Source organism: Nocardia sp. NPDC051756, assembly GCF_040681495.1.
GTDB lineage: Bacteria > Actinomycetota > Actinomycetes > Mycobacteriales > Mycobacteriaceae > Nocardia.
Genome location: NZ_JBFAYV010000020.1, coordinates 1 through 57,671 on the forward strand (window position 1 = coordinate 1; position 57,671 = coordinate 57,671).

The following is a 57,671-nucleotide window of genomic DNA, read 5'->3' on the forward strand; positions in this document are numbered from 1 at the left end:
TCACCGACCCCAACACCCTCGCCGCAGCCACCAGCAACCTGCCCGGCACCTACAACTACAAACAACCCACCGGCAACAACCACGACAACAACAACGACAACGACAACAGTGGCGGCGGTAAAGGCGGCGGCGGAACAGGCGGCGGCAAAGATAGCGGCGGCAGTGAGGGCGGCGGCAAGAGCGGCGGCGGTAGCGGCAGCGAGGGCGGCGGCAAAGGTGGCGGCGAGGGCGGCGGCAAGAGCGGCGGCGGAAGCGGCAGCGAAGGCGGCGGCAAAGGCGGCGGAAGCGGCAGCGGCGGCGGAAACGGCGGCGGCGCAAACCCTTCCGGCCACCCCGGCCCGCCGATCGGCCCCAGCGGCCCGATCAGTCCCGGCATCGGTGGCGGCGGCGCCAGCGGATCGCAGGATCTGCTCCGTCTCTTCTCCGAAGCGCTGCAACTCATCTCGTCCGGCATCCCGACCCTGGTGCAACTCGGCAACCAGCTCGCCGCGCAACTCGGCCCGGCACTGCAAGCCCTGGCGAAGTCGGTCGAGGACGGCACGACAACCGTGAAGCAGGCCCTGGCGCAGGCAACCGAGCGTTTCGGCGAGGAGGTGCACCACGTCGAGGAGCTGCTCTTCCCGCCGGGCGCGACCGGCCCGATCGAGCTGCCCCGCGCGCTGTTTCCCGGCCTGGCGGTACCGGATCTCGGGGCGTCCAACCGGGCGGGCGGCCGGCAACCGGAGGTCTTCGAGGACTTCACATCCACGCGGTCGACCACCGAGGTCGGCGGCGACACAGCATCGACCGGGTCGCCCGGCCACACGGTGGAGGGAAATCAATAGTGGAACGCACCTGGCGCCTGAGCGGCCTGGAATACCTGGTGATGCGCGAGCGACTCGTCGACCGCAGGCACAACTGGCCGTTCACCTACCTCTCCGATATTCGCGGCTTCTACGACTTCCAGTTCAAGAAGGCCCGGGTCTGGGGCGAGTTACAGGCGGCCTGGGATCCGGACCTGGCCGACGTGCTGGTGAAGTCGTTGCGCGCCGATGTCCGAATGACGGTGCGCGCCAGCGACAGCAGTGCGCCGCACGACCTCGCCGGGCATAAAGTGATGGCGGCCAAGCGGTTCGGTGAACGTGCGGTGCTGATCCAAGGTTTCAGCACGACAACCTCGGAGAGCCACGACGAAATCGAGATCACCGAATGTGACCCCGCCGCACTCGCGCGCTTGATCGTGGACAGACTGCCGCCGATGGCGGCGGGCGCACACCCGCGGGTCGCGCTGCTGAACACCGCCGAGGAGCAGTTCGACCATTGGCACGGTCGCAGCGCCCTTTTCGACGACGAGCAGGATCACGACGTCGACGCCAGGTGCCGCACGTGGCAGGCGGCGCCGAAGGCAACCGTCGGCTACATCATGATCACCCACGGCCACTCCACCTTCGGCCCGAGCGGCCAGGTCACCAAGTGGATCTGCTGGGAAGACCACCCGGGCGACGGTCGCTATGTCATCGATCTCGAACCCCCGATCGCCGCCGTCGCGACCACGGCGGAAGGACTCGGCAAGCTCATCGACCGCCACTGCGACGAGTTGCTGCTCGTCCGGGCGGACGAGTCCAGGCGCGGCGTCGCCCGGGCCAGCGTTTACGACGACGGTCGATAGCAGGAGACATAGCCATGGCACCAGAACCGAACGCATCGGACGACACGAGCTGGACCGGACTGCCCGGCTCGGCGAAAGACGGACAGCTGAAGCTCGCGCCCACGTCGGCGCAGCGTTGTGCCCAGCATGTCGAGGACATGCTGAATGTTGTTGTCGGCGTGCAGGAGTGGATGACGAAGAACGTCCAACTGGCGAGCCCGATCATCGCCGAGTCCGTGTCAGGGCGCCTGCTGTGGACGGTGTTCAACCTGAAGTTCGGCACCGAGCTGAAGCAACGTATCGACCGTCATCACACCATCCTCGTCGACATGGGCAACACTTTCGTCGCCGCGGGCAAACGCTACGAGCGGACCGAGCACGACTCGAAGGTGAGCTTCGACGACCTCTCCTTCGACGACCCGTCCGGTACCCCGCCGAGCGGGGCACCCACACCCGTGCCGATACCCGACCGGCCGAACAAACCGGTCTCGGGAACCCAGTACGACGCTTACGGTTTCGGTCCGGAGCTGGGCAAGCAGCTCGGCTGGGAAGCGCTGTGGATGATCGGCAACTCGATCGACGCGAAGGCGGTCGCCGCAGCGGCCGGGGTCTGGTACTGGCTCTCGCAAACCCTGGAGACCGGTTTCACCACGTTGCGTTCGACGATCTCGGCGGTGTCGAACGAGTGGGAGGGTGCAGGCGCACAGGCCGCGATCACCGCGACAACCCAGTATGTCGGCGCATCGCAGCGGCTCACCGGCGACATGAAACTGCTGGGCGATTCACTGCAATACACCTCGGGCTGGTTACAGCAGACCAAGCAGAACTCGATGCCGCCGACCCCGCAGCCGCCACCGCCCACCTCCATCTCGCAGCAGATGTCGAACGAAGTGAATCTCATTCGCTGGCAAGAGAACTTCCAGCTCTACTACTCCGACAACTACGTCCAGACCACCACCAGCATCGTGAAGCTGCCGGAACCGGATCCCGTCACGACCACACCGGGGCCCGAGGACGACGAGTCGCCGAACGACGAACACGACCGGCCGCCGACCACCGATGACGAGCAGGCCCCGCCGCCGGAGGACGAGAACTCCGGCGATAACGGCGGCGACAGCGGGAACCAACCGCCGCCCGAGAGTGGTGGTGATCCGCCGCCGTCCGGGGAACAACCGCCCGCCGGGGACCATCCGCCGTCCGACGGAAACCCGCCGCCCGTCGAGCACCCGCCGACCGGCCCCGAAACACCGCCCGGCACGCCGAATCCGCTCGAGGGCATCGAGAACAACCCGCTCTCGACGCTGGCCCAGCTGCCCAAAGGCCCGCTCGCCAACGAGTTTTCGGGGAACCTCCCGCTGGCCGTCAACAACCCGCTGCTGCCCAAGGGCGGTCCACTCGCCGCACTGGGCAAGGGCGGCATCGGCGGGCCCGGCCGCGGCTTGTTCGCCCGAGACCCGTTGGCGTTGCAGGAATCCAAACTGTTCCCGCGTGCCACCGTGCCCGGCGAAGCGAAGATCGTCGGGCGGGCCGGACCTGCCCTCGGCCGCGAACCCGGCATGCCGTTCGGCGGCGCTCCCGGCCGGCCCACCGGCGAGGAGCGGGAGAAGAAGCGCAATGAGTACCTGAACTCCACCGAGCACCTCGACGAGGCGATCGGTGCGCCGGAGCGCGGCATCCGGCCGGTGCTCGATCGGTGAGCCGCACCTGGAAGCTCACCGATGTCGAACTTATCGTCTTGTGGGACAAGCTATTCAAGGATCGACTGCCCGCGCCGCTGTTCGCCCTGTATCGCGGCGAGGACGCCGAAGAATGGGCGCGTTCGGCGGCGACAGCGCGGACCGGCCTGCCCGACGACGGTGGGTTACACGACGCACTGGTTCGGATCGCGACCGCCGACGTCCGGGTGTCCGTTCGAGCGTTCGACCCACGGCACCCGGACGACCCCGCCGGTACGGTCCGCGTCCTGGGCGGCCGGCAAGGTGCGGTGGCCACACTGATCCGTCAGCTACCCGGCGAAACCATCTGGCACAGCGGCGGTTACGTCGTCAACACCGGCGACGGGGCCCGACTCGCCGGTGCCATGGTCGGATCGCTGCCCGACCGGCCCGCCGGGCAGCTCCCGGACACGCCGTTGGTGACCGCGCAGGGCAGCGCCGCTACCGACCATCACTACGGCCGATCCCGGGTGCAGGACAGCTATGCCGACGCCGACCGGCTCAGCACCGAATGGCTCGACCACCCGGCCGAGCAGGTGGGCCTCATCGAAACTAGTTTGGGCAGTTCGATATTCGGCCCGCGCGGGATCACTCCCTATCGCATCGAATGGCGCGATCTGGTCGGCGACGGCCGCTACGCGGTCCGCGACGACGTCGGTCCGGTCGCGAAGCCGGTGGATCGGCGGCGACTCGCGGACCTGATCACCGCCGACATCGCCACCGTGTGGCAGACCCTGGAGGACGAACACCGTGCCTGAACAGTCCGACCTCGCCGAAGCGTCGGAGTTCGCCGCCTACTCGGTCGGTGAAGCCTCCGTGCGTGGCGGCGATATCGTGGTCACCGCAACCGATTCCGGCCTCCCGCTCACCGTTCGGGTCGCGCCCGATCAGCTACGGCGCAACCCGGATGAACTGGCCGCCGACCTCCTACGCCTGTGCCGGCTGGCCGCCGACCGGGCCGGTCTGCACCGGCGGGCCTACCTGGCCGAACTCGGCCTTCCGGAGCACGCGTTGAACCTGCTCGGTCTTCCGTCGCAGCAGAGGGTCGAACAGTCCGAACTCCTCGACGAGGCCGAGCGCGAGTACGAGCCACGCAGCTGGCTCGATCAGGACGGCGGTTCGTGGTGACCGACTTCGCCGACCTGGAGGCGACCGTACGCGCGCAATTGAACCGGATGCAACAACTTTCGGATGACCTCGCGGCCATTCGAGTCGCCCACGCCACCGACGACGACACCATCACGGTGGTGGTCGACGGCACCGCACGGATCCTGGATATCCAGCTGTCCGAAGGCATTTCGCGGATGTCGCCGGTCGATTTCGGGCAGGCGGTGGTCGTCGCCGCTGCCGCCGCGGCCCAGCAGGCTCTCGCATTACGCGGTCGCCTGATCGAGGAATTCAACAACTAGGTGAACAACAGGTTCGGCAGTTCGCGCAGCGGTTGCGGAACCCGTTGCCCTCATTAGGTTTCTCGATGAACCGCCCAGGTATCGAGTTCACAGATCAGCCCCAGGAGGGTGCCGCGATGAACGTAGTCAATGTGCAGCCACAGACATTCCGTCAGTACGGCGACCTCTCCGAGGGGACGGCGGCGGCCGTCGCCGTCGCGGGCGCCGTCGACCAGGCCGCGGTAATCGCGTCCGTCGCACCGGTATTCGGCTTGATCGGGCAGGAGTTCCTGGCGAGTTTCGCCTTCGCGCAGGCCAATCACTTCGTCGCGGTCGGTGATCTGGTGCAGATCTTCGCCGGTACCGCCGAGACCTCGCGTGCGGCGGCGCTGTCCTACGAGCAGACCGAACGAAACAGTGCGGAGTCGTTCGCCGCGCCCGCGGGAACCCCCGAGTGACCGCAGAATCCCTTGCGGCGCCGCTCCATCCGACCGTTCTCGACGCGCTGCAGAACACCCCGGTCGCGCCCTTCCTCGGCCAGTCGGCCCACCAGGTTCTCGCCGGCATCGGCTTGCCCGCGCTGCCGCAACTACCGTCCTTTCCGCCACTGCCCGGCCTCCCGCCACTGCCGCCGCTCGACCCGGCCGCTCTGGTCAAGCCGGTCACCGATCTGTTCAGCGGCTTCGGTGACGGGAACCTGAACACCAACCCCGCATTCAACCCGCAGAAAGTGCTCCAGCAGGTCGTGCAGTCGGTTAGCGCCGCAATGCAATTGGTGTCCAGCGGCATCCAGCTGTTGCAGACCATGGAGAGCTCCGGCACCCGGGCGGCCACCGCCGCGGCGGGCGACGCGTACGCCACCTCGGCGGCGGTCTCCGATCAGGCCGTGCGGATGAACGTCACCACCGGCGGAGCGGCCGGCTCGGTGGCCACCGGCTACCTCCAGATGGCCGCGGTGGCAACCCGATTCGCGGTGACCACGGCGGCGCTGACGCCCACGCTGGCGACCGCGCCCGGCCAGGCCGCATTGCTGGCCACCGCGATCGAGGCGGCCACCGAGGCGCTGGCAATCACCGCGCACACCAAGGCGCAATTGCTCACCCACTCGGCGCACATGACCGAGGCGGGCAAACCGGTGCCGACCCGGCTGCCCACACGGCCCAAGCTCGGCGCGCCGAGCGCGGCCCAGCGCCCGCTCACCCAGAGCTTGACGAAGGCCCGCCCCGAAGCCGGGCGGCTCGTGTCGACCGAGGCGACGACGAATGCCACGAATCAGGTTCTGACACAGCTGATGTCACAGCTACCGCAGGTTGTGCAGCCGCTGCTGTCGGTCGCACAGGAGGTCGGCAAGGCCACGACGCCCGCACCGGCCAAGACCGACACGAACACCCCGGTACCGGTGCCCCTGCGGCCGGTCTCGACGATCGCCGCGAGCCTGTCGCACGGTTCGACCGGAATCGTCGGCGGGACAGTAGGTCCCGCGACCGCACCGCTCGGTAGCTGGCAAGCCGAACATGTCGTCGCGGCGACACCGGGCACGGTCGCGTCCGCGCCGGTTCCCACGGGCCGGGCCGCGTTCGCCGGTGAGGTACTGCCGCCACTCGTTCCGGGCGTCGGACCGCTCGGCGGTATCGACCGCGCCCGATCGGCCGGCGGCGCCCCCGAGGCGCTGGTGGACGCCTGCCACGGCGATGAACTCGTCGGCGGTCGCGAGGACACCGCGGCCCCCGTAATCGGGGCAACCCCGACCGAGGATCCGGACACTCCGTTCAGCCTGTAGAAGGAGAAACCCTATGAGCAACATCGCATTCGATCACGTCCTTGCCCGGACAGCAGCCGGTCGCCTGGATCAGCTCGCCGACGGACTGGAAAGCGGACTGCACCGGCACAGCACCGCGCTGCATCCGGCGGCCGCGGCCATCGACCCGGTGTCCCGGCAGACCGCGCGGACGCTCGGCGAGGTCGGCGGGTCGTTCCGGCAGTCCTATCTCGGCGGCGTCGGCGAGCTGCGCAAGATCGCCGCGAACCTGCGTTCGCACGCCGATCTCGTCGAGGGATCCGACGGCGACGCCGTCGACATGTTCAAACCCCTGATGTAGCAACGCATTCAGACGAGGACTGACGTTATGGTCGAAGCACCGCAGGCCGGTTTCACCGGCACGATTTGGGACGCCGTTCCGGCCGAGCAGTTGGCGCACGAGCTGACCACCGGACCCGGCACGACGCCGATGGCCGACGTCGGCCTGGCCTATGCCGAACTCGCCGTCGGGCTGGGCGCGGCGGGCACGGAGTTCCGCGCGATCCTGGCGGTCGTCGGCGACGTCTGGGGATCGACGTCCAACGAGGACGGCCTGGCCCAGTTGGCCCAGTTGGCCGACTGGTTCGACGAGGTGACCGCGGCGGCCAAGGAGAACGCCGCGACCGCCGCCCAGCAGGCGGTGTCCTACGAGGTCGCGCAGCTCACCATGCCGCACGTGGGTGAGGTGGCCGCGGCCGTGCGGACGGCGGCGGACCTGCTGAGCGGCAGCCTGCTCGGCGCTCCGCTGGCCGGTCTGCTCGACACCGCCGACCATCAGGTCGAGGCCTTGCACGCGCAGGCGGCTCAGGTGATGCGCACCTACGAGGCGGCCAGTGAAAAGCTCGCTGTCCCTTGGGAGCAGGACGCGGCTCCGGCGGTCAGCGCCGGCGCCGCGCTGGCCGCCGAGCAGGCTCCGGCGCGACCCGAGGCCGGGCAGCCGGGTCCACCCGCGAACGCGCCGGTCGTCGCCGAGCCCACACTGGCGGCACCGACCGTGGATCTGTCGGCGCTGCACGTCGCGCCGCCGCCGACCGTGCCTGTCGGCAGCGAATCGCTGGTGCTCACGCCGACTCTGCCGCCGAGTCCGACCATCGCGCCGGGACCCGCGGCCCCGCTGCCGGTTTCGGCGGCCCAGCCCGCACCGCCGCCGATCGTGGCGCCACCCGCGAGCACTACCACGCCGGCGCCACCGCAACCTGCCGCACGCGCCGAGGCCGCCGAGGTCGGTGACATCGGGGATCGGTTCGTCGTCGACGCCGGATTCGCCACCGCTCCACCGGTATTGGGCGGCGCGGCGGTGCACGCCGGTCAGGAGGGCCGATGACAACGTTGACCACCGACGGCGTTCTCGCCGTCGCCGAAACACTCGGGGTGCAGACCCTCCCGACCGTGCTCGCACTGCGTCCTCGCCATACGGATCAGCACGCCTTCGCCGCGGCCCGCGCCGCCGTACTGCCGGAGCTCGGCGAGCGCGGCGTGCTCGACCGGGACGGCAACGTACTCGACGACCTGGCGACCGCCTTGTTCGTCCTCGCGCGCCCCGATCGCCAACTGGCCCTGCGCATTCGGCGCGGTGGCACGCTACTTCGGGTCTGCCTGGCCCGGAGGGGACTCGACCACGCCCTCGCGGTCCGCACCGACGACGACCTCGAGGTGGTTCCGGTGTGGGGCGAGGAGGACGCTGCGACCCTGGCCCGGCCGCTGCTCGGCGTACTCGGCCCGTGCCCGCCCGCCGAGATCCCGGTATTCAGTGCCCTGACCACCGAATTGCAGCAGCGCTTGGACGACGCGGGTACCACCCACGCGAGCGCCGCCTACCAGCTCGGCATGCCGGAGCCAGGTGCGATCGCGCTGGGACTGGCTCTGCGACACTGCGATTCCCTCGCCGAGCTGGTCTGCTACACCCACCGTGACGGCCAGTCCGTCCGGTCTCCCGCCACCGCCGCCGTCTATGACACCGCGGACGGCCGCATCATCGGCGGCGGCAGTGTCGCCGCCGACGGCCAGCTGTGGACCACCCTCGCCCCGGGCAGTGACCATCGATTGGCCCAGGTGCTGGCCGCGCAGATCGAGGCATTGCCGGAAGGCAGGTGGATGTCGTAATTCCCGCATGACCGAGAATCCGGGCCGTCGGCCCACCCAATGATTTCCATCCACATCATTCGAGAGGACATCTCATGGCCGGAGCAAGTAACCTGCACCTCGATTTCGCGATTTTCCAGAAGTACGCGAATGCCTACGCCCAAGTCATTCCGCCGATCGACAAGAGCGTCGACAAACTGGGCGACACGGTCGAGGCCGCGAAGAAGGGCTGGGAGGGTGACGCCAACATCGCGTTCACCAAATTCGCCAACGAACTGCAAACCAAGATCCGCGCGGTGAACAAGGATCTGGATCTGGTGTCTCAGGCATTGCAGACCGGTGAGAAGAAAGTCGCGTCGGCGGAAGACGAGAGCATGTCCGGATTCACCACGCTGAACATGAACTACAGCTAGTCCCAGCACGAGACGCTATTCAGAGAACGGAAAATCACCATGCTGTACAACCCGGCTGCCGTCAACGCGCTGATCACCGAGCTCGCCGGCTACCACAAGGACATCTCGACCGAGCGGCACAACGCCGAGACCGCGGCGAACAACCTGCTCAAGGAGGGTTGGCAGAGCGGCGACGGTGGCGCGTCGGCGGCTTTCCAGCAGAAGCACAAGACCCTGATCGACGACCTGGACGATCTGCTCGTGCTCCTCGCGAAGGGCAAGGACAACGTACAGGCCGCGCTGGACAAGGCGATGGCGACCGACCAGAAGGTCGCCGACGACTTCACCTGGTAGTCGTCCGGACCGAGGGATGGGCCCGTCGCCGTGGGGCGGCGGGCCCATCTGTCATGCCGGCTGCAACACCGGTTCGGTCGAGGTCTCGGCGGTGCCGAGGTATTCGGTCTCCTCCGGGATCGACACCACCTGGACGACCAGTTCACGGCCCTTGGTGCGGACGGTCACCGTGCCGGGTTCGCCGGCCGATCCGATCAGCGCGACATCGGCGCCGAGCACCACGGACGAGGACGCGGTCTGCGAACGGACCTGCACGGCAGTCGCTTCCGACACCTGTCCGGTGGCCGCGACGCCGTCGTAGACGATCATGGTGGCCGCGGCGGTATGGTGCGCGGCGCCACCGGGCGACGAAACCGACAGTGCCGCAGGCGCATCGACCGCGGCCACCAGGTGCGCCCACGCTTGCGGCCGGGTGGTGTGCACGATCACCTGGGCGCCCACCGCGATCGAACGCAAGATCATCAGCTGGGTGAGGCGCAACGACCCGACGATCTCCACCCGCCGAATCTCCGGCCCGAACAACGACACCGCGACGCCGAAACCGTCGCTCGTCGCGCCGATCACCTGGCCACACCCGCCGGCCGGCACCGTGAAACCGGACATCGTCGCGGGCGTCCCGTAACGAGCGACCGACGTATCGAGGTCCCCGCCGTCCAGCAGCACGCGCCGCTGCCGCCCCCGCAGCGGCAGCAAACCCAGCTCGAGCGCGGACGTATCGGCCTCGTGGTGACCGGCGCCCGCCTTGTCCTGGCGCACCAGCGCGGTCAGTGCCACCGCGTTGTCCCGTTGTGTCGCAGTAGCACCGTGCGCCGGCGTCAGGCGCAGGCGAGTCAGCACGGACTTGCCGGGCAACGCCCACACCGCCGCCAGCGCCTCGGCGTCGAGCCGCTCGGGCCGGACCGCGTAACCCGCCAACTCGATGCCATCGCTGCGCAGCGCCCGCCAATCCTCGGTCCACTGCTGCGGATCGGTGTCGTGCAACGCGGCCGCTTCCGCGCCGGCCAGTTCGGTCGCGGTCAGCACCGAGACCCGGACCCCGCGGGTGGCCAGGCGCGCGGCGACCCGGCGGGTGGCGACCAGCGCCGTCCGGACCATGCCCGCCTGCCCGCTGCCCCGGTTGTCGATGGCGTCGACATTGTCGAGCGGATCGAAACGCAGGACCAGCCAGACGGTCTGGGCGGCCGCGGCAGGCAGCGGCCCGAGCAGCTTCTCGTACAACCGCACCACGTTGTCCGGCCCCTGGGTGCGAACGCCGAGCGTGACCACGTCGACGGCGGACAGCCGGATGTCGAACTGGGCCAGGCAGCGCGCGACATCGGCGAGCGAGACGGCCGCGTCCGCGCGGATCTCCGCCGAGCTGAGCAGGGTCGGGCGCACCCCGGTGCGCTCCAGCGCCAGCATGGTGATCAGGTGGCTGCCGTCCCAGCGCATTCCGCAGCGGGTGCCGCCGGATTCCGGCAGCGTGACATCGAACGGCTCGGTGCGCGCCTCGATAGCATTGCCGCGCCGATTGCGCCACCGCAGCGCGATTCGCATTCCCAGAATTCGCCAGACATTCGTTTTCCGAATCCGGACCGCGCCGAGTGCGGCGACGGCGAACCCGATTCCGGTGGCCACCGGAAGCTCGGCGTGCAAGGCGATTGCCGTGGTCCCGGCGGCGGCGCCCGCGGCGGCCGACGGCAGCACGAGGAACAATGGCAGCCGGGTGAACAGCTCCGGCGTGCTTCTTCGCGGCATTGTCTCGTTATTCATTCAACTCATCTCCATTCCGCAAGCACCCCCGTGGTGCGGTAGCCTCTCACACCGCAGTCGAATGTGCGTGTTCATGCGCACGGTGTTCATATGCATCGAGGAGTGGGAATGCCGGCACAGTTGACGACGCGCGCGCAGGTCAATGGATATCGTTTTCTGCTGCAGCGTTACGGGCACGCGATGGTGCGTCGCGATGTGCGAATGCTGCACGATCCCATGCGTATCCAATTCCGGTCGTTGATCACCGGCATCGTGCTCGCCGTATTGGTGACCGCGGGCTGCGCGATTCTGGCGTTCCTGCGCCCGCAGGGCCAGCTCGGCGATGCCAAGATCATCATGAGTTCCGGCAGCGGCGCGCTCTACGTGATGGTGGACGGGACCTTGCATCCGGCGCTCAATCTGGCGTCCGCCCGGCTGATCACCGGCAGCAGTGAATCGCCTACCTCGCTGAAGGATTCGAAGCTGTCGGCGCTGCCGCGCGGGCCGTTGCTCGGCATACCCGGCGCACCGGGCTCGCTCGCCGACCCGGTCGAGCGCGACCGCTCGGAATGGACGTTGTGCGAGGACGCGACCGCCGGTCAGGGCGGCACGGTGCTGGCCGGGCCGCCGCAGCTGGGCGCGCAGATTCGTCCGGCGGCGGCCGGTGAAGCCGTGCTCGCGACGCGCGACGGCGCGACCTACCTGATCTACGACGGCAAGCACGCCCGCGTCGACATGGGCAGCGACGCCATCGTTTCCGCGCTGCACGTGCGCGGCCTGCGCCCGCGGCCGATCGGGACCGGACTGCTGAACGCCACCGTGGCCGCACCCGAGTTGGTCGTGCCCGCGATCCCGAACGCGGGTGAGCCGAGTGCGGTGCGTGGCGCGAATCTGGTTGTGGGGTCGGTGATCCGAGTGCAAGGAGTGAACGGACCGACGCCGTACGTGGTGCTCGCCGACGGCGTGCAGAAGATCTCCGAGTTCACCGCGCAGGTGCTGCGGGCCTCGAACTCCATGGGGCTCACCGTGATTCCGCTGCTCTCCCCAGACGCGATCAGCGGCATGCCGGTGCTGGAGACGTTGCCGGTCGGCCAGTTCCCCGCGGGTGATCTGACCGTCGTCGCCGCGGACGCCGACCCGGTGGCGTGCGCGGCGTGGGCGCGCGGTAGCGAGGACCAGGCGGCGCGGCTGCAACTGCTGGTCGGCAGGCAGCTGCCGCTGGCCGACGGGGTAACCCCGGTGGCGCTGGTGGCCGGCGACGGCGCCCGCACCGCCTACATCCCCGGCGGCAGTGGGGAATTCGTTCAGGTGACCGGGATCGAGCCGGACAGCACCCGGCGCGACGTTCTCTTCTACGTCACCGACACCGGCGTCCGGTTCGGCATTCCCGACCTCGCCACGGCCACGGTGCTCGGGCTGACCACGCCGAAGCTGGTGCCCTGGCAGATCATCAGTCAGTTGCCCGGCGGCCCGATACTGGACCGGCAGTCGGCGCTGATCGCGCGCGACGTCGTCCGCGCCGGGCAGTAGCGCACCGAGTGACGAGAAAGTGAACGCGGGGGGCCGCCGAATCCGGCCCGCTCGCCGCCCGACCGGCCGTTCGGTACGGTCCGGTGATTCCGAACCGAAAGGGAGAGCTGATGCCGCGGTTGGTGTGCAGACATGCGGATGGTGCGGTGGTGGTGGCCGTCGGCGGCGCGTGTGTGGTCGTCCGGCCGGACGCGCTCGACGACGAGGGGCGTTGTGCGACAGCACCTTCGGCGCTGAGCATGACCCTGGTGAGCGCGGCGGCGGTGGAATCAGGTTTCGTCGCCATCGATGAGCCGATGCCGGACGCGTTGCTGTCGGCGGCGCAGATCGCGACGATCCTGGAATGGGAGGTCGGTTTCGTCGAGGGCGTGCCCGGCGACGGCGACCGGCCGGGGCTCAGCAGCGGCGAGGCCGAACTGTATCTGCGCTACCGTCCGGAAACGGGCGACGCCTACCCGAACAGCTTTGCGCTGCAGGCGGTCGATCGCCCGTTCTCGCTCGACCGGATCGCCCCACCGTTGTCGGACACTCGCGACGAGTTCCCCGTCGAGGTCGAGACCGAAGCCGCCGCAGTCGAATTCGACATCGAACCCGAGCTGCTCGTCCAACTGTGCGCGTCCATGGGCTACGTGGACTACCTCTCCGGCGACGAGATCGTCGCCGCCGCAGCGCAAGACCTGATCGACCGCACGAGCTACCTCGCCACGGTGTCGGAGTTCTACGCCGAGCTGACGCAGGTCGTCGCGACCGGCATGGTGCCCGACCTGGCGGTGGACCTCGCCGGCAAGTTCGACGCACCGCAGATCATCGATTTCGTCGAGCGGCTCGTGGCCGAGCTGGATCGGCGCCGACCATGGCCGGACCCCGCCCTCGTCCCGGTGGACCCGGCGACCTGGCCGTCGATCGGTTCGAGCAGGCCGATCGGGTGGCTGGAGATCACCATCGCGGACTTGGAGTGGGCAGTGAAAGCGCCCTTCGGCGATGTACCGGATGACGAACAGGCGTTCCTTGTACTGCGTTTGCGCAGCGGGCAATTGGTGGCGCTGGTCGGGGAGGACGAGCCGAATCCGGCCCGCTTCCTGGTGCTGCTGCCCGATCTGGATGATCAGCAGCACGCTGTGGAAGTGAACGCCTACCTGTCTCGGTACGCGGGCTTGCAGGTGCGGTCCGAAGAACTCGGCCTGGCCATGGAGGTGTCGGCGCGATGATCCGACCGGAGAACCGGCACGCGGCGAGCGACGCGGCCGACCTGATCGACGCCGTGGTGGGTGCGCTGGGGCAACTGGGCGATATCCGCACCGCGAGGGATGCACTGACCGCGTCGGCCACCGTGGAACATGGCCGAATCACGGTGACGGTCAACGCATCCGGGTCCATCCTGCGCACGGAGTACGCCGAGGGCATCGACGAGCTCAGCTACGGCCAGATCGCCCGCGCCACAGTGCAGGCCGCCCAACAGGCGGCGGCGAAGGTGCAGCGAAAGAAGGCGGAGCTGATGGCCCCGCTCACGGCGCTGCGGATGGGTCCGCGTCCCGAAGACCTGTCCGAAGAACTGGCCGACCTGCGCAAGCAACTGCCCGAACCGGCCCGCGCCCCGCTGAGCCCACCGTCGGAGCGCGACGCCGGGACCCGGCACCGCGACGGCCATCGAATCCTGGACCGCTGAACCACCCGAAACTTCGCGCGAGACGAGGACTTTCCGCATGGACGACGAATTCGCCGGTGCCGTCGACGATTTCCGCACCAAGATAGCCGAAATGACCCGCCTGCAAGCGGAATGGGCGCAACTCGTGGCCACCGGCACCGCCGAACGCCGCCGGGTCCGGGTCACCGTCAATGCCGACGGCATCGCCATCGATATCAAATTCGGCGCCGACATCAGCGACCTGGACTACGACGAGATCGCCGCCGCGGTGACCGAGGCCTCCGGTAAAGCGGTGCTCGATCTCGCGGAACAGACCAAAGAACTGATGGCCCCGGTCGCCGTCGATCGCGGCGCGGCGCCCAAGCCGGCCGACCTGCTGGCCGCGGTCGCCTCGCTGCGCGATCAACTCCGCTGAGCGGATCGCACTGGGCGAGCGGATCGTTCGACGCGGGCGGTAGAAAGCCGTGCCCGGACTTAAGGTCACAGCATGACACTGGAGATCGACCGTTCGGGCCGCGGGGGCGAAGAGGGCCGGACGAGCACGCAGGCAGGGCCGCTCCGATTGTCCGGCCGGCGTCGTGGACTGGTGCTGCTGGTCTTGTGCGGCACCGGCTTTCTGATCAGCGAGGACACCTCCACGCACAGCATCGCGGTGCCGACGCTGTTGCAGCAGCTGGGCGATCGGCCGGTGTTGCAGACCTCGCTGTGGATTCCCAAGGTGTATGTCCTGGCCTTCATCGCGCTCCTGCTGGTCGGCGGCGCGCTGGTGGATCGGCTCGGAGCCAAGCGGGTGCTGGTCGGCGGCTTCCTGGTTTATCTCATCGGATCCGGTGTGCATCTGGTGCTGGCACAGACCTCGATTCCGCTGCTCCTGGCCCGGATATTCATGGGCGCGGGGGTGGCGGTCATCGTGCCCGCGACGTTGTCCATCCTGGTGCTGGTCAGCGAACCCGGGGGTGAACGGGCCAGGGCCGTCACGTTGTGGGCGGGCTGTTGCGCGGCGGGTGTCACCGTCGTTCCGCTGATCGCCGGGTTGATTCTCAACGATGTGGTGTGGCCGCGCGTGGTGGCGGGGCTGGGGTTCACCGCGGTGGTGTTGCTGATCGGGACCGTGCTGTTCGTCCCGGCTGTCCGGCCGGACCCGGCCTGCCCGGTGGACTGGCCGGCCACGATCACGGTGACGCTCGGCGTCGGCCTGGTCTCGCTCGCCCTGATCCAAGCCCCCTATTGGGGTTGGACGTCACCGTCGTTCGGCGCCGCGCTGATCTCCGGCGTGCTGCTGGCCGCGGTGTCGGCGCAGGTCCGGCGCGGCGGCGTGCTCCCGCACGATTGCCTGCGGGCCGACCCGCGCGTGCGGCTCGCGATGGCGGCGCTGGCGACGGCGATCCTGGCCCTGTTCGGCGCCGTCTTCCTGACCATTCAATATCTCCAGGCGATGGGGGATCGAAGCTCCATCGTGGCAGGCACATTCATCTTCCTGCCCGCGTGCGTCGCGACCGCGATCGGTGCGAAGGCCGGTTCGGCGTTGCAGCGCCAGGGCTGCGTGGTCGCCGCGATCGTCATCGGGTTGACCGCGATGGTGGACGGTCTGGCGATCGGCTTGACCGCAGGCACCCAGGGTGAACTCAGCCCGCTCGTGGCCATGGTGGCGGTGACGAGCGTCGGTTTCGCCATGGTGCTCAGCATCGCGCTGGACGTGATGAGCGCGGCGCTGCCGCGGACCCGCACCGCGATTCCGTGGGCGGCGCAGATGATCGTCGTGCAGGTCAGCGGTCTGCTCGGACTGGCGATCGTGGGCAGTCTCGTCGACCGGGGCTACCGCGCGCACTTCGTCATCCCGGCCAAGCTGCTGGCGCACGGCGGTGCGGCGGTCAGTCAGGATCCGCTCGGTAAGGGTGTGGCCGCGGCGGCCTCGGCCGGCGAGCCGCTGGCCGTCGCCGTGCAGAACGCCTTCCTGGCCGGCTACCGGCACGGGTTGCTCGCCATCATCGGCGTGGTCGCCGCCATGGTGGTCGCGATACTCGTTTCGGTCGCGCGGGCGCGGAGACCGAAACGGGCATAGGCGCGAATCATCAAGAATGTGACGGCTTCTCAAGGAATTCTAAAGATGATGCGAAAGTTATCTTCGAATTCCAAAGTCGAGTCCCATTATTACGGCGATGATTTGACGGTTACCGAAGGGCGCGCATAATTTCGGTTCAGCGTTATGCCGAGTTGCTCTCGATTCGATCGAGTTATTCGGCACGTTGTCACCTGAACTATCGAAAGGCTGGGTTTGCCATGCAGGATTCCGACACCGGCACTCCCGTTCGCCGACGACGCACCGGCGGCAGCCGGACCGCCGCGGCGCGTTCGTCCACGTCACGGCCGTCGGCCGAGGAGACCCTGGCGAAGTCGCGGGCCGAACGGGCGCAGCTCGAGCAGGGCAGGCTGTTCCAGGCGGGGCTCATCGAAGAGGCCGAGCAATTGCACGAGGAACTCCGCGTGCTGCACGAGGAATTGCGCGAACTCTACCGGCAATTGGGCAATCTGCGTAAACGGTTCCCCAGCCTGCCGCCGGCCACGCGGCTGGCCGGATTCCCGCCCATCGTGGTCGGGCCGATGCAGGCCGCCGACTCCCGCCTCAACGCCGGCCGGGCCACCGCCTGAAGCACAATCGCGCGCCGAAAGCCAGCTCCGACAACGACGTTCACCTGCCCGTTGCCCGACGGCGTCCACCGTCGCCTGCTGTAGTCTCACGACCTGGCCAGGTTGAGTCTGGACTGCGGAAGGAATCGGGTCGTGCGTGTGGTGGTGGTGGAAGATGACGCGGGTGTGGCAGCTGCGGTCATCGATGGCCTGCGGACCCACGGTTTCGGCACCGTCGACCACCTGACCCACGGGCTCGACCTGCTGACCTCGCACACCGGATACGACGCCGTCGTCCTCGATCTCGGCCTGCCCGATGTCAACGGCTATCTCGTGCTGCGCCAGTTGCGCAAGGTCAGCACCGTTCCCGTGGTGGTGCTCACCGCCGAGGGCGACGAGCTCGCGGCGGTCTCGTGCCTGCGGGCCGGCGCGGACGATTACATGGTCAAGCCGCCGCGCGTCGGCGAGCTGGCCGCCCGGCTCGAGGTGGCCGTGCGGCGTTGGCAGGCCACCGGGTCCTGTACCGCCGTCGTGGTCACCGGGGACGTGCGGGTGGATCTGTCGGCGCGCCAGGTCGAGGTGGCCGGCGAGGCGGTCGCGCTGACGCAGAAGGAATTCGCGGTCGCGCGGGTACTGGTCGAGCAGGCCGGCGCCGCGGTGGGGCGCGAGCAGATCATGGACGAGATCTGGGGCGAGAAAACGCCGTCCACCTCGCGTTCACTCGACGTCCACATGGGCGCGCTGCGGGCCAAGCTGAACCGGCCCGGCCTGATCACCACGATCCACGGCTTCGGCTACCGCTGGGCTCGGTGAGGAGACCGCCGGATGCGCGTCCGTCTGGTGACCGCGTTCACCGTGCTCGCGGCGATCTGCATGACCTGCTTCGCCATCGGGATCGGCTACGAGCTGGCATTCAGCCGGACCCGCGGCCTGGTGATCGACCGGATCCAGGACGCCAATAGATTCGGCGTGCTGGCCGCGACGGATCCGGCGAGCCTCAACGACGAAGCGCAGAGCTACTCCGACCGCAGCGGCAACGGCGTCCTGGTGATCGCGGCCGACGGCACGGTGATGTGCGACATCCGGGTCGATCGCGGCGACGCGCAGGTGCGCGCGGCGGTCGGCGACGGTCACTGGATCGTGCCCACGCAACCGCTGTATCCGTGGAGCACGCAGCCGATGTTCGTCGCGCAGCCGATCGGCACCCCGCCGCAGGCCGGCGGCGTGGTCGTCATCGACATCGCGACCGCGGCGACCCGCACCGAAATCACCGACCGCTGGATCCAACTCGTCTGCGTCACCGCGACGGCCCTGCTGGTGTTCGGCGGTCTGGCACTGGTCGTCTCCGGCTGGATTCTGCGGCCGGTGTCGGAACTGCTGCGCGATGTCGACGCGCTGACCTCGACCCTGCCCGCGCAACGCGCCGCGGCGCGCCGGTCCTGGCTGCGCAGCGAAGGACCGCCGGAGATCATGGAATTGGCGGTCGGCGTCGAAACGGTGACCCGGGCGGTCGCCGAATTGGCCGCCGCCGAACGGCAACTCGTGGTCGACACCGCGCACTCGTTGCGCAATCCGCTTGCCGCGCTTGCGGTCCGGCTGCAAGCGCTGCAACCGATGATCGCCGCGGACCGGGCGGCGGCCACCTTCGTCAGCGTCGTCGGCGAGGTAGACCGGCTGACGGCGCTGCTGGACGGTCTGCTGGCTTCGGCGGTGGCCGAGGCGAAGTCGGATCGGCACGCGCCGCCGGTGGCCGGTTGCGACGCCGTCGGTGTCGCCGCGGACCGGGTCCAGGCCTGGCACGACGCGTTCCTCCGCGCCGACATGACGCTGACCCTGCGGCCGCTCGTCGACGCGGCGCAAACAACGGTTCCGTCCGGTGTGCTCGCCCAGATTCTCGATGTCGCACTGAGTAATTCGGCTCGCTACGCCGGACGCGGTACGCAGGCCACGGTCACCGTGAACCATGAGTGCGAGTCGGTGGTCGTCGCGGTCGAGGACACCGGGGTCGGGGTGTCGCCGGACGAGATCGACCGGCTCACCACGCGTTTTTTCCGCGGCGCACAGGCAGGCAGCGGGGGCTCCGGGCTGGGCCTGCCGATCGCCGCGACCCTGGCCGCGCAGCACGGCGGACTGTTCTTCGTCGACGCCGCGCAGCCGCACGGCCTGATCGTGACGGCGAGTCTGCCTGCCGCAGCGGCCGATTCGCCAACCTTACCGGCGGGTGAACTGCTGAAGAAGCGGTGAACTCTGGTGTCACCACACGACATCGCTGACCGGTAACACCAACGATGGCGCTGTGACACCACCGCCTGACCACAACGGGCCCGCTGTGCGCGTCGATCCGGCGGATCTGATCGACAAGGGCAAGAAGCTCGCCGAATTGCCGAGCGCGGCCAACGGCTTGTTCGACATTCTGAACAAGCTGCACAGCAACCTGCAGTCGCTCGGCCAGCCGTGGGGCGACGACAAGCTGGGCAAGCAGTTCGCGGAGGGCGCGTCCGGCTATGTGGCCGCGGTGGATTCGGTGGTCGGCAACGCGAGCACCGGATCCGATGCGTCCGGTGCGATCCCGGTCTTCGGGCAGTTACTGATCAACTACGGTGCCACCATTCAGGAAGCGGGCAAGGCGTTCTCGGCCGGCGAGGATCTCTACGCCGAGTGGATGCTGAAGAACTACGTCGACGAAGACGCGCACGGCAATCCGGGACCGTACAAGGGTCCGCTCAGTTCCGATCCGAATCACGGCAAGACCGGTGACGACAACAAGGACAAGAACGGCGGGAACAACAACGGTAAGGACGGCGGGGACAAGAATTCGTCGGGTCCGCCGCCGCCGACCAAGGAGAATCAAGGCTCGGGTGGCGGGCCGAAGCCGGGCGGACCGGATATCCCGCAACCGGGCGGGTCGAATGCCGGTGGATCTAATCCGGGCGGGTCGAACCCCGGCGGCGTCGGCTTGCCGGGCGGGGCGACGGGTCCGGGCGATGGTCAACCCGAAAAGCCCGCTTTCTCTTCGGCACCCGGCACCGAACGGGGGAGTTCCATTGATCCGCTTGGGCTTTCCCCGCGGTCGGACGGGGCGGATCTCGATGCGGCGCTCAACCCGGGGGTCGGCGGGTTGTTCGGCCCGCTCGGCCCGAACGGGTACCGGCCGTCGCTCGACTCGATAACCGGTGCGCCGGTAGACAAGTCGGGTGTGCCGGGCCTCGGCGGCAAGAGCGGTGCCGGCGGGGTGCCGGGCATTCCGCAGACGCGCCTGCCGTCCTCGGCATTCGACGGCGAGAAGCTGGCCGGCAAGAACGGCGTGGGTGGCGTGCCGTCGCGAGCTGCCATGCCTGGCGCCGGGATGATGCCGCCGGGCATGCCGGGAGTACCGCCCGGAGCGCAGAGCGGCGGCCCGGCCGATGGAAAAGGCAAGCGGCGCAAGCCCGCTTCGCCCGCGCCGGAGGTCGAAGAGCCGGCCGGTACGGAAGAGTCGTGGCCGCTCACCGACCGGCGGGCCGGTGAGCGCTGATGTCCGTGCCCGACGCGGTCTCGCAGTCCGACATCAACCTGCCGGAGGAACTGCACTGGCTGAGTTACGTCGCCGGTAGCGAGTGGCCCAAGGGCAGCGAGAACGGCATGTTCGCGCTCGCCGACGCGTGGTCGGACGCCTCCGGTGAGTTGTCCGGGGTGGTGACCAGTATCGAGGACGCGGTCAAGGACATCTTGGCCGCGTATCCGTCTGCGGGCGAGATGAATTCGTCGATGGTGCAGACGCTGAAGCACCTGACCGAAGAGTCGGACACCGCGTCGTTGCAGGCCATCGCGAAGTCGATGAAGCAGTTGGCCGGATCGTGCGACAAGGTCGGTTGCGCGATCCAGGAAAACAAGATCATGATCGTCGTCGGCCTGGTGCAGCTGATCTACGAGATCGCGCTGGCCTGGCTGTCGCCCGTGACCGCACCGGCCCAGGAGGTCGTGCTGATCACCTGGTACCAGGTGGTGTTCCAGTGGTTGAAGAAATTGATGATGCAAATGGTCATCGCCGCGCTGAACGCCATGGGCCAGCAGATGATCCTGAACATCCTCATCCAACTCGGTCAGATGGCCGCCCATCACCGCGACGGTTTCGATGGTAAAGCGTTGTGGCAGGCCGCGGTCGGCGGTGCGCTCGGTGGCGCGTTCGGTGCGGCGTTCGGCAAATTGGGCGGGGACCTGTTCAAGTTCATGGGCGGGAAGATCACCCGCACCGAGTTCGACAAACGCTGGCAGCAGCTGTTGACCGGCATGGTGCAGGGTGGCGCCGGTGGTGTCGGCGGCATGGTCGGCGGCGGTGTCGCTAACCTGGCGCTCAACGGCGGTCCGTTCGAACTGGACCCCAGAATGCTGGGCGCGGGCGCGGCCGGTGCGTTCAGCGGGGGCGCGCGCGGGTGGCGCGCGTCCGGCGCGAAGGTTCATGTCGACCTGCCCGAGACCGGGAATCTGGGCACCAAGCTTCCGGCGGGCGGTCCGCCGGTAAAGCCGGGGGAGGGGCCGCAGGCTTCCGGATCGGGTGCCGCGCCGGTGCACGAGCCGGCGGGCGCCGGTGGTTCGAAGGCCAACGGCGACAACGCGAACGGCAGAACCGGTTCGAACGGCGGCGCCGATCAGGGCGCGGGCGTGACGCAGAAGTCGAGTGCGCCATCGGTTCACGGCAACGAGACGGCCGAGAACTCGTCCAATGGGCGGTCCACGCAGAATGAGGGTGGGCGCTCCGGTGCGCGCGACAGTTCCGCGCCGTCGCACACCGACAACACCTCGTCCTCGCATACCGACAGCACGTCGCCTCGCGCGCACGACGGTACGTCCGGTGCGGACAACCAACAGCGACCGGTCAACGACCAAACGTCGTCTGGCGTTGCGGGGCAACCACATTCGAACGCGGCGGCGGCCGCGCATCAGGCTCCCGCCACGGAGGCCAAGCCGGGTGCCGCGGCGGCGGCCGGCGCACAACCGCAGAATGCGCGAACAACGACGAACGACGTCAAGGGTGCGGCACCGGCGACATCGCCGAGGCCGACGGACTCGTCTACGTCGTCCAGCCGCCCGCAGGTCGGCGCCGACCAGCGCGCACAACCTCGGATGTCCGATACATCCAGCAGCAGTAGCGTTCCCGACGTTCAGACGCAGCGGTCTGCCAGCACGGTCGCCAAACCCGATACCCAGCAGACGCAGATCCATTCGACGCCGGAGCAGACGGCGTCCGGAAGTCGGCCGAAGCCAGAGGGTTCCGCGCCCCTCGGCGGCGACAAGTCGCCCAGTGGCGGTGACAACGTGTCCCCAGTCGGTGACAAATCGCCCAACGCCGGGGACAAGTCGGTCAACACCGGCGACAAGACCACCAACGGCGGCGACAAGCCCAACGCCGGCGACAAGCCCAACGCCGGCGACAAGCCCAACCCTGGAGACAAGCCATCCAGCAGCGGCGACAAGTCCACGAACTCCACCAAAGAGCCGGCCAAATCACCGAATTCGCCCCCGCACTCAACCGATCCGAAGTCGGCCACTCCGCCGCAACGCAGCGGCGCGGCCAAGGACGGCGACCACGCCCGCGCCACCGATCCCGTCAACGCCCGAGCGCACACGGCCGACGGCTACACCGGTCGTGCCCGCTGGCGCCGCGTCGAGGCGGACCTCCTGGGCCCGGTGTGGCCGGGCGGCCGTGCGTTCCTGCGCGAGGTCGTCGGTTTCCAGCAGACCCTGGATCTGCTGCGGGGCAGCAAGTCACCGCATGACGACCGGGAGCCGTTCCGGCAGGTGCAGGGCACCGATCTGCCGATGCGCGACGGCTTCGGTCAGAAGAAACCCGGCGACACACCGCCGGCCCACGATGGTGCTCCGTCACCCGGCTACGACAAGCCGTTGTCCCGCGGTGTGTACCGGCTGAACGAAAACGAAAGGTCCGCACACCTCTTCAAAATCGAGGACGGACACTGGTCGAGGGTCGAAGAAGCCCCACCGAAGAAGTCCGACGACGGCGCTTCGGCGTCGGGCAAGACCGACGAAGCGCCACCGAAAAACGGTAAGGCTCAGTCGGCTCCGGGCAAGAACATGGTCGGCGAGGACGGCGGCACGCCGCACACCCCGGTGCCGCGCACCGGCCCGGTACTGAAGCGATGGGCCGCGGGCACCGCCCCGGTCATGCGGACCGTCGTCGGCGATCACGAAGGTCGTTGGTACGTCAGCGATCTACAGCACGAGGCGTTCCACAACGCCGGGGTGTACGTGGCCTTCAAGGCCGAGTTCGTGAACGGGAAGCTGGCGTCGGTCTTCGACTGGGCCGGCGCGTACCACCCGTCGCCCGCCCGGATCAAAGCCGCGCTGGGCGAAAACTATGATGGCATAGCGCATTTCGACCAGCACGGGCGCAAGTACACCCCGTCGGAGCAGGAGGGCTGGCCGCCCGCGGCCGAGCGGACTCCGGCTGGACACGACGACGTAGTACCCAAGCCCGACCACGACGACGCACCACCCAAGCCTGAGCACGCCGACCTGCCGGACCCGCCACCGCATCGCGCGCCGACGGATCCGCCGAACTTCGAGCGCGATGCCAAAGACCTACTCGACGCGTACAAGCCGGACGAATGGGCGGGAGTCACCCGCGACGACCTGAAGGAGGCCCTGTCCGGCAGCATCCATCACAATGCGCAAGACCCGGCCCAGGTAGCCGAGTATCACCGGGCGGTGACGGCCGCGGTCGAGGTGGTCCGCCGCGAGACCGGCAAGACTCTGCGCTGGACCCAGGTCATGGCGGTCATGGCGATGCGCCACGGCCCGATCAACATGGACGCCGGCGAGGGCAAGACGCTGGCGTTCCTGGCCGACGCGATGCTCAAAGCGTCAGCGGGCGAGCCGGTTCAGGTGTTCACCACGCGAGACACCCTGGCCAACGACGCTTTCCGCCTCTACAACGACGTCCTGCGCCCGTACGGCTTCGATGTCGGCCGGATGAACCCGGAGGGCGGCCCGACCGGTGCGGATGCCGAAGCGCCGCAACGCCCGACGATCAATATCGGCACCTTGAACGACGCCGGCTTCGGCCGATTGCGCGACAAGGTCGTGCCCGGCCGCATCGCCGTGCTCGACGAGATCGACGAAGCACTGGTGCATGCCGACACCACCTGGATCCTCTCCGAGGGCGCGGCCGCGCCGGCCGCACACGACGTCGCCGAACGCGTCGCGCACGCCCGCGATTTCCTCGATCAGCGCCTGACCTCCGGCGACCTGACCCCGGCGCACTTCGGCCGGACCGCCGACCAGGTGGGTGGACCGGCGAAGCTGACCGAGGACGGCCGGTCCGCGGTCAAGGAACTGCTGGCTCGCGAGCAGCCGGGTGACCGGACGCTGACCGAGGCGCAGCGCCAGAAACAGCTCGACGACGCGGTGCGCCGGATCGAATCGGCCGCGTCGGCCCGCTGGGAGTTCATCGAAAACGACCACTACATCGTGGACAAGGCGAACAACAAGGTCTTCATCATCGACCAGACCACGCACAAGGTGATGTTCGATCCGAAGACGTCCACGGAGAGCCGCTGGAACGGTGGCCTGGCCCAGGCCGTCGAGGCCAAACACGGACTGACTATCCGCAACGATTCGGGCGGCGCGCGCAGCCTGACCGCCAAGGAGATGTTCTCCGACACCAATTACGACTCGTTGACCGGCGCGTCCGGCACCGCCGAGGGCGTGTCGCACGAACTCGTCGCCAAGTACGGCATGACCGACGTGGTGAGGATCCCGCGTTTCGAGGAGTCGAGACTCGACATCCTCGACGCGTCGATGGCCCGCGACCAAGCGGCGAAACACCAGATGATCGCCGACGATATCGCCGCGGAACACAGCCCGACCGCCCGCCCGCAGTTGGTGATCGCCAACCGCAACAGCGAGGTCGCGCAGCTGTCGGCCTTGCTGACCAAGGCGAACGTCGACCATATCGCGGTCGATGCGAAATGGTTCCTCGACCACGGCGAGCACGCGGAGGCGCGACTACAGCAGATCTTCGACAGCGCAGGCGAACTGGGCAAGGTCTTGATCATCAACCGGCAGGGTGGCCGTGGCGTCGACATTCCGGTCAGTCACGCGGTCAGCGAGGCCGGTGGTCTGCATGTGACGGTGACGAGCAAGTCGAACCTGCGCGACATCGACATCCAGGCCGAGAACCGGGCCGCGCGGGCCGGGCAGGAAGGCAGCGTCCGGTACTACCTGGCCGCCGACGACGCACTGTTCGCGCACGCGCCCGAGCATGCCCTGACCATCATCCGCTACACCGACGCGGTCACGGAGCACGCCACTCTCGACACGAAGTACCAGGCGACGCAGGAGACGCAAAAGCTCGCCGAGGCCGCGCACCAGGCCGCGCCGACTCCGGCCAACCGCGCCGTCCTCGACGCCGCACGCGACGACCACGACGCGGCGCTGGCCGCCCGCGATGCCGGGCTACGGGCGCGTCAGGCGGCGGAGACCGAGCTGGCCGACCTGGCTCCGGTGCTGCAAGCCAGGAACTCCCGCCCCGAGCAGGCCAACAGCGTTGCCGCGCTTGCCGATTCGCTCGTCGAGCGGAGCCAGGCCGCGCCGGTAGCCGTGCACCGGCCGGACGTGGACGGCAAGCCGAAGCTCCCGGACCTGGAAACGTCTGTGGCAGACACCGACACGAGCGTGCGCAACCATCTCGGTGAGATCGCCGCCACACCGGACACCGCGGCGCTGTCCGAGGTGAAATTGGCCGATCCGCAGAGCCGGGAATTGGGCAAGCAGCTCGCGACCATCGCGGAGACGATCAAACAGACGGATCGAGCCGACCACGAGTCGCTCGCCACCCTTCGGCGGGAACAGCAGGAACTGAAGGGGCAGTTGGTCGCTCACTTCGCGGAGCTGCCTCCCGACGAGCAGCAGATCGCCGTCGCGCGTGCCGAACAGCTCGGCAGCATCGACCGGCACGAGCAGGATTTGGCGGACCAGCAAGGCCTTTCGCTGGACGAGCTGCGCACCCGGATGGTGTCCGAGCTCGAAACCGCTTTCGCGGGTAAGGATGTCGCGATCCGCGTCACCGAAGACTCCCTCGTCGACGTGCTGCGGGACGGGCGATTCAAAACGGCCTTCGACCACGGCGACACCGGCGAGGGCATGAACAGCCGCAGCTTGCTCGAGCACCGCTGGTTCGGCCACGACCAGCACAGTCATCCGGTCGGCAAACGCGCCGTCTACGGATATGTGCGGATGGGCGAGGAGCGGCCCGCACGCCGCCAATCCGACGACTACCTGTCCAACTACGGCGAGGTCCAGGTGGTGCTGAAGGCCGCGGTTCGCGCACGGACCACGGCCTGTGTCGGTGATTCGATCGCCGACCAGATGCGTACCTATCCCTCGCCGCTCGAGCATCCGCTGCCCGAATCCTTCGGTGTCTACGCACAACCCAAGCGGGCCGCGCTGCCATCGGCGCATGTCGGCCTCGGACGTGACCTGGCGCATCCCGATTTCGAGAAGTGGCGGTATGTCGAGGCGCAGGTGCACGGCGGGGTCGAGGTCGCCGACATCGATCACGTTGTCTTCCCGATGCATCCGGATCAGGAAGTTCAGGACCTGCTGCACCGCAACGGGATTCCGTGGAAGGTGTTTCGTTCCGCAGACGACGAGCTGGTCGTTCCGCACGAGTTCGCGGACTTCTTCGCGCGCCGGGCCGGTGCGGTGGCTCCCGCCGACGTCATCGGTGACGTGGTGACCCACACCGCCACGGAATCGGACCCGGCGGTCAGCAACCCGCTGATCGGCTGGAAGTCGCATCTGAATTCGTTGCGGTTGCTCGGCGACGACGATGCGCAGCGCGGCAAGAACTTCCTGAACGTGCCGATCCGGTTCAAGCCGGAAGATGTCGTGTCGCAGAGCCTGATCGGACCGGATGGCCGCACGATCGGCGTCTCCTTCAAGCACGTCCAGTTCGAGATCGAGCACGCCGCCAGCTGGGCGGGCGCGCAGCTGTGGCACGACCAAGTGGTGCGCACCCGGCCCGGCGAGGGTGGCGCGGCGGTCTTCAACGGCTCCACCAGGAAAGGACACGAACTGGCCGTCGCGCCGTGGGCGTCCGAGTACGCCAACCGGGGCAAGGGCCCGTTCTTCGTCAATGCCCACGCGGGCTCGAACACCTTCGAGATCCGGCTGAAGACCGGGACCACCCTCGAGGTGAACGGCCGGACCTTCGCCGCACTCCTGGAGGCGTCCGCGGGATTCCGCGACACGTTCGGGACCGGTGCCGCCGCCGACGTGCCCAGTTCGGTGGTGCTGCTGTCCTGCAAGGCGGCCAAGGGTTCGGCGGCTCCCGATTTCGCCGCGGCGCTGCACGAGACCTTTCCCGGTACCGACGTGCACGCGTCCAGTGGCGTGGTCACCACGTCCACCAAGTGGTCGCGCGACGCGCCGGATACCCGGGCCCGGTTGGTATCGGGCGACAACAACGCGGGCTGGGAGACCTTGCGCAGCGACGGTTCTCGAACCTCGCATGCCAACACGCGGTACGAGGGTTCCACCGCCCCGGCGAATTCGACGGTCCGTTCGTCGGCGGCGGTGAGCAACAACGCGGCTGGCGCGTTCCCGAGCAGGGCGGATGTGGTGAGTCCGCCCGGCGTCGTCGTGGACGCGGCGGTGACGAACACCGGCACGCATGGTGACGTCGACCCCATCGTGGACAGCTCGGTCAGCAATCCGCTCGGCTTCAAGACCCACCTGCGGTCGCTGCTGCTGAGCGGCGACGATGTGCTGAGCGGCGAGAACTTCCTACACAAGTCGGTCAAGTTCAAGGCGACCGACGTCGTGTCGCGGGCGCTGATCGGAGCGGACGGGCAGCCGATCGGCGTGTCCTTCAAGCACGTTCCGCACGAGATCGACGCCAGCACGCGGTGGGCGGAGGCACAGAACTGGCAAGACAAGGTGGTGCGCACCCAACCGGGTCAGAAGGGCCAAGCAGCCTTCGACGGCACAACCAGGATCGGGCATGAGGTGGTCCCCGCCCCATGGGCCGCCGAATACGGCGCGGGCGGCAAGGGACCCGTCTACATCGACGCGCACGCGGGTAAGAACAAGTTCGAGATCCGGCTGAAGACCGGGACCACACTCGACGTCGACGGTGCGACATTCGGGCGGCTGATCAAGGAGTCCCCGGCCTTCCACGACGCGCTCGGCACCGACCCGGCCGTCGTCCGCTCGGTCGTGCTGATGTGTTGCAACGCGGCCAAGGGCGCGGCCGCACCCGATTTCGCCACCGCCATCCACGAGATGCTGCCCACCGCAACGGTGCACGCGTCCAGCGGCACGGTGTCGATGTCCTCGATGAACTTCCAGAACGCGCCGAACAATCGGTATCGGCTGCTCGCGGCTGAGGACAACGCCGGCTGGGTAGCCTTCGACGGCAATGGCGTTCGGACAGTGGACGAGTCGACCAGATACGACTCCGCCACCGCGACCACGACCGCCGCGGCCCGGACGCCGTCGGGGGTCGACCGCACGCTCACCGTGACGAATACCGCTCGCTCCGCTGCCGCACCCGCGACAGATCCGATGTCCGCCAGCGCTGTTGGGCCGCAGGTGCACACGACACAGCCCGCGTCGGCCACCTCGATAGCGGGGGAGTCGGGAAAGAGCAAGCGCCCCCTGACCTTCGAGGCCTCGGACGTGCTTAGCCGGCAACTGCCGGACAAGCACGACAGGGTGATCGGAGTGTCGTTCGTGACCAAGGACGCCGGTCAGCGCGAGGCGGTGAAATGGGCGCGCGCGGCATCGGGTCAGGACAAGGTCGTGCTGACCGACGCGGGGCAGACCGTGGAGGATGTGGCCAAGCGCCGCTTGGACTTCGGCACGGACGTCGTGGACGCGCCGTGGAAGGCCGACTACGACAACGGTGGACCCGGCCCGATCTTCATCGATGCGCATGCTTCGCCGGAACGATTCAGCGTCGATATCCGGCAAGCGAACGGGACCAGCAAGACGGTCCAGGTCGACGGCGCGAACTACGCCAAGATCGTCAAAGCATCGGTCCCGTTCCAGCAGGCGATGCAGGAGGGCGCGCAGTCGCCGCGGTCGCTGGTGCTCATCTCGTGCAAAGCGGGAAAGAAACATGCCGCGGCGGATTTCGCGGGAGCGATGCGTGATCTGCTGCCGAACGCCGACGTACACGCCGGCATCGGGACCGTGGAGGTCAGCGCGAAGAAGGCAGGCAAGACCTTCGCGACGCTCGGTGTGAACCGCAACAAGGGCTGGGTGACGATTCGGTCGGACGACTCTGCGGAAATCCAGCAGAGCACGGTCAAGGCGGACACCGGTCTGACGGGTTCCGGCACCACAAGGAGGGCCAGAACAGACCAACCCACCGGGGCCGCGAGAGCGCACAACAGCGAACCCGACGACGAGTACCTCAGCAGTGCCGACGCTCAGGCGGGCGACGCGCAGTTGCGGCAGTGGTTCGCGCGCAACGTGTTCGACGACGCGTTCGATCGAGCGGTACGCGGACGTCCAGTGCGGGACGGGACCAGCACCGAGGAGCTGTCCGACCTCGAGGGCGTGTCCGACGATGCCCGGCACCCCGCACCCGCGGCCGGTCTGTTCGCCGACGAGCCGGGCGAATCCGGCGTCCGATTGAGCGAAGACGCGCTCGTCGATCTCTTCCGCCCACCGAGCCCGACCGCCATTTCCGCCGAAAACACCGCTCCGGCAGCGCATCCCGCCGGCGTGCCGGACATTGCGACCCTGCTCGCACTGCCGCGGCACGCGGCACCGGCCGTCGCGGGCGCCGTTCCCCAGGATCGGACGGTATTGATCGACCCGTTCGGCACTGCGCACCCGCTCGGCGTCGACGAAGGATGGCGGGTGCTCGGCACTCGATTCACCCAGCCCGACACCGGCCATGAGTACGTCGGATTGGTTCCGTCCGACCAGAAGACGGATGTCGACCCGATCTGGGTGCGCGAGGGTCTGCTCGATCAGGCCTTCCATGTGCAGAAACGACTGTTCCCCTGGGGGACAGACTGTTATCTGACGTTGCCCGGCCTCGGATTCGACGGCGGCGCCGGTCGCGCGCAGTGGCTGCCCGGCGGTTCCTCGATCACGGTGAAACCCGCCCAGAACGCCGACGGGACGGCCGATCTCACCCGGACGATGTTCCGGGATCCGCAAGCCACCGACCCGGCGACCGCATGGCGCACGCTGCCGCGCCGGCTCCTCGGCGTCGCGCTACCCGGACTCCGCGCCTTCGACGGCCCGCTGTGGCACGCGGAACACGGCCCGCTCGAGGCGGATGTGCGGCAGGGCCGCCTGGGTGACTGCTTCTTCGTCGCCAATATGATTGCGCTGGCGCGCAGTTCGCGGCAGCCGATCCCCGAGATGATGGTGGACCTCGGTGATTCCGTCGCGGTGCGGTTCTTCGATCACGACGGTGCGCCGGTGTGGAAACGGGTCACCAAGGATCTCTACGTCGACGCGGACGGAAGTGCGCGCAACGCGGCGCATCTCGGTGTGCTGTGGCCGGCCATGCTGGAGAAGGCGTACGCGGTCTTCGCCGGGGACAAAGGTTACGCCGGACTGGACGGTGGCGATCCGGTCGACGCCGCCCGAACCCTCCAGCCCGCCAACCTGTTCGGCGGCCTGCGATCGCAGCCGTCCCGCGCCGTGATGGACCACTACTTCCTGCATCCCATGCGGATGGACACCGACGCCTACACGCGATTCGCCTCGGGCGACGAAGAATTCGCGCGCACGATCGCCGCCCTGCACAGCACGTGGGAAACCGAGTTGCTGGCGCATATCGCTCGCGAGCGAAATCCCGTCGGCAACAGTGCCGATGCCGACCTGGTGATGCGGCTGATCGAGACACAGGGTGACGCCGGCCGGGCCGTGCAGGAGTTCCATCGGCAGATCCGGCCGGATAATCCCGCGTCGGCCACGGGTTTTCGCCGTTTCCTCGACCGTCACTTGAGCGCGGATCAGCGAACCCGCTGGGCAGCCCACATCGACACCCTCGTCGATCACACCGGTCGCGAGGTCGCGTGGCGTAACCGATTGCTCGACCCCGCCACCATGCGCCCGGTCGCCGATCGAGTCCAATTCGCGCTCGACCGTGGCGATTTGGTCATGCTGAGCACGCGACCCTGGGGAGTAGACGATACGGCTCTGGTGCCCGGACTGGTCGGCGGCCACGCGTACACGGTGCTCGGCGTCGAACGCGACGCGCCCGGCAATCCGGTGGCGCTGACCTTGCGCAATCCGTGGGGCAGCCATACCGAGACCCCGGCGCCGCTGTCCGGCATCCGCCACGACGCCGGCGGCGTGGTGCACGTGAACCTGGAGCATCTCAACAAGTTCGGCAAGCTGACGGTGAGTGGGTCCGGGGCCCGTGCCCTGTTCGGATTGGACGAGTTGCCGCAGCCGTTCGACAGCCTCGTGCGGACGACCGCGGACGACGAGGATTCCGGCTCCGGCGCGCAAGTACGCACCGATTCCGCGGCAGCCGACGACCTCGCGGTAGCGCACGTGACCCATCCGCTGGAGTTGAAACGGCGCTTCGCCACGATCAGGCTGCGACTCGACAAGAACCTGCTGCTCGGCGCCACGGAACAAACGGACGTATATACCTTCCGAGCCAAGAAGCTGACCCAACATCCGATCCTCGATCACCAAGGACGCACGATCGGGATCACGTTCCTGCACGAGGAGTCTCAGCTGCGCCTGCTGCGCGGGTGGGGCAGCGCCGCGAACGGGCACGACCGGGTTGTCCGGATGCGGTCCGACGAGACGGACCTCACCGAGGTGATGAGCGACCCGGCCAAGCTGACGCCCGACCGTTTGACCGCGGCCCCATGGGCCGGCGAATACCAGAATGGGGGAACCGGGCCACTCTACATTTCCGTGCACGCGGCCGAGAACGGTTTCGAGGTCCAGCTCCGGTCGGGCAACGCGGTCGCGGTCGATGGCCAGACCTTCGCCTCGATCATCAAGGCGTCTCCGATGTTTCGGGACGCGATGGCGGCGGATCCGGCGAAGTCGGTCGTCATGGTCGCCTGCGAGATCGCGGCGGGGCCGGCCGGGCGGGATTTCGCGCAGGCGATGCACGAGTCGTTCCCACAGAGCCGCATCTACGCGTCCCAAGGGTCGGTGCAGACGTATGTCGCCGGCCAGGCCGGCGTAGGCCTGCTCGGCGCGGTCCGCGATCACGGATGGGTGTCTTACTTCGATGGCGGCGGCACCAATTATCCCAGAACCCGCTTCCCGATCACCCGGACCGATCCTGCTGTCCCCGAAGTAGTTTCGGCATCGGTGATTCATTCGGGCTCGGACGACGAGGTCTACGACAGCGATTCCACCGGCGAGGAGACCCCCGACGGTGACCTCGCGACCACCGATATGACCCACCCCATCGAGTGGCGGGCCCGCCTGCACACGCTGCGACGGATGCTCGTCGAGGATCCCCTGCTCGGCGTCACGCCCGGCTCGTACGTGGTGAAGTTCGAGGCGAAGGATGTGCAGACGCATCCGCTGCTCAACCACCGGGGTGAGACGGTCGGTGTCTCGTTCCATCACAAGAACGACCTGCGCGGGGCACAGCTGTGGGCGGAAACGGAGATCGGCCACGACAACGTGATCCGCATGGGCGCGGACGAAACCGACATGCTCGCGATCGGCGATCGCATCCGGCAGAACGCGCTGAGCGGGGCCGATGCGCACCCTGAGGTCGTCCCCGCGCCCTGGCAGCGCGAATATCGGGAAGGCCGCAACGGTCCCGTCTATATCTCCGCGCACGCGGGACCCGATCATTTCCAGATCCGCCTGAAATCGAAGGTGTCCATCATTGTCGACGGCCCGACCTTCGCCGCGATCGTGGAGTCCGCCCAGCCATTCCGCGATGCGCTGACCTCGGGGACGCTGAATCCGGGGACCGCGAAATCGTTTGTCCTGGTGGCCTGCGAAGCGGCGAAGGGGGAGGCGGGTGCCGGTTTCGCCGATGCGATGCGGGTGCACTTCCCGGACCATCGAATCTATGCGTCGCAGGGTGTGGTCCACACGTCCGTAGTCGATATGTCGACCCCGACGGTGCGGCTGCCGGATCTGAGCATGATCGGCGCGCACAACAACGCCGGCTGGATATCGTATTTCCAGGGCAGGGGATACCAGTACGGCAACACCAGGTATCCGGTGGCCGGGCCGGTGCAGAACCAGCCAGGGGACATCGCGATACCGCAGGCGAACCCGCCCGCGACGGGCACGATCCATTCATCCCCTTCGTATTCCGCGAGCACGCTGTTCGGCGTGCGGATGCGGCGTCCTAGAGAGAGGTCCACCGATGAGTGACCAGCAGTCCGACGAAAACACCGGCGCCGAATGGCTGTTCCTGATCGATCCGGCGTGGCAACCGGCCGCACCGGACGAGCGCCCGCCGGCCCACGCGGTGCTCGGCGGCTGGTTCGTCGACGCGGACGGCACGGTCGGCGAATTCAACGCCAACCCGGACTACCGGCCGGTCGAGGACGGTGTTGCCCTTGACCCGGTCGATGCGACCCTCCAATTGGTGACGGAAGGCAAAGCCGATGCCGCGCAACTGATGTCGACGCTGCGCGACGCGGTGGTCGGTGTCGCGGTCGACGCGAACGGTGATCCGGTGGTCGCCGCCGCACCCGACGGCGTGCCGTGCGTCCTGGTCACCTCCGCCGCGACCCATCGGCAGCATGTCGAGGGCGCGCGCTGGACCGAGGTGCCGATGACGGAATTGGCCGACGCGCTGCCCGAGGAGGGCATCGACGTGCTGATCAATCCGGGCGCTCCCGCGTCGATGCGGTTGCTGGCCGGCGCGGTCAAACAGGCACTGCCCGTTCAGGGTTGAGCAGACCGCGGCGGTGTTCAGCCGCGGCCGTGCTCGTATTCGGTGGCCTGACGCCACATTTCGGCGAGCTGCCGCGGGTTCAACAGGCCTTCCGGCGCGGCTTCGTTGCGCGGCCGGAAGCCTGGGCGCGCGAGCAGCGAATCCAGCAGCAGCACCGGCAGATCCGCCGGCGCCACGGTGTATCGCCCGGCGGCGTCGACATCGCGGTGGTCGACCACCAGGCATACCGGACCGACCGCTACCACCGGGGCGCCGTCGCCACGCTCGGCCACGATCCACGCCGAAACATCCTGCGGTGGTGAAACGTTCGATTCGTCCATATCAGGTATCCGCTTCTCTCGGTCGTTCACGGCGGCGGTAGGTGGCAGATCTGGACCAGCTCGCGTCCGCGCGTCCGCGACACCAGCACGCCGCGACCGGGCGGATACTGCGCCGGTCGCACGTCACCGAGCAGTACGCCCTCGTCCTTGGGGGTGCTCATCAGCAGGCCGTCGACCGACATGTCCTTCAGCGGCCCGAGCACCTGGTCGTAGAGTGCGCGGGACGCACCACCGGCGCGGCGGGCGATGATCACGTGCAGGCCGATGTCGCGGGCCTGCGGCAGCAGATCCATCAGCGGCAGCAGCGGATTGTTCGACGCGACCATGTCGTAGTCGTCGACGATCACATAGACCTCGGGCCCGGTCCACCAGCTGCGCTCGCGCAGCTGGGTCGGCGTGATATCGGTGCCCGGCATCCGCTTGGAGACGAATCCGGCCACCTCCTTCAGCGTCGGCACGGAGGTCTGCGCCGAGGTCGAATAGCCGGCCAGGTGCGGACCTTCGATCGCGCCGAGCATGGTGCGGCGGTAGTCGACCAGGATGATGCGGGCCTGGTCCGGCGTGGAATTCTCGACGATGCCCTGCGCGATATTGCGCAGCAGCGTGGTCTTGCCGCAGCCGACGTCGGCGAAGACCAGCAGGTGCGGCTGCTCCTCGAAGTCCAGCACCAGCGGCGCGAGCTCGGATTCGCTCAGCCCGATCAGCACCCGCCGGTGGTCCAGTCGCATGTCCTGCGCCCGTGCGGTCTCCAGCACCTGTTCGCGGTCGAGTTCCAGCGGCAGCATGCGGACCGCGGGCGCGCGGCGGCCGGGGTACAGCTCGGCCAGTTCGGCCTTCGCCGCGGTGACGCCGTCGGCCAGGGTGTTCGGGTCGACGGCGGTGTCCAATCGGGGCAGCGCGATCAGCATGTGCAGCTTTTCCGCGGTCATGCCGCGGCCGGGGCGGTTGATCGGAACCCCCACTGCCGCACGGCGATCCATCTCGGAGTCGGACGGGTCGCCGAGGCGCAGCTCGATCCGGGTGCCGATCTGGTCCTTGACCACCGGGCGGATCTCGCCCCAGCGGTTCGCGCCGAGCATGAGGTGGATGCCGTAGGACAGCCCGCGCGCGGCCAGCACCAGCACCTGGCCTTCGACCAACTCGAACTCCTCGCGGAAGGCGGCCCAGCCGTCGATGACGAGGAAGACGTCGCCGAACAGGTCGGCGGAGAGCGGATGCGCGGCCCGCTCGTCGGCAGGCAGCTCGGCGAGTTCGGCCTTCATCGCGCGGAAGGCGCGCATGTTCTCGATGCCGAGTTCGAGGAAGCGGGCCTCGCGGCGGCGCAACAGCATGCTGAGTTCGGCGACCGTGCGGCGGACCCGGTCGCTTTCCAGCCGCCCCGCGGCCGAACCGACGTGCGGCAGGCCGTTGAGCGCCGACAACGCGCCGCCGCCGAAATCTAGGCAGTAGAACTGCACCTGCTCCGGAGTATGCGTCGCGGCCGCGGCCATGATGATGGTGCGCAGGGTGGTGGACTTGCCCGACTGCGGTCCGCCGACCACCGCCACATTGCCCTGGCCGCCGGCCAGATCGATGGTGAGCACGTCGCGCTTCTGCTCGTACGGCTTGTCGACGATGCCGATCGGCAGCCACAGCGTGCTCTGCTGGGTGCTCGCCGAACGCCAATCCTGTTCGGGCAGCAGCATGTCCACGCTGGGGGAGACGTCGAGGGGCGGCAGCCACACCTCGTGCGCCCGGTTGCCGTGCCCGGTCAGCCGCCCGACCACCACCTGGAGCAGCGACTGCTCCGGCCCGGCCGGCGGGGTCTCGGCGAGTAGCGCCGCCAGATCCGGCAGCTCCACCTCGACCGGCGCCGCCTCGGTGGCACTCGGCTGCGCGCGGACCGCGACGGCGGCGGTGAACAGGTCGACGACCCCGGTCGAGGTCGGTGTCGGCGCGCCGATCGCTCGACCGGCGACCGGCGGCACATAGGGGCCGGACACGTAGGTCGCGTTGAAGCGCAACGGATCCGAGGCATCGCTCTTCAGGTAACCGGCACCGGGGTTGCCCGGTAGGTGGTAGGCGTCGGTGATGCCGAGCACCTGCCGCGATTCACCGGCCGAGAAGGTCCGCAGGCCGATCCGGTAGGACAGGTGTGAATCCAGGCCGCGCAACCGGTTCTCCTCCAGCCGCTGCGAGGCCAGCAGCAGATGCACCCGCAGCGAACGGCCCAGCCGGCCGATCATCACGAACAGTTCGGCGAAATCCGGCTTCTGCGACAGCAATTCGGAGAACTCGTCGACGATGATGAACAGCGCGGGCAGCGGATCGAGTTGCGCGCCGTTGGCCCTGGCCTTCTCGTATTCGGTGACGTTGGCGAAGTTTCCGGCCGCGCGCAGCAGTTCCTGGCGGCGGTTCAGCTCGCCGGCCAGGGCGTCGCGCATCCGGTCCACCATCGAGAGTTCTTCCTCGAGGTTGGTGATGACCGCCGACACGTGCGGCAGCGGATCGAGGCCGAGAAAGGTTGCGCCACCTTTGAAGTCGACCAGCACCAGGTTCAGCAGGTCCGGCGAATGCGTGGTCACCATCGACAGGACCAGTGTGCGCAAGAACTCCGACTTACCCGAACCCGTTGCGCCGATGCACAATCCGTGCGGGCCCATGCCGCTCTCCGCGGATTCCTTGATGTCGATCTCCACCCGGGTCCCGTCGGGCGTGACGCCGATCGGCACCCGCAACCGCTCTCGCGCGGACCGGGGCCGCCACACGGCGTCCGGCTCGATGGTCGCCGCGTCGGCGATGCCGAGCATCGACATCAGTCCCGGGTCGCCGCCGAGATCCGCGCCCAGGTCGACGATCTGGGCGCTGGTGGCGATCCGATAGCGGGACACCCCGCGCGCGAACGTCGCGGCCACGTCCAGGCTCAACCGGTCCGGATCGGCGAAGTTCTGCACCGAACCACCGGTGCGAGCGCCGATCACGGCCTCCTCCACCACTAGCTGTAGACCCCGGCGCACCGCGAGGCCGGTCTGTGGCGCGGTCAGGTCCAGCACGGTCACCGAGTCCAGACCGGCGTCGCTGATGGTGCGTTCGGAGCCGCTGACGTAGCCGTCATCGATCACCACCACGACGTGCAACCGGCCCGGCGTCGGCGGCGCATTGCGCAGGAACCGGCCGCGTTCGAGCAGTTCCTCGGCCAGCGCGGTCTCCAGCTCCGACAACGACTCGTACAGCATGCGGGCCGTGCCGATCCGGTCGGTATCGCGTGGATGCTGGAGGTGCGGAAGCCATTTCGTCCATCGCCAGGCCTCGGCGTCCGGGTCGGCGGTGACGATGGCGAACACCATGGCGTCCGGACCGTGAAAAGTGGCCAGCTCCATCAGCATCGACCGCAGCAGAGCCCGGCCGTGTTCGCGCGGACCCTCGATGTTGACCGCGGGGAACGCGCGCAACGAGATGGCGGTCGGCAGGCCGTGCACCACCGAGTGGGTGCGCACGAACCGGCGCAGCGCCACCGTCGCCACGGGTTCCAGGTCCTCGAGCGGAACCGTCTCGGGCCGAGCCAGTTTGGTGGCGAGCCGGTGGCTGCCGACGCCGACCCGCACGTGGCCGAAGTCCGGGTCGCTGGGCCGGCGTTCCCACATTCGCCGGGTGCCGATCAGCGCGTGCAGGTCGATCGGGTGCGGGTGGCTCCAGATCAGCGCCGCGCGCTGGGCGGTGCCGGTGCCGCGGACATCGCGGCGCAGCTGGTCCAGGTAGCGGAAGTAGTCCTTGCGTTCCTCGTTGAGTTCGGCGGCCTTCTTACCGCCGCCTCCGCCGCGGCCGGCGAACATGCCGACCATCGACATCAGCATCATCATCGGGAACATCATGGCGAGCGGATTGGTCAGCATGGCCCGGCCGCTCATGGTGAACATCAACGCCATCATCCCGACCATGGCGACCACCATGACCAGCGGCAACAGCCGCTGCCACAGCGGGGCGGGCACCGGCGCGGTGATCTCCGGCGGCGCATTGAGCACCACCTCGCCGCCCGGCGGCCGCGGCGGCGCGATCCGGGCCAGCCGGATGAAACCTTGCGTACTCATGGCTGATCCTCGTCAGTTGTCGCCCGGCAGGGCGAGCCGTTCGCGCTGTTTGCGCCGGAAGGGAATCGACAGGGTCAGCAGGATCGCGAGCACCGCCAGACAGGCTGTGGCACCGGCGATTCCGATGCGCCGCGGCCAGGGGTCCGGCACCGGCGCCGGGGTGGGGGCGGCGATCGGCTTGCCTGCCGCGGGATCGTGGCCCGTCGGGGCAGGCAGCACCGCGGTGAGCGCGGCGACCGGGTCGATCATGCCCGCGCCGATGCGTGCGTCGTGACCGCTGCCGGGTGCGTGCGCGGTGCCGACGATGCGGTCCATCACCTGCCCGGCCGACAGTTCGGGAAAGCGGGACCGGACCAGTGCGACCAGTCCCGCGACATAGGCGCTGGCGAAGCTGGTCCCGTTGACCGGGGCCACCCGGCCGTCGGCCTGCGGCGTGCCGTTGACCAGGCCGATGCCGCCGGGCGCGCTGTCCAGCGACATCAGATTGCTGCCCGGTGCGGCGACGGAAACCCAGGGGCCGTACAGGCTGAACGACGACGGCGACCCGTCGGCCTCGACCGAGGCGACCGACAGCACATAGGGGGAGAACCACGCCGGGGTGGCGATCGTCTGCACGGAATCCCAACCGGCAGTGCCGTTCTGGTCCTTGCAGGCGCCTTGGGATTGCACGTTGCCAGCCGCCGCGACCACCACGACGTTGTGGTCGTAGGCGTATTTGAGGGCCGCGCCCAGTGCGCCGTCCACCGGGCCGGTACCGGCCGGGCGGCACGACACGGCCGAGATGTTGATGACGGAGGCACGCAGGTCGACCGCGTGCACGACCGCGCCGGCCAGCGAATCGACGGTGCCGTAACCGCCGGCCGACATTCCGCCGGGTTCTTCTTTGCCGTAATTGTTCTTGGCCTGGTACGCCAGGCTGGTCTGCCGGATGGCGAGCACGGCTGCCTGGGGTGCGACGCCGGAGAAGCTGTCGGTTCCGTCCGGAGCCGGATGACCCGCGATGATCCCGGCTACCAGGGTGCCGTGCCCGTCACAGTCGGCGGTGCCGTCGGAATCGGAGACGTAGTCGCCGCCCGGCTCGACGGTCAAGCGCGGATGCCGGTTCACTCCGGTATCGATCACCGCGACGGTTTGCCCTGCGCCCCGGCTGAATTCCCACGCGCGCTCGAGACCGAGCGCCTTCTGCACCGCGGGCACACCGACCGGTGCGGAGCCGGTCCAGATCGGCTGCGAGCACAGCAGCCGCTGCTCCGACGGTGTCGGCGGCGCGACGGGGGCACCGGTGACCAGCAGCCCCGGGTCCACCGCGGGCGGTGTAACCCCTTGTGCGGCACCGGATGCCAACAGGGTCAGCAGGACTGTCAGTGCGGCGGTGGCGAACCCGGATGGTCGAGACAGGCCGAGATCACCCATTGCGGGCCATGGCGTAGACATCGATGATCCAGAAGGTCAGCGGCCCGATCGCACAGATCAGCGCGTACTCCAGGATTTCGCCCGCCCGCTGCACCACCGGCGAGATCTCCAGATTCGGCCCGGCCACGCCGATCAGCATGGCCAGCGCCGCGACCAGCAGCAGCACACCGGCCGCCGGGAGCGCCGCGTCCTGCAACCGGACGCCCCACAGCACCGCCGGGGGGATCAGGGCCGCGCAACCACCCAGCACCAGCACCGAGGCTTGGGTCAGGTCGGAGAAGGCCCGTCCGCGCCGGGCCAGCACGATGCCCACCGACGCGGCGAGCGCCGCGCACTGCCAGCGATGTTCGGTGGCCGTGGCGACCGTCATGATCGTGGCGAACACGGTGACCGCGACGATGCCGACGATCATCCCGGACTGGTAGTCGTTGGCCAGCCGGGACCGCAGCCCGAGACCGGCCGCCGACGGGATCGAGGTCGCGCCGATCGCCCCGATGCCCTCGATGGTCGGCCGGGGTTCGTGATCGCGCGGATCGATCGCGCCGCCCGCGGTCGGCACCGGCGGCACCGGCAACCGGGCGGCGGCGACCGCGATCCGCGGGGCCAGCGTGATGCCGAGCAAGCCGATGAGGATGATCGCCGCCGCCGACTTCGACGGCGCCACCTGCCACACGGTCGCTGCGGCCGCGGCGCCGGTGCCGAACGTCGCGATGGTGATGACGGCGGTGAACATCGTCGGCCGAACCCGGATCGCGCGCATCGCGATCACCGAAAGCAGCAGGGTGGCAGCGCAACTCAGTAGCACGTGGGGCGCACCGAGCGGGCCGGGCACGACCGCTGCCGCGCCGCTGGCCATCAACAGCAGACCGCACAATGCCAGCACGGTCGCAGGCAGGGTGGCCGCGTATATCCGGGCGACGAGGGCAGCGCCGATCAATGTCAGCAGGCCCGCGCCGAGCCCCGCCGCACCGGCCGCGACACCCCAGCCGTGTGCCGCGGCGAACAGCAGCAGGAAGCATGCGCCGGTCACCGCCGCGATCGCGCCGGCCAAACCGGCTCGTCCCGCCGACTCTGCGGTCCAGCCGCGAAAAGCGTTGTCGGTCAACCGCGCTACCGCATCGATCACGTCATCGAACAGTGCGGGCGACTCGACCGAATCCACCGCGCGCAGCACCAGCAGGTCGCCGTCGAACACCTCGGCTTCGGTCAGCGTGCGCACCGGATCGATCGCGGACTGACCGAGCCGGCTCAGCGTCCAGTGCTGCGCCGCCAGCGGGCTGTTGTCGTCGTTCTCGGACAGGTCCGGATTGCGAGAGGCGATGAGCGCCACCAGATCCGGGATGAAGTTGGCGATCGGGACGGTGGCCGGCAGCGCGACGTCCACCTGGGTGTTGTCGCCGATCACCGAGACCCGGCACAGTTGCGGCTCGATCGCCGTTGACTCCATCACGCTGACGACTCCCGAATTCCCTGGTTCCGACGTTCGGGAAGGTAGCAATCGGCCCGGCCCGCGGCACCCGCCGAGCGCGGAGTTCGCCTCGCCGTAACCACTGACGCGCAACGACATGCGGTTATCCGCGCGCCGCCGACCGGCGTGGTGAACTGCCGATGAATGCGCGGTGGGCGCGGACCGCGCCCGATATGCCACGTCCTCGGCTTGCCGCTACGTTGCCCGGCATGTCAGCCAATCGGCAAGCGCAACAGATCTTCGACGCGGGCGTGCTGTCGTTGGGCTTGATGGTCGACGGCCAGCAAGCCGCCAAGAACCTCGAGTACGCCAAGGTAGCCTTCCGCCGAGCCACCGAGCTCGACCCGGAGATGTGCGATGCCTGGTTGGGCCGCGTCGCCGCCGGTGACGTGAGTCAAGACGTGCTGCGCCAGCTGCACCGGACCTCGGTCACCTCACTGATGCGCGAGCAGCGCCGCCTCGGGCTGCCGCCGCGGCAGCTGGCCGGTCGGTTCCAGATCGGCCAGTACATCGACTATCCGATCGCCAGCCTCACCGAGATCTGGATCGCGCAGGCGATGCATCTGGTGCAGGACAAGGAATTCGAGGCGGCGCACCAGGTACTGGACGGCCTCGACGAGCGGCGCAGACAGCTCACCGACGACCCGGACCGCGCGATCGACGACCAGATCTGCGCCTACGCGCGCGGCGTGCTGTACTTCACCGCCCAGCTGTGGCCCGACGTGATGGCGGTGCTGGCCGGGTCGGCGGAATGGCAGGACCAGTACATGGCGTCGGGCGCGCACGTCATGGTCGGCACCGCGTGCGCACACCTCGGATTGTTCGGGGAGGGGACGCGGCGGCTGGAACTGGCTGAGCGCGGGCCGATTCCGGCGGCCCGGATCGCCGCGATGTACTGCCGCGGCCTGGCGTTGCGCGAACAGGGCAACGAGGACGAGGCGCGGGCGCTGTTCGAGACGGTCTACACGCAGGTCCCGGAGTTCGCCTCGAACGCTCAGGCGATGCACGATCCGAAGTTCCGGATCGTGGTTACCACCCGGGAGCAGATCGAATCCCGCACCGACCGTTGGGATCCGGCGTCCGCGCCGTCGCTGGCCGAGGCCGCCGAGGAGGAGCAGCAGCACCGGGCGGAGGTGGTGCTGGCCGCCGCCCGCAAGGAACTCGACGCCCAGATCGGCCTCGGCGCGGTCAAGGTTCAGGTGGCCAAGTTGCAGTCCTCGGCCACCCTGGCCAAGGTCCGCGCGGAGAAGGGGCTCAACAGCATGCCGCGCGGGCAGCACCTGGCCTTCACCGGCCCGCCCGGCACCGGCAAGACCACCATCGCCCGGGTGGTCGCGAAGATCTACTGCGGGCTGGGTCTGCTCAAGACCGACAATGTGGTGGAGGCCAAGCGCTCCGATTTCGTCGGCCAGCACCTGGGTTCCACCGCGATCAAATCGAATTCGCTGATCGACTCCGCGATGGACGGCGTGCTGTTCGTGGACGAGGCGTACACGCTGATCCAGACCGGATTGTCCGGCGGCGACGCCTTCGGCCGCGAAGCGGTGGACACCCTGCTGGCCAGGATGGAGAACGACCGCGACCGCCTGGTCGTCATCATCGCCGGTTACGACGGCGAGATCGATCGGTTCCTGGCCAGCAACGACGGCCTCGCGTCCCGGTTCGCGAAGCGGGTCAAGTTCGACTCGTACGCACCGGAGGAACTCTGCGACATCGGCAGATTCATCGCGGACAAGCGCGACTCCGCGGTGTCGGACGCGGCGATCGAACTCCTGCGCACCGCCTGCACCGACCTCTACCACGCCGAAGGCACCGATCAGAGCGGGCTGCCCCGCCGCGGCATCGACATCGCCGGTAACGGCCGCTTCATCCGCAACATCATCGAGGGCGCGGAAGAAGAGCGCGAATACCGCCTCGCCATGGACGACAGCCTGGACCTGCGGGCCCTCGACGAGGCCACGTTGATGCGGATCGAGGCCGACGACATGCGCAAGGCGCTGGAGGTCGTGCTCGCGACGTTGACGCTGTGAAACCGGTCAGTGGGGTAACCGGCTCACCAGCTTGATCCACAGGTCGTAATTGCCGCCGAGCCGGGCCGCGATATCGGCCACCCGCGCATCCGGTCCGATCGAAGAAGGCGATCATCCGTTCGCGATCGACATCGGGTGCATGCAACGCTGACTGCGCGATCGGAGTTCGGAGCCCACCGGGATAGGCGGCGATCACCTTGACGTTCGTTGAATTCAGTTCCTGCTGAAGGCTTTCGGCGAACGCCCTGACCGCCGCTTTGGCCGAGCAGTACGGAGCACAGCGAATTCCTCCTGATCAGGGTTGGGCGGGGAACAGCCGCTCGGCGGTCGGCGTGCCTGCGGCGTCGTAGAGGACTTGCAGGTTGTCGCGGCCGAAGAATTCGGTGGCGTCGAGTCCACCGCCGACCAGCGTGAAGTATTGCGTCAGCCCGAGTTCGCTGCTGGTGGCGGCGCGGTAGGCGGCCCGGTGCAGCGGGGGCGGCGTCAGTTCGGCGATGGTGCAGGTGAATTCGAAGTTCGAGGCGGAACGCCGGTCGCGCGACTGCTCGTATTCGCGCACCGCCTCGTCGATGGGCTGTGCGCCGGACAGGCCCGCGTGCAGCTTGTCGGCGAGCAACTCGGCGTAGACCAGCGCGTCGGAGATGCCCCACCCGGTGAACGGATCCTTGTGATAGCCGGCGTCGCCGACCAACGCCCAGCCGGGGCCCGCGGAGCGGCGGTAGTAATTGTCCGGATAGCGCATGACCCGGAATCGTTCGGCGCGGCGGCCCGAATCGCGCAGTTGGGCACCGAATTCCGGCACGATCTGATCGATCACCTGATGGAAGCTGCCCTCGACATCCGCGCGGAATTCCGCGAACCGATCCAGCCGGCGCATCACGGCGACCAGATGCTGATTGTCATTGGTCGGCCAGGTGCCGAACCATTGCAGATCCCGGCCGGTCAGGTGGTGGAAGTCCCAGTCGAGCCCGTCGTAGTAGTTGTAGGCGAAGAAGCCGGCGGGCGGCACCACCCGGTGATACTCGGCATCCACCAGATTGCCGACGGTGGAATTGCGTCCGTCCGCTCCGACGACGAAGCCCGCCCGGAATTCCTGCTCGTGCCCGCCCGCGGAGCTACCCCGCACCCCGACCACCCGTCCGTCCCGCCAGACCAGATCGGTGACGGTGAACTTCTCCAACACTTCGGCGCCTGCGGCCCGCGCGGCGTCGACCAGCAGCTCGTCGAGCACGGTCCGGCGCGGGGCATAGGTCTCGGTGATGCCGTCGATCTCGGCGAATCCGGACAGCGCGGTGGAAAAATACTGCCGGCGGACCGGAGTGGCCCCCGTGGCCACGAGCTTGTCCAGTAGACCCCAATCACGTAGCCGCGCCATGCCCACCTGGAGGATGTAATGCGTGGAAACGGTATCGCTCGGAAAGCTGTTCCGGTCGACCACCAGCACCCGATGACCTCGGCGGGCGAGCAGCATGGCCAAAGGCGAGCCGGCGCAACGCGCGCCGACGACGATGACGTCGTACATGAGAAAGTGACTCCTTTATCGCCCACAGTTCGGGGCGGGCTCGCGCGCTCGGGTAAGTGCCCGGAATCGCGAGCAAACTCCGTCGGACAAACCGACACGGTCAGCAATTCTGACCCGGTTCGAACCATAGAATGTGCTGTCACGCAAGGGAACCGGCCACTCGGTCGAATGATTCCGCCGAGTGGCTGGTCGCGGCGGTCATCGAAGGGCTTGTCGGCCCCTCTCTTTCAGCCATTCGGCGGGGGTTAATGCGCGTCGCTCGTGGGTAGCGTCGATCAGGTGAATCAGAAAACGATATTTGACCTGGCATATCGTAAGATCTGGTTAGTCGCCGGCGCTGCCGCTTTGGTCCTGACCGGCTGTTCGGCGACGACCGAAGATCGGCTCGTCGCGGATATCCGGGCCGATACCAATCGCGACGGTGTCGTCGACGGAAAGGATGTCGGCGCCGGCATCGACAAAGGCAAATGGACCGCCGAATACGGCGCGATCGTGCTCCCGAACATCGGCGATGTGGCGCGCCGCTGCCCATCGAGCCGAAGCCCGGCCGCCGACGCCGAGCTCGCCGGTTGTCACGACGCGGCCGACGACGTCGCGCGCGCACCGGACTACCTGGCACCCATGGTGACGATGCCGGTCGGGCGTGGCATCGACGGAATGACCGGCCGGGTGGAACCGGTGGGCGTGGGCGCCGACCAGATCCGCGTCTTCGTCAAGCGGCAGGATTCGTGGATCAGGTTGCAGCCCAACGACAATTTGACCGAGTCCGAACTGCGCGACGGTGCGACCTTGGGCATCGACTCGCGCGATGTCGTCCGTGATCGGGCCGTGTGGGATGGCACCGTCACCGTTCGATTCACCGTCCGGACCGGCCGGCGAACGGTCACCGACGACGTCGCCGTTCGAGTAGCGCCGCTCCTGCTGCACAGCCACAACCAGAACGCCGAGGCGTTGGTGATTCCGTCGAGCGAGGACGACCCGGCGTATGACCGCTTCGTCGGCGATTTGACCGCGGCCGCGCAGTCCGGCGGCGTGCAGGCACCGCTGATCAAGATGAACACCACCGACACCTGGGCACAAGATTTCGTCGAGTTCGGCTATGTCTCGATGCCCGGCCCCGGCGGAAAGACCATTTCGCTACGCGTCGCGATCCGCTCACCACAACCCGAGCGGGAAGGCGGCCGGTCCGTCTTCGACCTCAGAGGCCCCGGTATGGGCGCGATCCAAATCGGCGGCGCCGGCGATCGCCACGTGGACTCGTTCGGAAATGTCGAGACGATCCCGCCGTACACCCACAACGGGAAAGAGTTTCCGCAGGGCCGCGTGATCATCGGCACCGGAAACCGCAACGACGCCACCGTGGGCAGCCCGGAATTGCAGAAATTCTTTGCCGCCCAGCAGATTCAGCCGCCACTGACCCTGGACACCACCTGGCTGGTAGTCGGCCACGTCGACGAATTCATCCAGTTCCTGCCGACTCCGTCCGGTCGAGGATGGCGGCCCGCGGTATCGGATCCGCGGCGCGGGCTGGAGTTGCTGCGTGCGCAGCAAAGAGCCGGTCACGGTGCCGAACGGGCGTTCTCGAAACCGGGCGCACCCGATCGGACCATCGACAATGTCCTGGCCGATCAGCGCTTCGTCGCCGACAACGAATTCGCGGCCCGCAAAATCGACGAGAACGTCGAGCGCGTGTTCCAGGAGACCGGCACGAAACCCGAAGACTTCGTGCGCATTCCAGGTCTCTACGAGCTGTCCGCCGGCATCGATGACGAACCCGACGCGCTGGTGAGCTTCTACCCGGGAGCGATCAACGGCGTGCTGATCAACGCGTCGAACTACATCGCGCCACGGCAATGGGGCCCGGTCATCAACGGCCGCGACGTGTTCGAGACCGCGGTCACCGACGCCTACCGGTCCGCCGGAGTGTCGGTGCACTACGTCGACGACTGGGAGACCCTGCACGTGGCGGGCGGCGAAATACATTGCGGCACGAATGTGCTGCGACAGACCGGAAATCTCCCGATCGCCCGGTGATCACCGGGCACGGATAGGCGAAAACTACCGATGCGACCGTTCGGCTCCGCGGCGAGGCTGGCGGTAACGCATTCGATCGAGGACCGAGGAGTGGACATCGTGGCTTGGAGTACCCGCCGGCTCGCCGAACTCGCCGGCACCAGTATCCGAACCGTGCGGCACTATCACGAGATCGGCCTGCTGGCCGAGCCCGAACGACAGTCCAACGGCTACAAGAGCTATGACGAGACCCACCTGGTTCGCCTGCTACAGGTCAAACGCCTTGCCGATCTGGGCTTCTCGTTGGCGCAGATCGGCCAGATGGACGAGGCCGGACCGTCCGAACAATCCGTGCGCGCCTTGGACGCCGATCTCGCCGCCACCATCGAACGGCTGCAACGGATGCGCGCCGAACTGGCCGAGACCTTGCGCCCGACCGAGGTGCCTGCCCTTCAGCCGATCGGATGACGATCCCCGCCGACCGGCTGGAACATTCGCGCCGGTCGGCCGCTATCGGTGTTCGGCGCTATTCACTCGGCCATGACCGAGGCAACCTTGGCGGATATTTCGTTGATGAAAGTGTGCTCATGATTCGCGTGGCAATAGTGGACGACGAGGCGCTCGTGCGATCGGGCTTCACGCTGATCCTCGGCGCTGCCGCCGACATCGAGGTCGTCGTCACCAGCGACGGCATGGGCGCGCTGGCCGCGATTCGGGCGGCGGATCCGGATGTCGTGCTGCTCGACATCCGGATGCCGAATGTCGACGGTCTGCACGTTCTGTCGAAATTGCTCGAAGCGCCGCAGCCGCCGGTCGTGGCTATGCTGACCACCTTCGCCGCGGACGAGTACATCGCCGACGCATTGCGCAGGGGCGCTTCCGGTTTCATCCTCAAGGACACCGAGCCGCAGCATCTCGGCGCGATGGTCCGGGCGCTGGCGGGCGGCGCGGTGGTGCTGTCGCCGAAGGTCACCAAGGCGGTGGTCGAAGGCTATCTCGACACGGTCGACACCGGGGCGCCCGAACTGGTGCGGCGGTTGACGAATCGGGAACGCGACATCGTCGTGCTGATCGCGGACGGCTTGTCCAACGCGGACATCGGCGTGCGTCTGCATCTGAGCATGGGGACCGTAAAGGATTCCGTCAGTGCGATTTTCGCCAAGCTGAACATCAGCACCCGGGTGCAGGCCGCCCTGATCGCCGAGCGGGCCGGCATCCTTCGCGCCGACCTACCATGAGCGAACGCAAACTGGGCTGGCCCGTCGCCATCGACCTGGCTCTGGCGGCGATCGGAGCCTTCGATGTCTGGTGCAATCGCGATGTGCCCCTTGCGGTATGGGAGATCGGCGTCACGGTGCTCACCGCGTCGGCGTTGCTCGTGCGCCGGCACGCGCCGATCGTCGCGTTCGCGCTCACCTTGCCGGCCGCGATGCTGGTTGGGGCGCTGCTTGCGCCGATAGCGGCGCTGTATTCGGTGGCGCGCAGTTCGGTGCCGCGCTGGATCGTCGCGGTGTTCGCCGTCCTGCTCGGGTTGTCCTGCCTGTACACCTCGCCCTATGGCGATTTCGGGTTGAACGATCTCGAATTCCTTTTCCACCAAATACTTTTCGCCACCCTGGTTGGCGTGGGCCCCGCCGCACTGGGGTGGTTGGTGGCGACGCGACAGCGGCTGGCCCGGCAGATGGACGAGATCGACCGCGTCTACGCCCACGAACGCGAGTTGCAAGTCGCGGCCGCGCGGGATCGTGAACGCGCCGAACTGGCCAGGGAGATGCACGATGTGGTCTCGCACCAGGTGAGTCTCATCGCGGTGCAGGCCGGAGCCCTGCAAATGGTGAGCACCGACCGCGACGCGCGTACGGCCGCGGATGTCATTCGCAAGCTCAGCGTCAATACCCTCGACGAACTGCGGCACATGGTGAAGGTCCTGCGTGCCCCGGCCGCGGCGGGCGAGATCAGCCCGCAGCCGTCCATCGATCATCTTCCGGCGCTGCTGGCCAGTAGCGCCGTGCCGGTCGAACTGATCGGCCAGTTGCCGGAAAACCTGACACCGGCCGGCGAGCGCGCCATCTACCGGACCATTCAGGAGGCGTTGACCAACGTGCACAAGCACGCGCCCGGCGCGGCGGTGACGATCGCCTCCGCGTACACGGATCGTGCTGTGACGGTGTCGATTTCGAACGTCAGATCCGAGGAACCGCCGGTCGACCTACCCAGCGCGGGTTCCGGCCTCGCCGGTCTACGTCAACGCGCACAACTGCTGGGCGGAACCGTTACGGCACACGCGCTTCCGGACGGCGGCTGGACCGTGCGTCTCCAATTGCCCCGAACCTGAGCACAGAAATGGCCTGCCGGTCTCGTGAACCAGGGAACAGGGGAGAGCCCTGGTGGTGCGGAGCGGACCGGCAGGCCGCCTGATGATCGAACCGGCGATGCGCGACCGAGCGAAGACGACGGACTCTCGGATCCCGCGGCCGGTGGGTCAAACGATCACCCTCTCGACGCTAGTCGCGTTGCCGCATAGGCGGATCCCCCCGATCAGCTGAATCAACCCAGCCACTCGGCTGGACTAGCCGCATCGGTGCGCCACCGACGCGGCCTGGAGTCGTGCGACGCGCTGTCCGGCATTCACTTCGATTGCCTTGGCATTTCGGCAGAAGCAGGGACCGAGGGTGGTCTGAGTACGGCAACCCGCGGCGTGAAGTTGGTGGGGAATCCGGCCCCGTCGAGTACTTGAACGCGTTCGGGATCCAGCCGCAACAGGGAGAATTTCGGGCTGGCGGGGCCGTCGGGCGTGAACAGGCGCAGGTCGTAGCCCAGCGGCGGCGGAGTGGTCATGAACAGATCCCAGATCCGGTGTTTCACCGCCACGTCCTCCACCCAGGTGGCGACCGCCTCGCCCTGCACGACATGCTGCGCCGGGCTCCAATAGGAAAACGCCACAACCGGATTGGCCGCCAGATGCCGCGCCTTCACCGGCGTCTTGCCGGTCGCGATCCAGCCGACCGGGCGGCCGTCGCGCATCTCCCACAGCGGATGCAGGATCCGGGACCGCGGGCGGCCGTCACCGCTCACCGAAGTGATGGTGCACCAGACGATCTCCTGCGTGAATCGAAAGAAGTCGGCTTGGATAGCCTCGAATGTCGCCGCCATGCGGCACCTCCTGAACTCTGGTCACAATGTCCGCCGCGGCGTACCGCGGTCGACGTTAGCCGCGGTGGGTCGCGCCATGACAACGCCGACCGGCTGAATACGCCCGCCGCCTGGCTGAACTCGTCTTATCTCGAAGGGCATGGGTTGCGGGACGAGGCGCGGTAGTACCGCGAGTAGCTCGGGCTCGCTTTCGATCACCAAAGCCCGGCGCGCAGGGTGTCGACGCGGCCGACCGCCTCGCGGAACGCCGCAGGGTCGAGCTGGCCGTTGGTGTAAGCATCGGCCAAAGCCTTTGTGGCGTCGCGTCCTTGGTCGATGTCGCGGGCCGAGCACAGGATCAGATCCAGGCCGGCGGCCGCGGCGGTCACGGCCCGTTGACCGGTGTCCCCGAACGCACTCAGTGCGCCGGCCTCCAGCGCATCGGTGATGGTCACCCCACGAAAACCGTTGTGGCCGCGCAGTTCCTGGTTGACTATCGTGGGTGAGAGTCCAGCCGGGCGGTCCGCGTCGAGGGCGGGATAGGTGGCCCAGGACATCATCACCAGCTTCACTCCCGCGACCACGGCCACGGAGTATGGAACCTCGTCGCGCGACCACAGCGTGGACCGGCTCACCGGAAGCGTGACCGGCCCGAGGTCGGTGTTCTGCCCGGCCGGAGCGGAGCCGAGGCCGGGGAAGTGCTTGGCAGTGGCGGCGATACCGGTGGACTGCTGAGCCGCGATGAACGCCGATCCGAGCGCGGCGACAACCAGGGGGTTGTCACTGTAGGAGCGCTGAGTGCGGTCGATGAAGTTGCCGGGAGTGTCGTAGACATCCAGCACCGGCGCGAGGTTCACGTTCATCCCGACGCCTCGCAGGTTGTTTCCCGCCCCGAACCCTGTGTTGACCGCGGCCCCCAGCGAATTGGCCGACTGACCGACCTGCTTCGCCGACGGCACCGGCTCGCCCGGCAGCCGCCGCACCAGCCCGCCCTCCTGATCCGTCATCAACAACAACGGCAGTGAGATCGGACTCTCCGCCTGCGCCCGCCGCAACTGAGCGACCACCCCGGCAATCTGATCCGAACTGGAAATGTTCTCCCCGAAGAAGATCACCCCGGCCGCCCGCCCGCCCCGAATATCGTCGAGCAGCGACTGCGGCGGAACCAGCCCCGGATACGAGTAGATCACCCGCTGTCCAGCCAACTGCTGCGGAGTCAGCCCGGGGTCTGCCCCGGCAGACGCCCCCACAAACCCCGCGGACACCAACAACAACGCCAGAATGGCCGCGAAGAACCCCCGAAAACGACTCCCGCTCGAGCTAATCGGTTGCGACATAACGGAACTCCCTATCCACCCGACTAACCCAATGATCCCTCACCTGACCGCGCGACGTGCCGACTTCACTCCTTTCGACGCCATGTGGCAGGCGAATATGAGCGCGTCCGCCAGATTGCCGCCGAGGTTCCTCGATCTAGGCCTGACCTGGGGTTCGATTCCTTTTTCAGCGTGTGCTGGTCGTAACGGATGACGGTTTCGACCAGCGGAGACGGTGTAGAGGAGCAGGACATGGCCAGAACGCGGTCACTTCGGCTTAGGCTCGGCGGATGACGTCGGCGCCGGGTCGGGAGCGGTTCGCCGCGGAGACCGAGGGGTTTCGGCGGGAGTTGCTGGCGCACTGCTATCGGATGGTCGGGTCGGCGCATGATGCCGAGGATCTGGTGCAGGAGACCTATTTGCGGGCGTGGCGGTCCTATGACGGGTTCGAGGGTCGCGCGTCGGTGCGGGCGTGGCTGTATCGGATCGCCACCAATGTCTGTTTGACCGCGTTGCGGCGGCGGCAGGTTCGGGTGTTGCCTTCGGGTCTGGCGGGTGCGTACGAGGGGCCTGACCGGCCGCCGAGCGCGGTTGCGTCGGAGGATGTTTCGTGGTTGGAGCCGCTACCCGACGAGTGGGTTGTCCCGGCCGGGGACGATCCGGCCGAGGTGGTGGTCGCCCGCGAGTCGCTGCGGTTGGCGCTCATCGCGAGCCTTCAGCATCTGCCCGCACGTCAGCGTGCGATTCTCCTCCTGCGCGAGGTGCTGGCGTTCTCGGCGGCCGAGACCGCGGGGATTCTCGGCACCACTACCGCGGCGGTCAAAAGCGGTTTACAGCGGGCACGGGCGCGGCTCGATGAACTCGAGCCCAAGCCCGCGGAGCTGCTCGAACCGGCCGATCAGCGGGCACGTGCGCTGCTGGACGGATATATCGCGGCGTTCGAGCAGTCCGATGCCGAACTGTTGGAGCAGGTGCTGCGCACGGACGCCGCGCTCGAGGCGACGCCGTTCCGCGACTGGTCGGCGGGCCGGGTGCTGTGTATCCGCATGCTCGACAACTACGTGCTGGGGACGCCCGGCGACTGGCGGATGTTCGCGACCACCGCGAACGGGCAGCCTGCCGCTGTCGTCTATCACCGGGATACGGACGGCGAGCTTCGGGCGTACGGCGCGGTCGTGTTGGAGGCGACCGCCGGCGGGGTATCGCGGGTGGTCGCGTTTCACCATTCAGCCTTGGTCACAACAACGTTCGGCTTCCCGGACGTGCTCGAGGACTGACCTGAATCGGTGCATGCCGCTGCGTGGGCATGCACCGACCGTGCCTCACGGCAGTAAGGCGAGTTTGCCGACGGTCGCTCTGTTTTCCAGCTCCGCGAGGGCCTTCGGGCCATCGGCCAGTGCGTATGTGGTGGGTTGCCCGGGGGTGAGCACGCCCGCGGCGATGAGCCCGAACAGCTCGCCCATGAGTTCACCGAAGAGCTGTGGTGTGTGCTGGATCAGTACCCCGATATTGAGGCCGATGAGGTGGACCTGGTGTTTGTACACCAGGTCCCAGTTGTTGATCGAGGCCTCGCTGTCCGCCAGACCGGAGACGATGACCCGGCCGGTGACCCGTTTGGCCGTGGCCAAGCTTGCCTCGAAAGTCGCACCGCCGACCGACTCCAGCACCACGTCGACACCCGCGCCGCGGGTCAGCTCCAGGACCTCGGCGGCGAGGTCGGCGCTGCGGGAGTTCAGCACGTGGTCGGCCCCCAGTGCCCGGACTGTGTCGTGCTTGCCCGGCGAGGCGGTGGCGATGACCGTCGCGCCGTAGTGCTTGGCGAGCCGCACCGCGGCCTGACCGGTCGCGCCGGCCGCGGCATGGATAAGCACGGTCTGCCCGGCGGCGAGGTCGCCGAGCGGTCTGAGCGCGGCCAAGGCCGTCGGCCAGTTCACGATCAGGCCAAGCGATTGCTCCGCGGTCCAGCCCGCGGGCACCGGCGCTGCCCCGGGCAACACCATGTATTCGGCGAAAGCGCCTGAGCCGACCCCGATTACGCATGTCCCGACGGCCAGATCGGTGACCGCCTCGCCCACCGCGACGATCTCACCCGCGGCCTCGAAACCGGGCACGTACGGCGGCCGCGGGTTGTCGGTGGTGGCGCCGTGGGTCTGCGAGATATCGCGGAAGTTCACGCCGGCCGCGGTGACCCGAATCAGGATGTCGTCCCGGCCGGGGACCGGTACCGGCGCGTCGGTGATCAGTCGCATGTCCTGCGGGCCGTTCAGCGATGTCTGCTGAAGTGCGCGCATGGTGACGGGGAGGCTCAAGGCAATCAGCCCTTCTGCTCGGCGAGTGTGATCGGACCCGGCCGGGCCCCTCACCATGTAGACCTCTGTCTTCGCCGAAAGGAATCGTCACACGTCGCGCTGATCCAGATCCGCTTCGGCGGCGAACCGGCGGGCCGCAAGCCGAGCCGCGTAGCGATCTTTGCGGTTGCGCGCCCTATTCATCTGTCCCCATTCGCTTTTCGCGGCACGCCCGTTGGGGCCGGAGCAGCAGGTCGTGCCGAACTCGGGGAATCCCCACCGGCAGTGGGTGTCGGCGTTCTCGCGCGTGACGCGCGACGGCAAATCGCAAGTGCCGTAACGATGATCATGGACGGGCCGGGGGTTGTGCTCCGCGAAGCGCACCCACAGCGGTTTCGTCCGGTCTGTACGGGACATCTCGTTCCTCTCGGAACCCGCCGCCCGGTCCCCGGACTTTCCGGGACGGGCGGCTAGGTTTGCCATTTCATGGCGACACCTTCCTTTCCTGGTGGCTCTCCCACGGCGGACCCGTGGGAGAGCCTTATCGTACTGAGCGACAGCGCTTTCGGCTTCCGCCGATCGGATGGATCAGGTATCCGCCTGGCTGGAAGGCTCGTTCCGGCGCACCGCTGCGCCGTCGAGTTGATCGATGGTGGCGATGGACGGTTTACGGGTGCGCTGAAGGTCTTTCGCGACCTCTTCAGCGTCGCGCAGGACGCGAACGGCGTTGTGCCAGGTCAGTTTTCCGATGTCGGACTCGGACCAGCCGCGGCCGAGCAGTTCGGCGATCAGGTGCGGATAGCCGGAGACGTCGCCGAGATCCGCGGGCAGGTAGTCGGTGCCGTCATAGTCGCCGCCGAGGCCGATGTGGTCGATGCCCACGATCTCGCGTACATGATCGAGGTGGTCGGCTACGGCAGCCGAGGTCACCTTGGGACGCGGATGTGTCGCCTCGAAGGTACGCCGCGATTCCATGGCCTCCGGTGACCAGTCCATCCGGTGGAAACCGTGGCTGAGCACGTATTCGTCGGCGGCCGCTGCCCACTCCTTGGCGGCGGGCGCCAGGAAGTACGCGACGAAGGCGGTCATCGCCACCCCGCCGTTGGCGGGCAGCGTGGCCAGGACGTCGTCGGGGATGTTGCGCGGGTGGTCGCAGAGCGCACGGGCGCAAGAGTGCGAGAAGATCACGGGCGCTTCGGAAATGGTGAGCGCGGCGCGCATAGTGTCGGGCGAGACGTGCGAGAGGTCGACCAGCATGCCGACGCGGTTCATCTCCCGCACGACCTCGGCGCCGAAGGCGGTCAGCCCGCCGGCCTTCGGTTCGTCGGTGGCCGAATCCGCCCACGGCACGTTGTCGTTGTGCGTGAGCGTCAAGTAGCGCACGCCGAGCTGATGCAGGGTGCGCAGGGTCGCGAGCGAGCTGTTGATGCTGTGCCCGCCCTCGGCACCGATCAACGAGGCGATCCGGCCCGCGGCGCGGGCGGCCTCCATGTCGGCGGCGGTGGCGGCCGCTTGCAGCCGATCGGGGAATCGTTCGATCAGCGCCCGGACGAAGTCGATCTGTTCGAGCGTGGCGCTGACGGCGGCGTCCCCGGTCAAACTGCTGGGTACATACACCGACCAGAATTGCGCGCCGACCCCACCGGCGCGGAGCCGGCCGAGGTCGGTGTGCAGGCGTCCGCTCTGATCAGCCGCCAGGTCGATGGCGTCGAGATCGTAACCGGCCTCGGTGCGCATGGCCCAGGGGAGATCGTTGTGGCCGTCCACCACCGGGGTGTCGCGGAGGACGGCGTGCGCGCGATCGAGATGAGGAGATGTCACGTCTCCGTTCTATACGCGCGGCGTATCGGTGTCGAACACGGGTTACGCGTCGAGCACCTTGCCCGGATTGAACAGGCCGAGGGGGTCGAGGGTGCGCTTGATCGCGATCATGAGGTCGACGGCCGCGCCGTGTTCCTCGCGTAGATACTTCTTCTTGGCGAGGCCGATGCCGTGTTCGCCGGTCGCGGTTCCGCCGACCGCGAGGGCGTGGTGGACGAGGCGGGCGGAGAACTCTTGCACGGCATCGTAATTGAGATCGGAATAGGGGACGATGGTGTGCACGTTGCCGTCGCCGATATGCCCGGCGACGCTGACGTCCAAGCCGAGTTCTTCGCCGAGCCGGGTGGCGGTGTCGACCGCGGCGGCGAGTTGTGAATAGGGGACGGCGGTGTCGGTCACCATGAATTGGCTTCCGGGGTGACGTGCCTTGAGCGCGAAGAACAGGTTGTGCCGGTCTTCCCAGAGCGCGTGCCGCTCGGTGTGGGTGCGTGCGGCCGCGATATCGATGGCGTTGTGGGCCTGCACGATCCGCCGGATCTCCTGCTCCTCGGCAGCGCCCGCCGGTTCCGACGACGATTCGGTATCGATGAACAAGGCTGGGGTCTCGGCATAGCCTGCGCTGCGAAATTCGTTGAGCGCGATCATGCCCAGGGCGTCCACCAGTTCCAGCCTGCTCACCGGGAGCGCGGCGCCGATCATTTCGAGCGCGGCCTCGACTGCGGCGGACACGGTGGGAAACGAAATACGCAGCGAGCGTATCCATTCCGGGATCGGATGCAGGCGAACGGTCAGTTCGGTGATGATGCCGAGGGTTCCGGCGGAGCCGATGAGCAGGTCCTTGAGGTCGTAGCCGCTCGACGATTTGCGGACCGCGCGGCCGAGCCGCACGACCGTCGCGTCGGCGAGGACCGCTTGCAGGGCAAGGACGTTCGCGTGCATTCCGCCGTAGCGGACGGTGGTGGTGCCGCTGGCATTGGTCGCGGCCATCCCGCCCAGCGAGGCATCGGCGCCGGGGTCGACCGTGAATTGCAGACCCAAGGGCGCCGTAGCCGCATTGAGTTGGGTGCGGGTGACGCCGGGTTGCACCGTCGCGGTGAAATCGACGGGGGAGATGTCCAGAATCGAATTCGCTTGGGACAGGTCGACGATCAGCTCGTTGCCTTGCGCGAGCAGATGACCTTCCAAACTGGTTCCGGCGCCGCGGGAAATGAGTGGGGTTTTCGTCGTGCGCGCCCAGTGGACCAGCGCGGCAACCTCGTCCGCATCGGCCGGGTAGGCCACGCCGCACGGTCGTTGCCCGGCCTGCCCGGTCTCGTCGACCACGAACTGGTCGAGAACCGCAGGGCGAGTGTCGATCTCGATGGGCGGACCGTCGAACGAGATGGTCATCGTGCTCCTCCATCCGGGCTGGGCTCGAAGCCGGTGCCCGCATGGTAGGTCCCGCGTGTCGGCCCTCGCCAGCGATCGAGGTCAGTCGACCAGGGTCAGGGGGTATCCAGTGCGGTCGCGGGGACACCATAGGGCAGGAAGCGGACGCGGCGCCGTTCGTCGGTGTTGTCGCGATGCGCGCGCAGGGCCTCGAGCTCGCTCGGGAAGACCTGCTCGATCCTGGCCTCGCCGCCGTCATCGATGCTGTAGATGACCCACACGCCGCTGCCGGTCTCGCCGGTGGTCTCGTCCTCCGGTTTCGTCGTCCGCGGCCGCTCCGGCTGCACGAACTGCCCGAACAGCGACGCCAGCGTATTCACGCCGCTGCGATCGACGTACTCGCCGGCTTTACCGATGAGGTCGCGGATTTCGATCCCCGCCTCCCGCAACGCGCGTTCGAATTCTTCCGGACCGATCCCGAAAGGTCTGTCGGATGCCATCACATTGCTCCTGGAGGTGAATTCTGCGCTTTGCCCCAGTGTCCTCGCGTAATCCCGATTCCGCCACGGCCAGGTCAGCAGGCCCGGTCAGACGCCGATTCGACGGCGTAATAGCTGGCGGGCGCGGTACCGGCAGACCCGGACGCCGCCGGTCCGTAGACTTCACCCGTGACCGATATCGCGGACTTCGCCCGCCTGATCGACGGCGATCATGGCCTCTGTGTTGTCTCTACCGCGCGGGCCGACGGCACCGTGCAATCCTCGCTGGTGAACGCGGGTGTGCTGGCGCATCCGCAGACCGGCGAGCAGGTGGTGGGGATGGTAATTCGTGGTGGCACACGGAAATTGGAGAATTTGCGCGTTCGGCCGCGGATGACGATCGTCGCGCGGGTCGGGTGGGCTTGGGCGGCGGTCGAGGGGCCGGTGTGGATCGTGGGCCCCGACGACGAGGTGCCGGGTATCGACGGCGAACGGCTGCGGGTGCTGCTGCGGGAGGTCTTCACCGCGGCCGGTGGGACGCACGACGATTGGGACGAGTACGACCGAGTAATGGCCGCCGATCGTCGCGCAGTCGTTCTCGTCGTCCCGGAGCGCGTCTACGGGAACGGCTGAGACGCAAGGAAAGTCGACCGGGGGTTGTCGATTGTTCG

Annotated in this window: 43 protein-coding genes and 2 pseudogenes; 31 read left to right on the forward strand and 14 right to left on the reverse strand. The window is 68.1% G+C overall.

The window, feature by feature from the left end; all coding sequences use genetic code 11:
* The 13 genes from AB0M22_RS44115 to AB0M22_RS44175 all read left to right on the forward strand — a co-directional run.
* A partial coding sequence (locus tag AB0M22_RS44115) for a hypothetical protein (RefSeq protein WP_364739555.1) occupies positions 1 to 824 on the forward strand: 824 nt, incomplete at its 5' end.
* Positions 824 to 1,648: an ESX secretion-associated protein EspG gene (locus AB0M22_RS44120; RefSeq protein WP_364739557.1), complete on the forward strand. Its 825-nt coding sequence runs from the start codon at positions 824 to 826 to the stop codon at positions 1,646 to 1,648. The genes AB0M22_RS44115 and AB0M22_RS44120, both read left to right, overlap by 1 nt.
* A 14-nt stretch (positions 1,649 to 1,662) precedes the next feature.
* Complete coding sequence (locus AB0M22_RS44125) at positions 1,663 to 3,324, forward strand: hypothetical protein (protein ID WP_364739559.1); 1,662 nt, start codon at positions 1,663 to 1,665, stop codon at positions 3,322 to 3,324.
* The gene (locus tag AB0M22_RS44130; RefSeq protein WP_364739561.1) at positions 3,321 to 4,100 is read left to right on the forward strand and encodes an ESX secretion-associated protein EspG; all 780 of its coding nucleotides are present in this window, start codon (positions 3,321 to 3,323) and stop codon (positions 4,098 to 4,100) included. Before AB0M22_RS44125 ends, AB0M22_RS44130 begins: the two co-directional genes overlap by 4 nt.
* On the forward strand, positions 4,093 to 4,470 hold the full coding sequence (locus AB0M22_RS44135; RefSeq protein WP_364739563.1) for a hypothetical protein: 378 nt from the start codon (positions 4,093 to 4,095) through the stop codon (positions 4,468 to 4,470). Before AB0M22_RS44130 ends, AB0M22_RS44135 begins: the two co-directional genes overlap by 8 nt.
* Positions 4,467 to 4,751 carry a YbaB/EbfC family nucleoid-associated protein gene (locus tag AB0M22_RS44140; RefSeq protein ID WP_364739565.1) on the forward strand — a complete coding sequence of 95 codons (285 nt, stop codon included), beginning with the start codon at positions 4,467 to 4,469 and terminating at the stop codon, positions 4,749 to 4,751. The genes AB0M22_RS44135 and AB0M22_RS44140 overlap by 4 nt, the downstream gene beginning before the upstream one ends.
* A 116-nt stretch (positions 4,752 to 4,867) precedes the next feature.
* A complete protein-coding gene (locus AB0M22_RS44145) occupies positions 4,868 to 5,188 on the forward strand; it encodes a type VII secretion target (protein ID WP_364739567.1) in 321 nt (106 codons plus the stop codon).
* Positions 5,185 to 6,510, forward strand: a complete 1,326-nt coding sequence (locus AB0M22_RS44150; protein WP_364739569.1) for a hypothetical protein — start codon at positions 5,185 to 5,187, stop codon at positions 6,508 to 6,510. The genes AB0M22_RS44145 and AB0M22_RS44150 overlap by 4 nt, the downstream gene beginning before the upstream one ends.
* Before the next feature lie 13 nt (positions 6,511 to 6,523).
* Positions 6,524 to 6,829: a PE domain-containing protein gene (locus AB0M22_RS44155; protein ID WP_364739571.1), complete on the forward strand. Its 306-nt coding sequence runs from the start codon at positions 6,524 to 6,526 to the stop codon at positions 6,827 to 6,829.
* 27 nt (positions 6,830 to 6,856) lie between these two features.
* Entirely contained in the window at positions 6,857 to 7,852 is a 996-nt protein-coding gene (locus AB0M22_RS44160) for a PPE domain-containing protein (protein ID WP_364739573.1), read from the forward strand.
* Positions 7,849 to 8,631 (forward strand): ESX secretion-associated protein EspG, encoded by a 783-nt coding sequence (locus AB0M22_RS44165; protein ID WP_364739575.1) that lies wholly within the window; start codon positions 7,849 to 7,851, stop codon positions 8,629 to 8,631. Before AB0M22_RS44160 ends, AB0M22_RS44165 begins: the two co-directional genes overlap by 4 nt.
* Positions 8,632 to 8,705: 74 nt before the next feature.
* Complete coding sequence (locus AB0M22_RS44170) at positions 8,706 to 9,023, forward strand: WXG100 family type VII secretion target (protein ID WP_364739577.1); 318 nt, start codon at positions 8,706 to 8,708, stop codon at positions 9,021 to 9,023.
* 39 nt (positions 9,024 to 9,062) lie between these two features.
* Positions 9,063 to 9,356 carry a hypothetical protein gene (locus AB0M22_RS44175; protein WP_364739580.1) on the forward strand — a complete coding sequence of 98 codons (294 nt, stop codon included), beginning with the start codon at positions 9,063 to 9,065 and terminating at the stop codon, positions 9,354 to 9,356.
* A gap of 51 nt (positions 9,357 to 9,407) precedes the next feature.
* On the opposite strand, the gene eccE is transcribed toward AB0M22_RS44175, so the two are convergent.
* A complete protein-coding gene (eccE, locus tag AB0M22_RS44180; RefSeq protein WP_364739582.1) occupies positions 9,408 to 11,108 on the reverse strand; it encodes a type VII secretion protein EccE in 1,701 nt (566 codons plus the stop codon).
* Between the two features lie 108 nt (positions 11,109 to 11,216).
* Between eccE and eccB the strand changes: the two genes are divergently transcribed.
* The 11 genes from eccB (at position 11,217) to AB0M22_RS44235 (ending at position 33,763) form a co-directional block, all read left to right on the forward strand.
* Positions 11,217 to 12,617 (forward strand): type VII secretion protein EccB, encoded by a 1,401-nt coding sequence (gene eccB / locus AB0M22_RS44185; protein ID WP_364739585.1) that lies wholly within the window; start codon positions 11,217 to 11,219, stop codon positions 12,615 to 12,617.
* Between the two features lie 110 nt (positions 12,618 to 12,727).
* Positions 12,728 to 13,825, forward strand: a complete 1,098-nt coding sequence (locus AB0M22_RS44190; RefSeq protein WP_364739588.1) for a hypothetical protein — start codon at positions 12,728 to 12,730, stop codon at positions 13,823 to 13,825.
* On the forward strand, positions 13,822 to 14,283 hold the full coding sequence (locus AB0M22_RS44195; RefSeq protein ID WP_364739591.1) for a YbaB/EbfC family nucleoid-associated protein: 462 nt from the start codon (positions 13,822 to 13,824) through the stop codon (positions 14,281 to 14,283). Before AB0M22_RS44190 ends, AB0M22_RS44195 begins: the two co-directional genes overlap by 4 nt.
* 37 nt (positions 14,284 to 14,320) lie before the next feature.
* On the forward strand, positions 14,321 to 14,677 hold the full coding sequence (locus tag AB0M22_RS44200) for a YbaB/EbfC family nucleoid-associated protein (RefSeq protein WP_364739594.1): 357 nt from the start codon (positions 14,321 to 14,323) through the stop codon (positions 14,675 to 14,677).
* Positions 14,678 to 14,749: 72 nt separating this feature from the next.
* Positions 14,750 to 16,324: an MFS transporter gene (locus AB0M22_RS44205; RefSeq protein ID WP_364739597.1), complete on the forward strand. Its 1,575-nt coding sequence runs from the start codon at positions 14,750 to 14,752 to the stop codon at positions 16,322 to 16,324.
* A 218-nt stretch (positions 16,325 to 16,542) separates the two neighbouring features.
* Positions 16,543 to 16,911, forward strand: coding sequence for a hypothetical protein (locus AB0M22_RS44210; RefSeq protein ID WP_364739600.1), 369 nt, complete (start codon positions 16,543 to 16,545; stop codon positions 16,909 to 16,911).
* Positions 16,912 to 17,043: 132 nt separating this feature from the next.
* On the forward strand, positions 17,044 to 17,703 hold the full coding sequence (locus AB0M22_RS44215) for a response regulator transcription factor (RefSeq protein WP_364739603.1): 660 nt from the start codon (positions 17,044 to 17,046) through the stop codon (positions 17,701 to 17,703).
* Positions 17,704 to 17,715: 12 nt separating this feature from the next.
* Positions 17,716 to 19,134 (forward strand): HAMP domain-containing sensor histidine kinase, encoded by a 1,419-nt coding sequence (locus AB0M22_RS44220; protein WP_364739604.1) that lies wholly within the window; start codon positions 17,716 to 17,718, stop codon positions 19,132 to 19,134.
* 52 nt (positions 19,135 to 19,186) lie between these two features.
* Positions 19,187 to 20,404 carry a hypothetical protein gene (locus tag AB0M22_RS44225; RefSeq protein ID WP_364739606.1) on the forward strand — a complete coding sequence of 406 codons (1,218 nt, stop codon included), beginning with the start codon at positions 19,187 to 19,189 and terminating at the stop codon, positions 20,402 to 20,404.
* Positions 20,404 to 33,234, forward strand: a complete 12,831-nt coding sequence (locus AB0M22_RS44230) for a hypothetical protein (RefSeq protein ID WP_364739608.1) — start codon at positions 20,404 to 20,406, stop codon at positions 33,232 to 33,234. Before AB0M22_RS44225 ends, AB0M22_RS44230 begins: the two co-directional genes overlap by 1 nt.
* The gene (locus AB0M22_RS44235) at positions 33,227 to 33,763 is read left to right on the forward strand and encodes a type VII secretion system-associated protein (RefSeq protein WP_364739611.1); all 537 of its coding nucleotides are present in this window, start codon (positions 33,227 to 33,229) and stop codon (positions 33,761 to 33,763) included. Before AB0M22_RS44230 ends, AB0M22_RS44235 begins: the two co-directional genes overlap by 8 nt.
* Positions 33,764 to 33,780: 17 nt before the next feature.
* Here AB0M22_RS44235 and AB0M22_RS44240 read toward each other — a convergent pair whose 3' ends face one another.
* Genes AB0M22_RS44240 through eccD form a run of 4 tightly spaced genes read right to left on the reverse strand, consistent with a single transcriptional unit; the run spans position 33,781 to position 41,010 of the window.
* Entirely contained in the window at positions 33,781 to 34,083 is a 303-nt protein-coding gene (locus AB0M22_RS44240) for a hypothetical protein (RefSeq protein WP_364739614.1), read from the reverse strand.
* Between the two features lie 26 nt (positions 34,084 to 34,109).
* Complete coding sequence (gene eccCa, locus AB0M22_RS44245) at positions 34,110 to 38,150, reverse strand: type VII secretion protein EccCa (RefSeq protein ID WP_364739616.1); 4,041 nt, start codon at positions 38,148 to 38,150, stop codon at positions 34,110 to 34,112.
* A 12-nt stretch (positions 38,151 to 38,162) separates the two neighbouring features.
* Positions 38,163 to 39,584, reverse strand: coding sequence for a type VII secretion-associated serine protease mycosin (gene mycP / locus AB0M22_RS44250; protein ID WP_364739619.1), 1,422 nt, complete (start codon positions 39,582 to 39,584; stop codon positions 38,163 to 38,165).
* Positions 39,556 to 41,010, reverse strand: a complete 1,455-nt coding sequence (gene eccD / locus AB0M22_RS44255) for a type VII secretion integral membrane protein EccD (RefSeq protein WP_364739680.1) — start codon at positions 41,008 to 41,010, stop codon at positions 39,556 to 39,558. Before eccD ends, mycP begins: the two co-directional genes overlap by 29 nt.
* A gap of 230 nt (positions 41,011 to 41,240) precedes the next feature.
* Between eccD and eccA the strand changes: the two genes are divergently transcribed.
* Positions 41,241 to 43,061, forward strand: coding sequence for a type VII secretion AAA-ATPase EccA (gene eccA / locus AB0M22_RS44260; protein ID WP_364739622.1), 1,821 nt, complete (start codon positions 41,241 to 41,243; stop codon positions 43,059 to 43,061).
* A gap of 157 nt (positions 43,062 to 43,218) precedes the next feature.
* On the opposite strand, the pseudogene AB0M22_RS44265 reads toward eccA, so the two are convergent.
* Positions 43,219 to 43,347: pseudogene (locus AB0M22_RS44265) on the reverse strand (SDR family NAD(P)-dependent oxidoreductase); the annotation flags it as partial.
* Between the two features lie 9 nt (positions 43,348 to 43,356).
* Entirely contained in the window at positions 43,357 to 44,583 is a 1,227-nt protein-coding gene (locus AB0M22_RS44270; RefSeq protein WP_364739625.1) for an NAD(P)/FAD-dependent oxidoreductase, read from the reverse strand.
* A gap of 345 nt (positions 44,584 to 44,928) precedes the next feature.
* Here AB0M22_RS44270 and AB0M22_RS44275 point away from each other — a divergent pair, with 345 nt between their 5' ends.
* The 4 genes and pseudogenes from AB0M22_RS44275 to AB0M22_RS44290 all read left to right on the forward strand — a co-directional run bounded on the left by AB0M22_RS44275 (position 44,929) and on the right by AB0M22_RS44290 (position 48,931).
* On the forward strand, positions 44,929 to 46,617 hold the full coding sequence (locus tag AB0M22_RS44275; RefSeq protein ID WP_364739627.1) for a protein-arginine deiminase domain-containing protein: 1,689 nt from the start codon (positions 44,929 to 44,931) through the stop codon (positions 46,615 to 46,617).
* 30 nt (positions 46,618 to 46,647) lie between these two features.
* Positions 46,648 to 47,046: pseudogene (locus tag AB0M22_RS44280) on the forward strand (MerR family transcriptional regulator); the annotation flags it as partial.
* 137 nt (positions 47,047 to 47,183) lie between these two features.
* Entirely contained in the window at positions 47,184 to 47,834 is a 651-nt protein-coding gene (locus AB0M22_RS44285) for a response regulator transcription factor (RefSeq protein WP_364739630.1), read from the forward strand.
* Complete coding sequence (locus tag AB0M22_RS44290; protein WP_364739632.1) at positions 47,831 to 48,931, forward strand: histidine kinase; 1,101 nt, start codon at positions 47,831 to 47,833, stop codon at positions 48,929 to 48,931. The genes AB0M22_RS44285 and AB0M22_RS44290 overlap by 4 nt, the downstream gene beginning before the upstream one ends.
* Before the next feature lie 293 nt (positions 48,932 to 49,224).
* On the opposite strand, the gene AB0M22_RS44295 is transcribed toward AB0M22_RS44290, so the two are convergent.
* On the reverse strand, positions 49,225 to 49,749 hold the full coding sequence (locus AB0M22_RS44295; RefSeq protein ID WP_364739635.1) for a pyridoxamine 5'-phosphate oxidase family protein: 525 nt from the start codon (positions 49,747 to 49,749) through the stop codon (positions 49,225 to 49,227).
* A gap of 194 nt (positions 49,750 to 49,943) precedes the next feature.
* Positions 49,944 to 51,065, reverse strand: coding sequence for a glycoside hydrolase family 3 N-terminal domain-containing protein (locus AB0M22_RS44300; RefSeq protein ID WP_364739637.1), 1,122 nt, complete (start codon positions 51,063 to 51,065; stop codon positions 49,944 to 49,946).
* A 269-nt stretch (positions 51,066 to 51,334) separates the two neighbouring features.
* Here AB0M22_RS44300 and AB0M22_RS44305 point away from each other — a divergent pair, with 269 nt between their 5' ends.
* Positions 51,335 to 52,321, forward strand: coding sequence for an RNA polymerase subunit sigma-70 (locus tag AB0M22_RS44305; protein ID WP_364739640.1), 987 nt, complete (start codon positions 51,335 to 51,337; stop codon positions 52,319 to 52,321).
* A 45-nt stretch (positions 52,322 to 52,366) separates the two neighbouring features.
* Here AB0M22_RS44305 and AB0M22_RS44310 read toward each other — a convergent pair whose 3' ends face one another.
* The 5 genes from AB0M22_RS44310 to AB0M22_RS44330 form a co-directional block, all read right to left on the reverse strand.
* Positions 52,367 to 53,353, reverse strand: coding sequence for an NADPH:quinone oxidoreductase family protein (locus tag AB0M22_RS44310; RefSeq protein ID WP_364739643.1), 987 nt, complete (start codon positions 53,351 to 53,353; stop codon positions 52,367 to 52,369).
* A gap of 87 nt (positions 53,354 to 53,440) precedes the next feature.
* Positions 53,441 to 53,749, reverse strand: coding sequence for a hypothetical protein (locus AB0M22_RS44315; RefSeq protein ID WP_364739646.1), 309 nt, complete (start codon positions 53,747 to 53,749; stop codon positions 53,441 to 53,443).
* Positions 53,750 to 53,920: 171 nt separating this feature from the next.
* Complete coding sequence (locus AB0M22_RS44320; protein WP_364739649.1) at positions 53,921 to 55,153, reverse strand: dipeptidase; 1,233 nt, start codon at positions 55,151 to 55,153, stop codon at positions 53,921 to 53,923.
* 42 nt (positions 55,154 to 55,195) lie between these two features.
* Positions 55,196 to 56,542 (reverse strand): FAD-binding oxidoreductase, encoded by a 1,347-nt coding sequence (locus tag AB0M22_RS44325; protein WP_364739652.1) that lies wholly within the window; start codon positions 56,540 to 56,542, stop codon positions 55,196 to 55,198.
* Positions 56,543 to 56,637: 95 nt separating this feature from the next.
* A complete protein-coding gene (locus AB0M22_RS44330) occupies positions 56,638 to 57,021 on the reverse strand; it encodes a hypothetical protein (protein WP_364739655.1) in 384 nt (127 codons plus the stop codon).
* Between the two features lie 168 nt (positions 57,022 to 57,189).
* Here AB0M22_RS44330 and AB0M22_RS44335 point away from each other — a divergent pair, with 168 nt between their 5' ends.
* Positions 57,190 to 57,633 (forward strand): pyridoxamine 5'-phosphate oxidase family protein, encoded by a 444-nt coding sequence (locus AB0M22_RS44335; RefSeq protein ID WP_364739658.1) that lies wholly within the window; start codon positions 57,190 to 57,192, stop codon positions 57,631 to 57,633.
* The last annotated feature ends 38 nt before the right edge of the window (positions 57,634 to 57,671 follow it).

Excerpts from the sequence above, each read along its gene's own strand:
- AB0M22_RS44210 (WP_364739600.1), top strand. The coding sequence starts at position 16,543 with ATGCAGGATTCCGACACCGGCACTCCCGTTCGCCGACGACGCACCGGC.
- AB0M22_RS44165 (WP_364739575.1), top strand. The coding sequence starts at position 7,849 with ATGACAACGTTGACCACCGACGGCGTTCTCGCCGTCGCCGAAACACTC.
- AB0M22_RS44295 (WP_364739635.1), bottom strand. The coding sequence starts at position 49,749 with ATGGCGGCGACATTCGAGGCTATCCAAGCCGACTTCTTTCGATTCACG.
- AB0M22_RS44325 (WP_364739652.1), bottom strand. The coding sequence starts at position 56,542 with ATGACCATCTCGTTCGACGGTCCGCCCATCGAGATCGACACTCGCCCT.
- eccCa (WP_364739616.1), bottom strand. The coding sequence starts at position 38,150 with ATGAGTACGCAAGGTTTCATCCGGCTGGCCCGGATCGCGCCGCCGCGG.
- AB0M22_RS44205 (WP_364739597.1), top strand. The coding sequence starts at position 14,750 with ATGACACTGGAGATCGACCGTTCGGGCCGCGGGGGCGAAGAGGGCCGG.
- AB0M22_RS44235 (WP_364739611.1), top strand. The coding sequence starts at position 33,227 with ATGAGTGACCAGCAGTCCGACGAAAACACCGGCGCCGAATGGCTGTTC.
- eccB (WP_364739585.1), top strand. The coding sequence starts at position 11,217 with ATGCCGGCACAGTTGACGACGCGCGCGCAGGTCAATGGATATCGTTTT.
- AB0M22_RS44330 (WP_364739655.1), bottom strand. The coding sequence starts at position 57,021 with ATGGCATCCGACAGACCTTTCGGGATCGGTCCGGAAGAATTCGAACGC.
- AB0M22_RS44290 (WP_364739632.1), top strand. The coding sequence starts at position 47,831 with ATGAGCGAACGCAAACTGGGCTGGCCCGTCGCCATCGACCTGGCTCTG.
- eccA (WP_364739622.1), top strand. The coding sequence starts at position 41,241 with ATGTCAGCCAATCGGCAAGCGCAACAGATCTTCGACGCGGGCGTGCTG.
- AB0M22_RS44170 (WP_364739577.1), top strand. The coding sequence starts at position 8,706 with ATGGCCGGAGCAAGTAACCTGCACCTCGATTTCGCGATTTTCCAGAAG.
- AB0M22_RS44145 (WP_364739567.1), top strand. The coding sequence starts at position 4,868 with ATGAACGTAGTCAATGTGCAGCCACAGACATTCCGTCAGTACGGCGAC.
- AB0M22_RS44155 (WP_364739571.1), top strand. The coding sequence starts at position 6,524 with ATGAGCAACATCGCATTCGATCACGTCCTTGCCCGGACAGCAGCCGGT.
- AB0M22_RS44220 (WP_364739604.1), top strand. The coding sequence starts at position 17,716 with ATGCGCGTCCGTCTGGTGACCGCGTTCACCGTGCTCGCGGCGATCTGC.
- AB0M22_RS44270 (WP_364739625.1), bottom strand. The coding sequence starts at position 44,583 with ATGTACGACGTCATCGTCGTCGGCGCGCGTTGCGCCGGCTCGCCTTTG.
- AB0M22_RS44300 (WP_364739637.1), bottom strand. The coding sequence starts at position 51,065 with ATGTCGCAACCGATTAGCTCGAGCGGGAGTCGTTTTCGGGGGTTCTTC.
- AB0M22_RS44305 (WP_364739640.1), top strand. The coding sequence starts at position 51,335 with ATGACGTCGGCGCCGGGTCGGGAGCGGTTCGCCGCGGAGACCGAGGGG.
- AB0M22_RS44160 (WP_364739573.1), top strand. The coding sequence starts at position 6,857 with ATGGTCGAAGCACCGCAGGCCGGTTTCACCGGCACGATTTGGGACGCC.
- AB0M22_RS44195 (WP_364739591.1), top strand. The coding sequence starts at position 13,822 with ATGATCCGACCGGAGAACCGGCACGCGGCGAGCGACGCGGCCGACCTG.
- eccD (WP_364739680.1), bottom strand. The coding sequence starts at position 41,010 with ATGGAGTCAACGGCGATCGAGCCGCAACTGTGCCGGGTCTCGGTGATC.
- mycP (WP_364739619.1), bottom strand. The coding sequence starts at position 39,584 with ATGTCTACGCCATGGCCCGCAATGGGTGATCTCGGCCTGTCTCGACCA.
- AB0M22_RS44315 (WP_364739646.1), bottom strand. The coding sequence starts at position 53,749 with ATGTCCCGTACAGACCGGACGAAACCGCTGTGGGTGCGCTTCGCGGAG.
- AB0M22_RS44190 (WP_364739588.1), top strand. The coding sequence starts at position 12,728 with ATGCCGCGGTTGGTGTGCAGACATGCGGATGGTGCGGTGGTGGTGGCC.
- AB0M22_RS44175 (WP_364739580.1), top strand. The coding sequence starts at position 9,063 with ATGCTGTACAACCCGGCTGCCGTCAACGCGCTGATCACCGAGCTCGCC.
- AB0M22_RS44230 (WP_364739608.1), top strand. The coding sequence starts at position 20,404 with ATGTCCGTGCCCGACGCGGTCTCGCAGTCCGACATCAACCTGCCGGAG.
- AB0M22_RS44240 (WP_364739614.1), bottom strand. The coding sequence starts at position 34,083 with ATGGACGAATCGAACGTTTCACCACCGCAGGATGTTTCGGCGTGGATC.
- AB0M22_RS44125 (WP_364739559.1), top strand. The coding sequence starts at position 1,663 with ATGGCACCAGAACCGAACGCATCGGACGACACGAGCTGGACCGGACTG.
- AB0M22_RS44200 (WP_364739594.1), top strand. The coding sequence starts at position 14,321 with ATGGACGACGAATTCGCCGGTGCCGTCGACGATTTCCGCACCAAGATA.
- eccE (WP_364739582.1), bottom strand. The coding sequence starts at position 11,108 with ATGAATAACGAGACAATGCCGCGAAGAAGCACGCCGGAGCTGTTCACC.
- AB0M22_RS44285 (WP_364739630.1), top strand. The coding sequence starts at position 47,184 with ATGATTCGCGTGGCAATAGTGGACGACGAGGCGCTCGTGCGATCGGGC.